Annotated in this window: 54 protein-coding genes, 2 pseudogenes and 2 riboswitches (2 of these 58 only partly in view); of the genes and pseudogenes, 30 read left to right on the top strand and 26 right to left on the bottom strand. The window is 36.4% G+C overall.

Features of this window, described 5'->3' with window-relative positions:
- The 8 genes from AC3EMB_RS26100 to AC3EMB_RS26065 all read left to right on the top strand — a co-directional run.
- Window positions 1–363, top strand: the end of a protein-coding gene (locus tag AC3EMB_RS26100; protein WP_000826618.1) for a DUF3919 family protein. The gene continues 420 nt to the left of window position 1, outside the view; only the last 363 of its 783 coding nucleotides appear in the window; its start codon lies beyond the left edge, outside the window; it ends in the stop codon at window positions 361–363.
- Window positions 360–1,394 (top strand): ABC transporter substrate-binding protein, encoded by a 1,035-nt coding sequence (locus AC3EMB_RS26095; RefSeq protein ID WP_053563338.1) that lies wholly within the window; start codon window positions 360–362, stop codon window positions 1,392–1,394. The genes AC3EMB_RS26100 and AC3EMB_RS26095 overlap by 4 nt, the downstream gene beginning before the upstream one ends.
- 19 nt (window positions 1,395–1,413) lie before the next feature.
- A complete protein-coding gene (gene pgtP, locus AC3EMB_RS26090) occupies window positions 1,414–2,748 on the top strand; it encodes an MFS transporter (protein WP_000477603.1) in 1,335 nt (444 codons plus the stop codon).
- A gap of 243 nt (window positions 2,749–2,991) precedes the next feature.
- Entirely contained in the window at window positions 2,992–4,185 is a 1,194-nt protein-coding gene (locus tag AC3EMB_RS26085; protein ID WP_327904788.1) for an efflux RND transporter periplasmic adaptor subunit, read from the top strand.
- A complete protein-coding gene (locus tag AC3EMB_RS26080; protein ID WP_098835610.1) occupies window positions 4,182–4,862 on the top strand; it encodes an ABC transporter ATP-binding protein in 681 nt (226 codons plus the stop codon). The genes AC3EMB_RS26085 and AC3EMB_RS26080 overlap by 4 nt, the downstream gene beginning before the upstream one ends.
- Window positions 4,859–6,058, top strand: a complete 1,200-nt coding sequence (locus AC3EMB_RS26075) for an ABC transporter permease (protein ID WP_053563340.1) — start codon at window positions 4,859–4,861, stop codon at window positions 6,056–6,058. Before AC3EMB_RS26080 ends, AC3EMB_RS26075 begins: the two co-directional genes overlap by 4 nt.
- A gap of 112 nt (window positions 6,059–6,170) precedes the next feature.
- Window positions 6,171–6,839 (top strand): YknW family membrane protein, encoded by a 669-nt coding sequence (yknW, locus tag AC3EMB_RS26070; RefSeq protein WP_488517369.1) that lies wholly within the window; start codon window positions 6,171–6,173, stop codon window positions 6,837–6,839.
- Between the two features lie 219 nt (window positions 6,840–7,058).
- A complete protein-coding gene (locus AC3EMB_RS26065) occupies window positions 7,059–7,529 on the top strand; it encodes a sigma-70 family RNA polymerase sigma factor (protein WP_488517368.1) in 471 nt (156 codons plus the stop codon).
- A 55-nt stretch (window positions 7,530–7,584) separates the two neighbouring features.
- Here AC3EMB_RS26065 and AC3EMB_RS26060 read toward each other — a convergent pair whose 3' ends face one another.
- On the bottom strand, window positions 7,585–8,091 hold the full coding sequence (locus AC3EMB_RS26060) for a competence protein ComK (protein ID WP_488517367.1): 507 nt from the start codon (window positions 8,089–8,091) through the stop codon (window positions 7,585–7,587).
- Window positions 8,092–8,283: 192 nt separating this feature from the next.
- Between AC3EMB_RS26060 and AC3EMB_RS26055 the strand changes: the two genes are divergently transcribed.
- Window positions 8,284–8,682: a DUF4359 domain-containing protein gene (locus AC3EMB_RS26055; RefSeq protein WP_000731405.1), complete on the top strand. Its 399-nt coding sequence runs from the start codon at window positions 8,284–8,286 to the stop codon at window positions 8,680–8,682.
- 21 nt (window positions 8,683–8,703) lie between these two features.
- Here the strand turns inward: AC3EMB_RS26055 and AC3EMB_RS26050 are convergent, their stop codons facing one another.
- Together AC3EMB_RS26050 and AC3EMB_RS26045 are read right to left on the bottom strand one after the other, a co-directional pair.
- Window positions 8,704–8,919 carry a DUF2922 domain-containing protein gene (locus AC3EMB_RS26050; protein ID WP_001197593.1) on the bottom strand — a complete coding sequence of 72 codons (216 nt, stop codon included), beginning with the start codon at window positions 8,917–8,919 and terminating at the stop codon, window positions 8,704–8,706.
- Window positions 8,920–9,034: 115 nt separating this feature from the next.
- On the bottom strand, window positions 9,035–9,259 hold the full coding sequence (locus AC3EMB_RS26045) for a DUF1659 domain-containing protein (RefSeq protein ID WP_000963861.1): 225 nt from the start codon (window positions 9,257–9,259) through the stop codon (window positions 9,035–9,037).
- Between the two features lie 111 nt (window positions 9,260–9,370).
- Here AC3EMB_RS26045 and AC3EMB_RS26040 point away from each other — a divergent pair, with 111 nt between their 5' ends.
- Window positions 9,371–9,856, top strand: coding sequence for a VanZ family protein (locus tag AC3EMB_RS26040; RefSeq protein ID WP_023523524.1), 486 nt, complete (start codon window positions 9,371–9,373; stop codon window positions 9,854–9,856).
- Window positions 9,857–9,927: 71 nt separating this feature from the next.
- On the opposite strand, the gene AC3EMB_RS26035 is transcribed toward AC3EMB_RS26040, so the two are convergent.
- Together AC3EMB_RS26035 and AC3EMB_RS26030 are read right to left on the bottom strand one after the other, a co-directional pair.
- Window positions 9,928–12,684, bottom strand: coding sequence for a DEAD/DEAH box helicase (locus tag AC3EMB_RS26035; RefSeq protein WP_488517366.1), 2,757 nt, complete (start codon window positions 12,682–12,684; stop codon window positions 9,928–9,930).
- The gene (locus AC3EMB_RS26030) at window positions 12,668–14,287 is read right to left on the bottom strand and encodes an SWIM zinc finger family protein (RefSeq protein ID WP_000939149.1); all 1,620 of its coding nucleotides are present in this window, start codon (window positions 14,285–14,287) and stop codon (window positions 12,668–12,670) included. The genes AC3EMB_RS26035 and AC3EMB_RS26030 overlap by 17 nt, the downstream gene beginning before the upstream one ends.
- A gap of 158 nt (window positions 14,288–14,445) precedes the next feature.
- On the opposite strand from AC3EMB_RS26030, the gene AC3EMB_RS26025 reads away from it, so the two are divergent.
- From AC3EMB_RS26025 to AC3EMB_RS26015, 3 genes are read left to right on the top strand one after another with little or no spacing between them, the layout of a single operon-like run.
- Window positions 14,446–14,937: a zinc ribbon domain-containing protein gene (locus AC3EMB_RS26025; protein WP_001281749.1), complete on the top strand. Its 492-nt coding sequence runs from the start codon at window positions 14,446–14,448 to the stop codon at window positions 14,935–14,937.
- Window positions 14,938–14,942: 5 nt separating this feature from the next.
- Window positions 14,943–16,493, top strand: a complete 1,551-nt coding sequence (locus tag AC3EMB_RS26020) for a zinc ribbon domain-containing protein (RefSeq protein ID WP_098125980.1) — start codon at window positions 14,943–14,945, stop codon at window positions 16,491–16,493.
- A gap of 12 nt (window positions 16,494–16,505) precedes the next feature.
- Complete coding sequence (locus AC3EMB_RS26015) at window positions 16,506–17,885, top strand: zinc ribbon domain-containing protein (RefSeq protein ID WP_488517365.1); 1,380 nt, start codon at window positions 16,506–16,508, stop codon at window positions 17,883–17,885.
- Window positions 17,886–18,088: 203 nt separating this feature from the next.
- Here AC3EMB_RS26015 and AC3EMB_RS26010 read toward each other — a convergent pair whose 3' ends face one another.
- Both AC3EMB_RS26010 and AC3EMB_RS26005 read right to left on the bottom strand, forming a co-directional pair.
- Window positions 18,089–18,391: a DUF3910 family protein gene (locus AC3EMB_RS26010; protein WP_001102541.1), complete on the bottom strand. Its 303-nt coding sequence runs from the start codon at window positions 18,389–18,391 to the stop codon at window positions 18,089–18,091.
- An 85-nt stretch (window positions 18,392–18,476) separates the two neighbouring features.
- Window positions 18,477–19,373, bottom strand: coding sequence for a cell wall-binding protein EntA (locus tag AC3EMB_RS26005; RefSeq protein WP_488517364.1), 897 nt, complete (start codon window positions 19,371–19,373; stop codon window positions 18,477–18,479).
- Window positions 19,374–20,037: 664 nt separating this feature from the next.
- On the opposite strand from AC3EMB_RS26005, the gene opuD reads away from it, so the two are divergent.
- On the top strand, window positions 20,038–21,552 hold the full coding sequence (gene opuD / locus AC3EMB_RS26000) for a glycine betaine transporter OpuD (RefSeq protein WP_488517363.1): 1,515 nt from the start codon (window positions 20,038–20,040) through the stop codon (window positions 21,550–21,552).
- Window positions 21,553–22,226: 674 nt separating this feature from the next.
- Here opuD and AC3EMB_RS25995 read toward each other — a convergent pair.
- From AC3EMB_RS25995 to AC3EMB_RS25970, 6 genes are all read right to left on the bottom strand, one after another.
- Complete coding sequence (locus AC3EMB_RS25995; protein ID WP_000988751.1) at window positions 22,227–23,528, bottom strand: glycosyltransferase family 2 protein; 1,302 nt, start codon at window positions 23,526–23,528, stop codon at window positions 22,227–22,229.
- Entirely contained in the window at window positions 23,525–24,280 is a 756-nt protein-coding gene (locus tag AC3EMB_RS25990) for a nucleotidyl cyclase domain-containing protein (protein ID WP_016079701.1), read from the bottom strand. The genes AC3EMB_RS25995 and AC3EMB_RS25990 overlap by 4 nt, the downstream gene beginning before the upstream one ends.
- Window positions 24,281–24,541: 261 nt before the next feature.
- Window positions 24,542–25,753, bottom strand: coding sequence for a NupC/NupG family nucleoside CNT transporter (locus AC3EMB_RS25985; protein ID WP_001051020.1), 1,212 nt, complete (start codon window positions 25,751–25,753; stop codon window positions 24,542–24,544).
- A 364-nt stretch (window positions 25,754–26,117) separates the two neighbouring features.
- Window positions 26,118–27,869, bottom strand: coding sequence for a C40 family peptidase (locus AC3EMB_RS25980; protein WP_488517362.1), 1,752 nt, complete (start codon window positions 27,867–27,869; stop codon window positions 26,118–26,120).
- Window positions 27,870–28,078: 209 nt separating this feature from the next.
- Window positions 28,079–28,963 carry a D-amino-acid transaminase gene (locus AC3EMB_RS25975; protein WP_075717958.1) on the bottom strand — a complete coding sequence of 295 codons (885 nt, stop codon included), beginning with the start codon at window positions 28,961–28,963 and terminating at the stop codon, window positions 28,079–28,081.
- 511 nt (window positions 28,964–29,474) lie between these two features.
- Entirely contained in the window at window positions 29,475–31,403 is a 1,929-nt protein-coding gene (locus AC3EMB_RS25970; RefSeq protein ID WP_488517361.1) for an LTA synthase family protein, read from the bottom strand.
- A gap of 546 nt (window positions 31,404–31,949) precedes the next feature.
- Here AC3EMB_RS25970 and AC3EMB_RS25965 point away from each other — a divergent pair.
- Both AC3EMB_RS25965 and AC3EMB_RS25960 read left to right on the top strand, forming a co-directional pair.
- On the top strand, window positions 31,950–32,315 hold the full coding sequence (locus tag AC3EMB_RS25965; RefSeq protein WP_000810378.1) for a YkvA family protein: 366 nt from the start codon (window positions 31,950–31,952) through the stop codon (window positions 32,313–32,315).
- Between the two features lie 50 nt (window positions 32,316–32,365).
- Complete coding sequence (locus tag AC3EMB_RS25960; protein WP_157417311.1) at window positions 32,366–32,857, top strand: metal-binding protein; 492 nt, start codon at window positions 32,366–32,368, stop codon at window positions 32,855–32,857.
- Between the two features lie 64 nt (window positions 32,858–32,921).
- On the opposite strand, the gene AC3EMB_RS25955 is transcribed toward AC3EMB_RS25960, so the two are convergent.
- On the bottom strand, window positions 32,922–33,239 hold the full coding sequence (locus tag AC3EMB_RS25955; protein ID WP_053563349.1) for a magnetosome magnetite crystal formation protein family: 318 nt from the start codon (window positions 33,237–33,239) through the stop codon (window positions 32,922–32,924).
- A gap of 298 nt (window positions 33,240–33,537) precedes the next feature.
- On the opposite strand from AC3EMB_RS25955, the gene lldP reads away from it, so the two are divergent.
- Window positions 33,538–35,199 carry an L-lactate permease gene (gene lldP / locus AC3EMB_RS25950; protein ID WP_065485886.1) on the top strand — a complete coding sequence of 554 codons (1,662 nt, stop codon included), beginning with the start codon at window positions 33,538–33,540 and terminating at the stop codon, window positions 35,197–35,199.
- A 71-nt stretch (window positions 35,200–35,270) separates the two neighbouring features.
- A riboswitch (TPP riboswitch) is annotated at window positions 35,271–35,387 on the top strand.
- A 169-nt stretch (window positions 35,388–35,556) separates the two neighbouring features.
- On the opposite strand, the pseudogene AC3EMB_RS25945 reads toward lldP, so the two are convergent.
- Both AC3EMB_RS25945 and AC3EMB_RS25940 read right to left on the bottom strand, forming a co-directional pair.
- Window positions 35,557–35,880: pseudogene (locus AC3EMB_RS25945) on the bottom strand (transposase).
- Between the two features lie 3 nt (window positions 35,881–35,883).
- Window positions 35,884–36,705, bottom strand: a complete 822-nt coding sequence (locus AC3EMB_RS25940) for an IS110 family transposase (RefSeq protein WP_372584150.1) — start codon at window positions 36,703–36,705, stop codon at window positions 35,884–35,886.
- 413 nt (window positions 36,706–37,118) lie between these two features.
- Between AC3EMB_RS25940 and AC3EMB_RS25935 the strand changes: the two genes are divergently transcribed.
- On the top strand, window positions 37,119–37,421 hold the full coding sequence (locus AC3EMB_RS25935; RefSeq protein ID WP_089171997.1) for a hypothetical protein: 303 nt from the start codon (window positions 37,119–37,121) through the stop codon (window positions 37,419–37,421).
- A gap of 475 nt (window positions 37,422–37,896) precedes the next feature.
- Here the strand turns inward: AC3EMB_RS25935 and AC3EMB_RS25930 are convergent, their stop codons facing one another.
- The gene (locus AC3EMB_RS25930; RefSeq protein ID WP_416135371.1) at window positions 37,897–38,166 is read right to left on the bottom strand and encodes a transposase; all 270 of its coding nucleotides are present in this window, start codon (window positions 38,164–38,166) and stop codon (window positions 37,897–37,899) included.
- Window positions 38,167–38,211: 45 nt separating this feature from the next.
- Between AC3EMB_RS25930 and AC3EMB_RS25925 the strand changes: the two are divergent.
- Together AC3EMB_RS25925 and thiC are read left to right on the top strand one after the other, a co-directional pair.
- Window positions 38,212–38,283, top strand: a pseudogene (locus AC3EMB_RS25925) (L-lactate permease); the annotation flags it as partial.
- Between the two features lie 71 nt (window positions 38,284–38,354).
- Window positions 38,355–38,470: riboswitch (TPP riboswitch) on the top strand.
- Window positions 38,471–38,584: 114 nt separating this feature from the next.
- Window positions 38,585–40,345 (top strand): phosphomethylpyrimidine synthase ThiC, encoded by a 1,761-nt coding sequence (gene thiC / locus AC3EMB_RS25920; RefSeq protein ID WP_488517360.1) that lies wholly within the window; start codon window positions 38,585–38,587, stop codon window positions 40,343–40,345.
- 101 nt (window positions 40,346–40,446) lie between these two features.
- Here the strand turns inward: thiC and AC3EMB_RS25915 are convergent, their stop codons facing one another.
- The 3 genes from AC3EMB_RS25915 to cydA all read right to left on the bottom strand — a co-directional run bounded on the left by AC3EMB_RS25915 (window position 40,447) and on the right by cydA (window position 44,590).
- Window positions 40,447–41,805 (bottom strand): arsenic transporter, encoded by a 1,359-nt coding sequence (locus tag AC3EMB_RS25915; protein ID WP_000021123.1) that lies wholly within the window; start codon window positions 41,803–41,805, stop codon window positions 40,447–40,449.
- A 411-nt stretch (window positions 41,806–42,216) separates the two neighbouring features.
- Window positions 42,217–43,242: a cytochrome d ubiquinol oxidase subunit II gene (locus tag AC3EMB_RS25910; RefSeq protein ID WP_000544183.1), complete on the bottom strand. Its 1,026-nt coding sequence runs from the start codon at window positions 43,240–43,242 to the stop codon at window positions 42,217–42,219.
- Window positions 43,235–44,590, bottom strand: coding sequence for a cytochrome ubiquinol oxidase subunit I (gene cydA, locus AC3EMB_RS25905; RefSeq protein WP_097961029.1), 1,356 nt, complete (start codon window positions 44,588–44,590; stop codon window positions 43,235–43,237). The genes AC3EMB_RS25910 and cydA overlap by 8 nt, the downstream gene beginning before the upstream one ends.
- Window positions 44,591–44,845: 255 nt before the next feature.
- Here cydA and AC3EMB_RS25900 point away from each other — a divergent pair, with 255 nt between their 5' ends.
- A complete protein-coding gene (locus AC3EMB_RS25900) occupies window positions 44,846–44,995 on the top strand; it encodes a hypothetical protein (protein WP_000283179.1) in 150 nt (49 codons plus the stop codon).
- 91 nt (window positions 44,996–45,086) lie between these two features.
- Complete coding sequence (locus AC3EMB_RS25895; protein WP_141240964.1) at window positions 45,087–46,172, top strand: transcriptional regulator; 1,086 nt, start codon at window positions 45,087–45,089, stop codon at window positions 46,170–46,172.
- 47 nt (window positions 46,173–46,219) lie between these two features.
- Here the strand turns inward: AC3EMB_RS25895 and AC3EMB_RS25890 are convergent, their stop codons facing one another.
- The gene (locus tag AC3EMB_RS25890) at window positions 46,220–47,104 is read right to left on the bottom strand and encodes a LysR family transcriptional regulator (RefSeq protein ID WP_322360297.1); all 885 of its coding nucleotides are present in this window, start codon (window positions 47,102–47,104) and stop codon (window positions 46,220–46,222) included.
- A 134-nt stretch (window positions 47,105–47,238) separates the two neighbouring features.
- On the opposite strand from AC3EMB_RS25890, the gene AC3EMB_RS25885 reads away from it, so the two are divergent.
- Complete coding sequence (locus AC3EMB_RS25885) at window positions 47,239–49,239, top strand: YhgE/Pip family protein (RefSeq protein ID WP_488517359.1); 2,001 nt, start codon at window positions 47,239–47,241, stop codon at window positions 49,237–49,239.
- A gap of 40 nt (window positions 49,240–49,279) precedes the next feature.
- Here AC3EMB_RS25885 and AC3EMB_RS25880 read toward each other — a convergent pair whose 3' ends face one another.
- The 3 genes from AC3EMB_RS25880 to AC3EMB_RS25870 all read right to left on the bottom strand — a co-directional run bounded on the left by AC3EMB_RS25880 (window position 49,280) and on the right by AC3EMB_RS25870 (window position 52,246).
- Complete coding sequence (locus tag AC3EMB_RS25880; RefSeq protein ID WP_000610162.1) at window positions 49,280–49,660, bottom strand: VOC family protein; 381 nt, start codon at window positions 49,658–49,660, stop codon at window positions 49,280–49,282.
- A 39-nt stretch (window positions 49,661–49,699) separates the two neighbouring features.
- Window positions 49,700–50,857, bottom strand: coding sequence for an acyltransferase (locus AC3EMB_RS25875; RefSeq protein ID WP_095689992.1), 1,158 nt, complete (start codon window positions 50,855–50,857; stop codon window positions 49,700–49,702).
- Window positions 50,858–51,028: 171 nt separating this feature from the next.
- Window positions 51,029–52,246 (bottom strand): dicarboxylate/amino acid:cation symporter, encoded by a 1,218-nt coding sequence (locus tag AC3EMB_RS25870; protein WP_000649376.1) that lies wholly within the window; start codon window positions 52,244–52,246, stop codon window positions 51,029–51,031.
- A 223-nt stretch (window positions 52,247–52,469) separates the two neighbouring features.
- Here AC3EMB_RS25870 and AC3EMB_RS25865 point away from each other — a divergent pair, with 223 nt between their 5' ends.
- Genes AC3EMB_RS25865 through AC3EMB_RS25855 form a run of 3 tightly spaced genes read left to right on the top strand, consistent with a single transcriptional unit; the run spans window position 52,470 to window position 54,415 of the window.
- Window positions 52,470–52,772 carry a PTS sugar transporter subunit IIB gene (locus AC3EMB_RS25865; RefSeq protein ID WP_001023543.1) on the top strand — a complete coding sequence of 101 codons (303 nt, stop codon included), beginning with the start codon at window positions 52,470–52,472 and terminating at the stop codon, window positions 52,770–52,772.
- Between the two features lie 14 nt (window positions 52,773–52,786).
- Window positions 52,787–54,088: a PTS cellobiose transporter subunit IIC gene (gene celB / locus AC3EMB_RS25860; RefSeq protein WP_488517358.1), complete on the top strand. Its 1,302-nt coding sequence runs from the start codon at window positions 52,787–52,789 to the stop codon at window positions 54,086–54,088.
- Window positions 54,089–54,097: 9 nt separating this feature from the next.
- Window positions 54,098–54,415: a PTS sugar transporter subunit IIA gene (locus AC3EMB_RS25855; protein WP_000379645.1), complete on the top strand. Its 318-nt coding sequence runs from the start codon at window positions 54,098–54,100 to the stop codon at window positions 54,413–54,415.
- A 159-nt stretch (window positions 54,416–54,574) separates the two neighbouring features.
- On the opposite strand, the gene speD is transcribed toward AC3EMB_RS25855, so the two are convergent.
- Both speD and AC3EMB_RS25845 read right to left on the bottom strand, forming a co-directional pair.
- Window positions 54,575–54,946 carry an adenosylmethionine decarboxylase gene (gene speD, locus AC3EMB_RS25850; RefSeq protein WP_000456817.1) on the bottom strand — a complete coding sequence of 124 codons (372 nt, stop codon included), beginning with the start codon at window positions 54,944–54,946 and terminating at the stop codon, window positions 54,575–54,577.
- A 27-nt stretch (window positions 54,947–54,973) separates the two neighbouring features.
- Window positions 54,974–56,047, bottom strand: a complete 1,074-nt coding sequence (locus AC3EMB_RS25845) for a polyamine aminopropyltransferase (RefSeq protein ID WP_488517357.1) — start codon at window positions 56,045–56,047, stop codon at window positions 54,974–54,976.
- Window positions 56,048–56,433: 386 nt separating this feature from the next.
- Here AC3EMB_RS25845 and AC3EMB_RS25840 point away from each other — a divergent pair, with 386 nt between their 5' ends.
- The 4 genes from AC3EMB_RS25840 to AC3EMB_RS25825 all read left to right on the top strand — a co-directional run.
- Complete coding sequence (locus AC3EMB_RS25840; RefSeq protein WP_488517356.1) at window positions 56,434–56,616, top strand: hypothetical protein; 183 nt, start codon at window positions 56,434–56,436, stop codon at window positions 56,614–56,616.
- A gap of 117 nt (window positions 56,617–56,733) precedes the next feature.
- On the top strand, window positions 56,734–56,916 hold the full coding sequence (locus AC3EMB_RS25835; protein ID WP_488517356.1) for a hypothetical protein: 183 nt from the start codon (window positions 56,734–56,736) through the stop codon (window positions 56,914–56,916).
- A gap of 117 nt (window positions 56,917–57,033) precedes the next feature.
- Window positions 57,034–57,216 carry a hypothetical protein gene (locus AC3EMB_RS25830; protein ID WP_488517356.1) on the top strand — a complete coding sequence of 61 codons (183 nt, stop codon included), beginning with the start codon at window positions 57,034–57,036 and terminating at the stop codon, window positions 57,214–57,216.
- Window positions 57,217–57,445: 229 nt separating this feature from the next.
- A protein-coding gene (locus AC3EMB_RS25825; RefSeq protein ID WP_488517355.1) for a lantibiotic dehydratase crosses the window boundary here: on the top strand, window positions 57,446–57,671 show its 5' end (the start). It continues 2,906 nt past the right edge of the window; only the first 226 of its 3,132 coding nucleotides appear in the window; it begins with the start codon at window positions 57,446–57,448; the stop codon falls past the right edge of the window.

Raw genomic sequence — 57,671 nt, 5'->3', positions numbered from 1 at the left:
AGCCTGTATTACACGCCAGAGCGTATTAGTGATTTCTTTGCTTCAGCAAAGGACGTCGTAGTACGTCAAGGCGATGTGGTACGTACTATCAATCTTACGCACATACTTGATTCTATTCGATACGCAAAGCAAATTACAGATTACGGAGAAATTCAGAAGTTATTACAATCGCAGAATGAACCGATTGCTTATATTACAGCTTATAAAACAGGTAAGCGTGTAAAGAATGATCGTGAAGATATTCTTACGATTTCTGTGTATCCATCGTACTTTGTTGTGCAATATCTCGGTGATAATAACGGAAATGTCATGTATATGAAAGGCTCTCTAGCAGAGTTATTCGTAAAGGAGAATGCGTCATGAGAAAGATAGCCTTTTTCTTCTTTTTGCTAGTAATTGGAGGAGCGATGTCTAGTTGCTCTCGAGATACAACCTCTATTAAATATAGTAAAAATGGTCTCCCTATTTTGGATGATCGTCATATTGTTGCGTATGTAGCGGCTCGTGAGGAAGTTGGTGAAGCGTTACTTTCATCATTTTGTAAGCCGCGCGGATGTACGTATGAATTTATTCGTCTTTCAACAGAAGAACTTCTTCGTAGAGTGGAAGAAGAAGCTGGAAATCCGAAGGCGGATATTATTATTGGCGGTACAGTAGATGCGCATCAAATGATGAAGCAAAAAAATCTTTCTATTCCTGTGATAAGCCAACATGCAAATCGTATTTCAAAAACTGTTAAAGATAAAGATGGTTATTGGTACGGTTATGAAGTGGAGAAGCTGGCAATTGCGATTAATAAAGAGCGATGGAACGAGGAAATAGCGCCGCTTGGTCTCTCGTATCCGTTAAGATGGAAAGATTTATTGGATCCAGTATATAAGGGAAAGATTGTCATGCCCGATCCAAATGTTTCAGGTACAGCATATACGTTTTTTCAATCACTTATTGATACGTTAGGTGAAGAGGAAGCGAAGGAATATGTGAAGAATCTGGCAGAACAAGTTGGAGAAGTAACAGTGAATGGTTACATCCCAGCAGAACTTGTTGCGAGTGGTGAATATATGATAGGCATCAACTTTATGGGAGATCAGAGAATGCTTCAAAAACAAGGCTTTCCGATTTTAAGTAACGAACCTGAGCAAACAGGGTTATCCGTTAATGCGATTTCGAAACTAAAACGTGCACCGAGTGGTATTATTGCGGATTTATTTATTGATTATTGTTTATCAGAAGAAGCGGGTCACATTTTAGAAAAAGTGTCGTTTGGCGTACCAACGATGTTTGCGAAGAATGAGAAAGAAATAGAAGGACAGCCGGTTAGAAGGACGAATCAAAATATATCAAATAGCGGAATAATCGAGATATGGAATAGACAGCGTCTCTCTCTGAAGTGAGAAAAGGAGACGAAAATATATGTTTAAATGGCTCAAGCCAGCACCTGCAATTGAAAGATTGCCAGCGGATATGATCGACCGTGTATATCGATTACTACGTATTCGTGTGTTAATCGGGATTTCAGTTGGATATGCTGCTTATTATTTAGTTCGTAGTAACTTTACGTTATCAAGTACGTATTTAGTACAAGAATATGGTTTTAGTACAGCTGAAATTGGTCTACTAGGTTCAGTAATGGCAATTGTTTATGGATTTAGTAAGTTCTTTATGGGTAATTTATCAGATAAAGCTTTCGCCCAGCGCTTTATCGCAGTCGGTTTATTCTTATCAGGGCTTGTAAATATTTGCTTCGGCTTTGCATCATCATTTGGGATGATTGTTACATTACTTGTTGTTAACGGTATTGTACAAGGTATGGGAGCACCACCTTGTAGTATTGTTATGACGAAATGGTTCTCGAAGAAAGAACGCGGTACGAAAACAGGTCTTTGGAATATTTCACATAACGTTGGTGGAATGCTTGTGCCACCACTTGTCGGAATTGGTGTAGGTATTTTTGGTGAAAACCATTGGCAAGGCGGCGTGTTTATTTTCCCTGCAATTATCGCAATGGTAATTTCGGTTCTTGTTTGGATTAATGCGAAGGATACACCAGAATCTGAAGGTCTTCCTCCAATTGATGAGTATCGTAATGACTATGAAAATCTTGAAAAAGCAGATAATGCTAACAAGATGTCACCAAAAGAAATTTTAATGAAGTATGTAGTGAAAAATAAATTTGTATGGTTCTTATGTATTGCGAATGCTTTTGTTTATTTAATTCGTTTCGGTGTTATTAACTGGGTTCCACTTTATTTAACGACAGTTAAAGGATTTTCAAAAGCAGAAGCGCATGCGGCATATGCAATCTTTGAAGGTATGGCAATTCCAAGTTCATTAATCGTTGGTTTTTTAAGTGATAAATTATTTAAAGGAAAACGTATGCCATTATGTATTATTAGTATGGTTGGAGTTGTTATTGGTACGTTTATATATTGGCAAGCAACTAGCGTACTTGTTGTAAGTATTGCAGTTTCTATTATCGGTTGTTTAATTTATGTACCACAGTTCTTAATCGGTTTAAGTGCGATGGAATTAGTACCGAAATTTGCAGTAGGTACGACAGTTGGTATGTGTGGTCTATTCGGTTATGTAGGCGGAAGTCTTGTAGCTAACGCAGCAATTGGTGTTATTGTTGATCGTTCTGGCTGGGATGGTTGTTTCATCTTACTATTAACAGGAGCGGTTTTATCAACAATCTTCTTATTTATTGTTCAACGTGGACATGAGAGAAAAGATCCTAAAGTAGCGTAATATTTTGTTTGAAAAAGCTATCCAATTATTATTTTGGATGGCTTTTTCTATATAATATAATCTTTCCTTAAATCTATCTTAAAAGATATAATGTCATATTTCTAATCATTGGAATTTTTGTTACAATATAAATGGATGTGTAAAACTTTGTAAAAAGATTGTAATAATATACAGTTTATTTTCAGAAAGTTTTATACAATTATGTTATTTATTAAACTATTAATTTATAAAGGGAGAGAGAATATGTTACCAAATACGGTTCGTACTCCAAACAAGAAGAAGAAATGGATTATTATTGGGGTTATTGCACTAATTGTTATTGTAGCGGCAATTAATATTTTTGTTATGCAAGGTAAGAAGAAGGGTGCATCAACAAATGCTGATGCTGTAAGTTTTGAGAAAGTGACAGAGCGTAAGCTGAATAATACAAAGTTAATTTCTGGTCAGGTGAAGCCTGGTAATATTGAAAGCTTCTATGCAGATCCGGCCAAAGGAAAAGTGAAAGATATTGAGGTAAAAGAAGGGCAAGAGGTAGAAAAAGGTACGAAGTTATTCTCTTATGACAATGAAGAGATTAACCTTCAAATGAAGCAAGCTGAGCTTGATCAGAAGATGGCGGATATGCGTTATGATCAAGGGAAAAAGAAGATTGATTCGTTAAAGAAAGAAATTAAGAAGGCGAAAGATAGCGGAGCTGGGAAAGAAGTAACAGATCCGATGGACGAGCAAGTAAACGAGTTAGAGATAGCTCAAAAGACAACTGATCTTGAGAAAGAAAAAGGAAAGTTGCAGAAAGAAGAGTTAAGTAAGAAGCAGAAAGAGCTTACGATTTATAGTAATTTCGCTGGTGTTGTTCAAAAGTTAGATAAAGATGCGGCACAAAGTTCATCTCAAGCGTTAGGTGGTCAAGGAAAAGCGTTTTTACAAGTAGCTTCTAAAGATCCATTCCAAGTTCAAGGTACGTTAACTGAGCTTCAGAAGTCACAAATTCAAAAGGATCAAACATTCACTGTAACAGCGAAAGCAAATAATAAGAAGAAGTGGACTGGTAAGATTACAGAGGTAAGCGAATTCCCAACAAGTGCAGAGATGGCGCAAGCTGGCGGCATGGGTGAAGCAACTCAAAATATGTCCCAATATACATATAAAGCTAGCCTTGATAGTCAAGATGGTTTATCTCCAGGTTATCATGTTTCCCTGCAAGTAAACTTAGAGAATAAGACGATGATTGCTGTTCCAAGTAAAAGCATTGTAGAAAAAGGCGATGATGCATTTGTTTATGTTGAGGATAAAGGGAAGATTCGTAAACAAAATGTGAAAAAAGGTTCTACTGATGGAGACTGGACAGAGGTTGTAGAAGGCGTAACAGTGGGGCAAAAGGTGGTTAAAAATCCTTCCGACGATGTGTATGACGGAATGGAAGTGAAAGAGAAATGATTACGTTAAATAATATTGCTAAAACGTATTATCAAGGAAAATTGGCGGTGCCGATTTTGCATGGCATTAGTTTAACGATTCAGAGTGGTGAGTTCGTTTCGATTATGGGACCGTCTGGTTCTGGTAAGTCGACGCTTATGAATATTATTGGTTGCTTAGATCGTCCAACAGAAGGCGAATATATGCTGAATGACGTGAATATCTTAACAGCAGACGAGTCAAAGCTTGCTTTAATTCGTAATGAATATATTGGCTTTGTATTCCAGCATTTTAATTTACTGCCTCGTCTTTCCGCAGTGGAAAATGTTGAGCTTCCGCTCGTATACGGTGGCGTGAAGAAAGCGGAGCGTCGCAAGCGTGCTTTGGAGGCGTTAGGTAAAGTTGGATTAGCAGACCGCGTGCATCATTTACCAAATGAGTTATCCGGTGGACAGAAGCAGCGTGTAGCGATTGCAAGAGCGATTGCGAATAACCCAACGTTCATTATGGCCGATGAACCGACTGGTGCACTTGATACGAAGTCTGGTGAGCAAGTTATGGATATTTTCACGAAGCTTAATGCAGAAGGTACGACGATTGTTATGGTTACGCATGAAGAGGAAGTAGCAGAGTATTCTTCCCGCCGCATTGTACTGCGAGACGGGAAAGTTACAGAAGATAGAAGGTGTGCGGTATGAGTTTACTAGATAGTATAAAAATTGCCCTATCTTCTATTTTAGCTCATAAATTACGTTCAGCTCTTACGATGCTCGGTATTATTATCGGGGTAGGTTCGATTATTACAGTCGTTGCAATTGGGCAAGGCGGGGAAGCTGCATTGAAATCGCAGTTTGTTGGGGCAGGTAATCAAACGGTTCCGATTCATTATAGTGCAGATATAAACGATCCTTTCGGTATGGGAATGGTAGAAGCACCGAAGATAACTGAAGAAGACATTTTTGAAATTAAAAAAATTCCAGAAATCGCACATGTGGTAACAACAAATTCAACCATGGAACCACTTGATATTGAAGATAAAAAAGAAATGGTGAGTATTACTGGATTAGATAGTGAGTACTTTGCAGTAAATAAAGTAAAGTTGTTAAAGGGACGTTCTTTACAAGAATCAGATGTGGATCAAGGTAATAACGTTGTCATGATTAGTAAACAAATGGAAGAAAAGGTGTTTAAGGATGCCAATCCAGTCGGTAAAATTATTGAAATGAAAGGTCAACCGATGCAAATTATCGGTGTCTACAAATCAGATAATGAGTTTATGGGAATGGGACCATCAGAAGCACTAGTTCCAATTTCATTATGGCCGACACTGTATGGGAAAGATGAAATTCAAAATATCTCTGTTCAAGCAAAAAATGTAGATAATCTAGAAAAAGCAGGTAAAAAAGCTGCAGATGTTTTAAATAGTCGTAAACCGACTGATGCAACTGGTAAATATGAAGTTATGAATTTAAAAGAAATTCAAGAAGGTATTTCGAAGATGACCGGTATTATGACGATGATCATCGGTGGTATCGCTGGTATTTCATTAGTCGTTGGTGGTATTGGTGTTATGAACATCATGCTTGTATCTGTAACGGAGCGTACGCGTGAAATTGGTGTACGTAAAGCACTTGGAGCAACGCGTAGTAAAATTTTATTACAATTTTTAATTGAAGCAGTTATGTTAACACTTCTAGGTGGTTTGATCGGAATTGGTCTTGGGTATGGCGGAGCATATATCGTTTCTACATTCGCAAAATGGCCACCACTTGTTTCATGGGAAGTTGTCGTTGGAGGCGTACTATTCTCGATGACACTCGGTATTATTTTCGGATTAATTCCAGCAAATAAAGCTGCGAAATTAGATCCAATTGAAGCATTGCGTTATGAGTAATTAATAGTGTAGTAGAACTACACATTACCGTTCTAGTGGGCGGTTCGTAGCCTCTTGTGAGGAAGTGAACCGCCCGTTAGAACGGGTTATATAAATAGAAGGAGGCGTTATAATGGAAGCAAATATTAATACGCAAGATGTAGTTTCAAAAAAGCCATCATTATTTGGAATGATTACTTCTCCAGGTGAGCAGTTTGAGAGAATGAAGACGAGTAATGCAGTTTGGGGTGCATTTTGGCTACTTGTTTTAATAGCTGGGCTTGTTGGGGGATTTGCTGCTTATGTATATTCTCTAACACCTGAGGCAATTAAACTTAATAAGGAATTAGGTGTTACTGTTTCAGCTGCAATGACATACGGTATGGGATTTGGGGTAATTGCTATTAGTATGGCATTTGTCTTTCTACTTAGTGCTGTGGTGTATAAAGTGTTAATGGTGTTTATAAGCAATGATACTTCTTTTAAAAAGTTATTAGCGATTACTGTATATTCAAGTGTTATTTCATTACTAGGTTTATTAATAAATACGATTTTAGCATATATTTTAGGTGGATCAGGTCAAGAAATGTACACTGGCCTAGAGCCAATCTTTACTTCAAGTAGTGGTGTTGTAAAAGGCATTGTAAGTAAATTTGAAGTGTTTACAATCTGGGGATATGCAGTTACATGGCTAGGTCTTCAAATTACAGCAGGTTTAACTAAAAAGCAGGCAACAATTATTACTATTGTTTTCTTTGTTTTAACTCTTGGAATGGGAGCTTTACAAGGTATGTTCCAATAAGGAAATAAAATAAAAAAGGTGACTCTTCAAGAGAGTCACCTTTTTTATTTTTACCCTTACTTCAAATACCGCCAACAAAATTTCAAATACTACATAGTGTAATTTCAAATTCCGTCGGTAGTATTTGAAATTACTCACAGTGAAATCTTTTCTTTATTTTTATATTGTGAAGGTACCGCGGAATACTAGAAAGGTATACCTTTTAGAAACGGGTACTGTGTGAAGCCAGCGACTTTTACAGAGGCAGTTGTTTTGTATGAAGGGATGATTGTAAATCAAATAAAGAAATTAGGTATTCGTAAAGATTATGAAGAGTATTATCAATGTGGTTTAATTGGTCTTTGGCATGCATATGAAAGATTTGATGCGGAGAAGGGGTGTTTCCCTGCATATGCAGTTGTAACGGTGCGAGGTTATATATTAGAGAGATTGAAGAAAGAGTTCACAGTGCAGGAGAGATGTGTATGTGTAGGAGAGTATGAGGATATCTTTCATTATGAAGACGTTGAAATGAGAGTGAAGGAATTTATGAGTGTATTAGATGAGAAGGAGAAGTATATTGTTTTTGAACGTTTTTTTGTAGGGAAGACGATGGGAGAAATCGCGTTAGAGATGGAAATGACATATTATCAAGTAAGATGGATGTATCGGCAAGCACTCGAGAAAATGCGAGATAGTGTAAGAGGATAAATATTAATATAAGAATGGAAGGCAAGAGATGTTGCTTTCCATTCTACTTGTTAGTTTAATGTAGTAAATGTAACAAGGGGTTTTTAAATTGTAGTGAATCTTGCATGTTCATACGAGATAGTATGTATCCAGCTTTTAATAATTGTTGCTGCAATTTATGGGGACTGATAGATATTGTTGTAGTGGTGCCATTTGAAAAGTGTATTTTAGTCTTTTTAATCTTTTGGCAAAATTCTATATCGTGTATGTGGTTATAAAATAGCCATATACAGTTTGGAGATGAAGGAGATTCTGTTGGAAAAGTACAAATGTATTCCCGATGATTAATTGGAATTGGAACGTTTTGTTTAAATCTAAAATTTGTTTGGACTGCATTACGCCTGCCTTGATAAGTAGAGTGAATATGGGTTAAGCAAGATTGTTTGATGAGTTGTAATGAGGTTTGGCAGGAACGAAGATCATCTCCGCTACTGTCGATAAGTTTTGTACGATAATAAGGGTGATTGTATGGAACAAGCATCATAGTAGAACTAGAAATAATAATGTTATTTTCATCATTCATGATTTTAAGTCCTCCCTTATGAAATTAATATTTCGAATATAATTATATATGGAATAAGTAAATTAAGTGTTAATATTTTGTTTTGTATTGTAAATTTTGGCTATTCGTTTACAATCAATAGGTGATAGTCTTTCTAATTTGCATCGCTTGTACATATATATGAAAATAGAAAAGAGTAGGCGGTGATATAGTATGAAGAAAAAGTATATTATTATGGCTTTAGTTGTCGTTCTCCTAGTATATTTAGCAAACAGCAATCCGAGTAAAGGAGAATATACAGAATGGGCAGCGAAGCAGTTTATGAAGCGTAATGATGTGAGTAAGAAGCTAGATGAAGTTCAAAAAGAGAATGAAGAGGGTCTCCTTGGCGACTTGGCATCGGCCGGTAAAAAGTTAGCGAAAAAGTATGTTGAGCCACAAGTTGGGTTATTAATTGATCATTATACGAAGCGAAATGATTATATATTCTTCTCAACATATACGACTGAGTTTGATATAGGTGAAGAACATTATAAGTACGTATGCGTCGGTTTTTCAAAGATTTTTATTCCGATTGAAATGCCGAAGAAAAAAGACGAATCTGCAAAATGATGCAGATTCGTCTTTTTCATTTTATAGAGTAATTGGAACTTCAGATACATTTTTTTCTACAAGGCGAGCTCCCTTTTTTCTTGTATTTTCATCAATGGATGAAAATACAGATGAGGCAAGGATTGTATCCATTACTTGATTTACGACTTGTGCATCGATTGGTGTGATGGGCGTATCGATAGAAAAAACGACTGTTTTTCCATCTTCTTTCGCGAAAATTAACTCTAGTACTTGCATGTGTTATTCCCTCCTTTGTATTTATCCCGCTATTTACGGGACTCGGGTCTGCTGGTTAAATTGCGGCTAATAATCAGCGGGGATGAATAAAATCCCCACTGATCCGAGTTTTACTTTATAGTTTAGAAAGATCTGATGTGCTAACAAGTTGTACAGCGTGAAGTGGTGATGCTTGTAAGGAAGCGAGAGCATGAGCTACGTTGTGTACTTGATCTAAGCTCGCATTTGTTTTAACACGTTTAAATTGTTTGCTCTTGAAAACTGTTTTGCCGTTCTTATCTAATCCGTTGTTTAAGACAAGACGTAAAGTTAAATCCATTACGATTGTTTCAATTGCCATGTGTATCACCTCCTTTCACTTTATAAATAGGGTACAAATGTCATGTTTTGGCGTGAAATTTTTTCTTTTTTTTGGTACCCTTAAAAGATTAAGAGAGGAGAATTCTGGATAATGAATCGTAAATGGTTATTTTGGATTCCTGTATTACTATGGATGGGGCTGATTTTCTATTCTTCGGCACAACCATATAAAAAGCAGGATATGCGTTCAGATATTGAACAATATGTGAATGTTGAATTTGTGAAAGAGCATTTTTCATGGGTATCTATCGATTATGGTGGAGGAACCCCTGTTAGTATTGCCAATAAAGGTGTAGGCGGATTTATTGAGTTTTTCCTTCGTAAAGGTGCTCATTTTATGGTGTTCTTTATGCTAGGTTCATTGATTTATTACGCTTTTCATCGATCAGGTCATTCGAGGAAAAGATGTTTTATATATGCCCTTCTTTTCGTGGCAGGTTATGCAACATTTGATGAAATCCATCAATGGTATACGGGGGACCGTACACCAATGTGGCAAGATTCATTGCTTGATACGTGCGGCGGATTAACCGGGATTATAATAAGTAATTGGTTTTGGAATAGAAAAAAGAGCTAATCTCATTTCGAGATTAGCTCTTTTTTGCGGGTAGTAAAATTTCCCGTAACTGGCCTGATTAAAGTTTCACTTTATACACCGAGTAATTCTTTTAGTTCGTCTGTTGATAGTTCAGTCATCCAACTATCGCTTGTGATGACCGCATTGTTTAGAGATTGTTTTCTTTCTAGCATTTCATCAATTTTTTCTTCTAATGTTCCTGTTGTAATGAGTTTGTGAACATGAACAAATCGTTTTTGACCAATGCGATATGCGCGGTCTGTTGCTTGATTTTCCACAGCTGGATTCCACCAACGATCGTAGTGAATGACATGGTTGGCAGCGGTTAAGTTTAATCCTGTTCCGCCAGCTTTTAAGGATAAGATAAAAATGTCATACGTTCCATTTTGGAATTCCTCAATCATCTTGTCACGATCTTTTTTCGGTACACTACCGTTTAAGAAGAGGACACGCTGGCCGAATTTTTCTTCTAGCACACGTTTTAGCATGTTCCCCATGCCGATGTATTGAGTGAAGATGAGGCAACTTTCATTTTGATTTTTTATATTTTCGATGAGCTCCATTAATATTTTTGTTTTCATGGAGCGTTCAACGACATTTTGTGGCTCTTCTTCTTTTAAATAAAGAGCAGGATGATTACAAATTTGTTTTAGCTTGTTCAGCATAAGTAATATAAAGCCACGTCTTTCAATTCCGCTTAATCCTTCGACATTTTGCAGTGTATCTTGAACAAGTTGTTCATATAAGGAAGCTTGTTCACCAGTAAGAGGACAGTAAGCTTTTTGTTCTTGTTTATCTGGTAAATTTAATGCGACTGTTTGATCTTTCTTCGTTCGGCGCAGTAAAAATGGTGAGATAAACCGTTGAACTTGTTGGATTTTTCCTTCATCACGATCTTTTTCAATCGGTGTGACGAAGCGGCGCTGGAATTGCCCTAAGCTTCCGAGATATCCATGATTAATAAAGTCGAAAATGGACCAAAGTTCAGCGAGGCGATTTTCCATCGGCGTACCAGTTAAAGCGATTTTGTGATTTGCTTGCAAGTTTCGTACTGCTTTCGACTGTTTCGTATGTGGGTTCTTAATATTTTGTGCTTCATCCAAAATAACAGCATCCCAGCATAATGAAGTCAGTTCTTCCTCATCGAGCTGAGCCAATGCATAAGATGTTAATACAACATCTGCCGATTGAAGGAAATCTTCAAATAAATTGCCCTTATCTCTATTACTTCCGTAATGTAATTGAACACGTAAATTCGGTGCGAAACGCTCAAATTCTTTTTGCCAATTTCCAAGAACAGATGTCGGCGCTACGATTAATGCAGGGCCTGTTTTGAGATTGTTTTCTTTTATATATAGTAAGTAAGAGATTGTTTGAATACTTTTACCGAGTCCCATATCGTCAGCTAGCAATGCTCCAAATCCAAGCTTTCGTAAATATAATAACCATTCAATACCGTGTTGTTGATACGGACGAAGTGTTGCGTTTAGTGAAGTAGGGACATCTACTTTTGGAATATCTCCAATATGAAGCAGCTTCTGGAAGAGTTCTTCATAATATCCATCTAGTTCGATTTCAATATCAGTAAACGGGCTATTATCTTCTACAATTTCCGTTTCAGCCGTATTTGATAAATGTTGCTGCAGGACATCTTTCATCTCTAGTCCGTATTTATCGGCACGGTTCATGAGTTTCCTTACTTCTTCGATAAAGGCTGGATCTAGTCGCATCCATTGACCGTTTATATTAAATAGACGTTTGTTTTGTTCAACGAGTTCGAAAAATTCGCTTTCTGATAAATCAATGCCGTTTGTCGAAATGCGCCAGTCAAAATTAACGAGCGTATTCATACCGAAGAACGATTGTGTTTGTGCTGTATTTTGCTTCAACTGGACACGTAATTTCGGTTTTGTTGCTTTTAAATTTTGCCACCATGATGGTAGTAAAATTGTAATGCCAGCTGCAAGTAATTCATTGCTTGCTTCTGTTAAGAAGTTCCACGCTTCGGTTTCAAAGAGCTCATTTCGGAACGTATCTCCTTCTTTTAACCACGGTATGAGCTTACTAAAACCTTCTTGTGTCTCTGTAATCCGTTCTTCGTAATCGTGCCATCTTTTCGGTAAGGAATCGATGTTTTCATATACATATATGCGATGCGCCCCGCGCTTTGGTGTCACAATTGTTTCAAGCTTCCACATTTCAAATTCTTCTTGTGGCTCTTGCAATCTTAGTCCGATTGTAAACGGAAGATCATCTTCAATATAACCAATTTTTCGAAGCCAATCTTCTTCATGTAGTGCTGTTTCCAATTGTCTTTTCGTAAAGTCGTAATGTTCATATAGTCTTTTGGCATCTTCCCAGCCGTCATTTGAGCGATTATCTTGTAATATGCTTTCATTAACTGCTGCTGAGAAAAGAGATGCTAATGTGTCATCTTCAATTGCTGTATTTTGAACTTTCCAAGATGGTTGTTTGGACCAATGATTCATATCTGGTACGAAGCTACCACTCGTAAAGGCATCCCATAATTCATTTGCATCTTTCGTAAGGGCTGTAATAGGTCCGTTTATTTGCATATGTGCAAATGAATTCATCGGTTTGTTTGCAATGTATTCAAATGCTTGTGCGTTTGTTAGCATAACACCTTGTTTTCCTTCGAAGGTTGCTTCTTTTAGAAACGTACCGTAGAAAGAAGTGGAGTGCCATGTGAATGCATTTCGTTTCCAACTTGTTACGGATAATGGAGTACCGCTGTCATCTTCTCCCCAAAGGAACCAACCTTGACTAACATGCTGGAGCCTAATTGTTACTTCAGTTTGATTGATCATCGATTAATTTTCCTTTCCGTAATTCCTCTTGTAGTGCACGCAGACGTGAATGGAGATTGGCGATGTGAATAATGAAAGCATCCCATTCATCGGTGCGTTTTAATCGTTTATATAATGTGCGTAATTTCTTTAAGTAACGAACTGCGCGTTTATATGATTTACGATTTCGTTCTTCAATCGCCTCTACAGCAGCAAGATGGTAAAGAGGAAGTGCCGCTTCTGGCGCTTCTTTTTCAATATCTTTCAGTGGCTCTTTTAACAGTTCAATTGCTTCAAATCCATATAGGAGATGAAGCTCTGCCCATGTGCGATACTGTTTTTTCGCGAGTACGTACTGTTCATAGTTTGTGAAACTATACGGTAATAGTTCTTGTAAGATCATTTCGAAACCAGCTTGTTCATTTGTATGTGTTGCATATGTTTCATACATGATTACAAATAGGCGAACGACATCTTTTATAAAAATCGTATTTTCGTGATCTTGGATTGTTTTCTTTACTTGTTTATACGTAAAGGAAAGCCAATTTTTCGCACGATCCCACTGCATGGCACTTAATAGTTCTTCTAACCAATAGAAGTATAGACTCACAACAGAAGCAGGCTGTTTTTTTAGTAAGTCCATCGCTAGTAGATCTTCGTCATTCAAAAAGAGAAGATGGGAAGACGCTAACGCTTTGGATAGTGGATTGATTTTCGTATCGATTCGTTTTTCTTCTTCTTGTATTTTCTCTTTATTGTTTAAAAGTTCACTCCATATGTGACGATAAATGAAAAATCGCTCTTGCGTATAAGTGTCGGTAGAGAAGAATACTTCATGAACGAGACGAGCTGTTTCTTGTAAAATTATTTCAGACTCTGAAGGAATCGCTTCTGATTGTAAGTCCCGAACGATGGATTCCACTTTGTCTACAAATAGGCGAATGACATTAACAGGTTGGTGATAAGAATACGTTTTGTTTGCGTCGAATGCCTGAATTTCTTCTAATAACTTTTGAAAGCAGTAAAGTGCTGCGTGTAACCTGAATAATTCATGTATCGCAATGACACGCGGAGCTTTCCGCTCAAGTTTCGTATAGAAATCTGTAAAGATACTCATAAGAAAATACATTTGTTTATAAGTAAGCCGAGCTTGTTCTTTTTTAAATGATTCATATTCTTTTTCAAAATACGATTGCCAACTTTTATAATCGGTTTCTTCAAAAGCTGATGATTGCAATACTTGTCTTGCAGTTCGAATAGGAGGAAGGGAAGGTTTCGTATTATTTTTAAATAAAGTTAATACATCTCCTACTTGCCCGAAACTAGACGCTGCAGATAGTAATACAGCAAGCATATGCTCACATTGTGTTGGTGCGAAGCAATCACAATAACTTTCAGCGACGTTACGAATCGGAATATGAACGCTATATACGTTGCCTTCCGCATCTACAGTTCCTGATAGTGTATAACCATCAAAGTCAACATTGTAGACAACACCACTACGATATAGGTGCCGAGCTGTAGCGACATGTTCCTGATCAGCTGTTTGCTGTGGATCTAGTCCTTGAACGAACTCATTCGCAATCATCATAATTTCATCTTTCGTAATTGAGTGTTGCAGCATAATATTCCTCCGTACACATATTTCTTTCCTTTACCATTATAAACAAAAAATGCTCAAAACAGAAAAAATGAAATTTGGATTACATAACTTGAAAATCATGGTAATATATAAAATGTTAATTTCATATATGAATATATACGTATAGGAGGAGAAATGATTTGTCAGATTTACAGACGAAGTTAGGTAGTGGAATGAATAAGTTACAAGAAGGAATAGAACAAGGGAAAATGAAGTTGCAAGTTGCACAAGAAATTGCTCAATTGAAAAAGGGAATGCAAGTGCAAATGCAGAAAAAAGCAGAGGTTCTATTAGAGGTTGGACAGCAAGTGTACGTTCAATTAAGAGGAAATGGAGTAAATGAAGCGAGCTTAAAAGAAATGATTGCTCCAGTTCAAGAATTTGATGTAGCTATTTATCAAGCAAGAAAACGCATTGTTGAATTGCAAAAACAACAAGGTGAAAAAGCTACATGTGAATGTGGTGGACCTTTATCAATAAATGATAAGTTTTGTGGTTCGTGTGGAAAGCCTAACCCAATGTTAGCAGTAGAAAATGAAGGTGAAACGGTAAATTGTATTTCATGTAATGAGCATATCGATAAAAACTCTACTTACTGTCCAGTTTGTGGAATTAAGCAAAGTGGGGAGTGAATTAGATGTATTGTCGCACATGTGGAAAACAACATGGTGAAGAAGTAAATTATTGTCCAAATGAAGGTAGTATGGAGATTGCAGGAGCTATAGATGCAATAACATTAGAAAAAGATACTGCAAAATACTGCAAAGGTTGTGGCAATGAAAATGCTCAAAAAAATTTATATTGTCAAAGGTGTGGGTATTCTTTATTTGTTGCGAAGAAAAAAGAACAATCTGTAAAATTGCCTACAATGGATGGTGCTCCTAAAGTTGAATTTAAAGCAGATAAAGCCGTTTTACAAAAAGGTTTTATTGGTGGGGCTGTTGCAAGTATTCTCATGTTAATTGCTGGCTGGATTGGTAGTTTATTATTTGCTTCTATAATAAGTGAGATGTTTAGCAAATTTGCGAAAGAATTAGATATGTTGCCGAATTTTTATTCGAGTGCAACTTCTACGATGTTAAGTTATCATTTACTTGGTTTTACAGCTAACGACGATAGTGGATTGATATTTTCTTTATCTTGGCATACTCCATTTACATTACTACTAATCATTCCATTTATTATTTTCGTTGGTACAGGAATTTGGTTAGGGAAACAGCATGTTGCGAAAACGATTAAAGATCAAATTTTTATGGCATCAACAGTTGGTATTATTTATGGCGTCTTTTTATTCATTATAAGTTTTATAGCATCACAATCTTTTGCAATTCCATTCTCAGAAGCAGGTAAGATTACGGTTGGCTATTCAGCGATTAAGAGTTTATTGAGTGGTTTTGTATGTGGGACATTATTTACTTTATTAGGATTTATTGCTCATACAAGCAAAAACAATATGGCAGCAGCATTTCAAGAGTTAATGCCATATGGAGCGTCTGTTTATTACGGTGTTTCAGCTATGATAAAAGGACTTTTAGTAACAGCAGTAGCGGTTTGTATTATGGCGTTAGTAAGTAAGGAAGATGGTATTGAACCATTAAAAGAAATAACAACTTTAAAATCTGAAAGTACATTATTAGCATTAGAGTTAACACCTCAATTATGGAGTATGGCTCATTTTGCGCCGTTAGAAGTATCAAGTCCAGCACTTAGTAAAGAATTTACTGGAATTGGTAAGAAATCAAAAGCATATGAGAGCACACTATCATTTTCATTTATATCAGGCGTCTCTGTAAATGGCGTAGAGCTTAGAGAGATATTGATTTCAAAAGGAGCAAATGAGGAAAGCCTTGCAGAATTTGATAAAGTGAATAACGTATTCCATTATGGTTTATTACTGCTTATTATTCCATTGTTCTTTATGTTTAGAGCGGGAAGAAAGTTAGCTAAATTACCGACTGCCAATATATATATTACATTAGCGGTATGTAGTGGTTCTTACACAATTATGATGATTGTAATGAATATGATTTCTAAGTTCCAAATTAATGTTTCAGGAACTGTAACAGGTTTATTTGGAACAAGTGGAACGGTATTATCTATGCAAAATTCATTTATATATTTAACTTTGTTTAGCTTGATTGTGACATATGTAGCAGCATTTGCTGGAATGAAATTAGCTAAAAAATAGGAGGAGAGCACGTTGAAGTTTTGTGGAACATGTAAAAAGAACGTTGCAGACCATTTGAACTTTTGTCCTGAGTGTGGGAGTAAAGTAGAAGTAATCGTTGATAACACTGCTGCTTCATATACAGAATTACAAAGCGAGACAAAACCAGTGAAAAGTAAGAAAAATTTATTTTTAATCATTGGTTTAGCTATTATTGTTATTTTATTATTTGGGGCATATAAATTTGGAGCATATAAGTTTTCAAAAGAAAAGCAAGTAAATGTAATGATTGAAGCATTCCAAAAGAAAGATATTAACGCAATTGATGAGTTTGTGAAAGCAAATGATTCAAGCTTAAAGATTAAGACAGAGGATATTAAAGCGTACATGCGTTATTTAAAAGAGAATCCTTCTTACAACAAACAATTGTTGTCTTATTTACAGAAAGAGACAGTAGATCAAAAGTTAACAAAAGATAAACCTGCATTTAAAGACGGGGAAATAGTAGAAGAGGGAAAAGAGTGGTTCTTATATCCAAAGTATAAATTCAGCATGAAATCTTATTATATGAATGTAAGTACAACTGCAAAGAATGCAGAAATATATGTGAATGACAAAAAAGAAACAGAGCTTTCTAGTGACAAAAATTCGAAAGAGTTGGGGCCATACTTCCCAGGTACATATGTTGTAAAGGCAACGGCGAAGACAGAACTTACTGAATTAGAAACAGAGAAAGAAGTAGATTTAGCGGATGAGCAGAGCGAGAAAGTGAAAATTGATTTATCGCTTGAAGGCAAGTATGTAAGCATTTCTTCTGATGAAAGTGATGCAACTGTATTTGTGAATGGGAAAAAACGTGGAAAATTAAGTTATGGAAGTTATAAGCTTGGTCCTGTATCCACAGATGAAACAGTAGAAGTACATTTAGAGAAAACTACTGATTTTGGTGTGATGAAATCTGAAAGTATTAAAATTGGAGACCAAAGCACGTATTACTTAAAATTCCCGAAAGAAACATCAAATTCAGCAGTGGGCGAATTTGTAAAAAATCATATTTATGATAACGTACGTGCAATTTCATTAAATGATTTTAGTTTAATTGAAAATAATTATGATAAGAGCGGGAAATCGTATAAGGAAGACCGTGATTATATACAGTATTTACACAAAAAAGGAATTACAGAAGACTTATTAACGATGGAAGTTCGTAATGTAGAGCGTCAAAGTGATACGAAATATAAAGTAACGACATATGAAGAGTATCACATTCGTTACGGTGATGGATCTGTGAAGTTCAAAAGTTTTAATAACGAACATATTGTAATTGTGAATGGAAATGGAAAGATGCTGTATCATTCTCTTGGTGCAAATAATACGTTGAAATCAGAAGATGTATCTGGTCCAACTCGTTAATATGAGAGAAGCTGTTCAATATTTGAACAGCTTCTTTTTTGTAGCTAAATCGATATTTCGTGTAACCGTTGATATATCGTAAGTTATGATAGATATAATTGAAAAATCGTTGATATATTTTTCTTAAATTTTGTTCATGAAGGGAAAATAAAAAAGATATCACTTAGCCGAAAAATCCGGCGAGGGGATATCTTTTTTTACGATTATGAGTGCGTTTCCTTTAATATCGCTTGTACATACGAATCATGTAGTATTTGCTCTATAATTGGCAACATATTTTGTTCAAATGGAATGTCGATAGGAAATGGTTTTTGAGAGCCTGGTTTTATTCCATATTGCACAATTTTGTAATGTGTATTGTTTTCAGACTTGAGCACAATTAACTTATAGCGATTATCATCGCCAGCGAGTGAGAAATCAATAGAAGTAGCGTTATATGTTACTTCATCTTTATATATGTACGGCTTTGGCGTACCAATCCAGTCTACTTTTGCTTGTACATTCATGGGCATAGCCTCCTTATATGTATTATAAATAAATAAAAGCCAGCTCTCAATAAAGAGAACCGGCTTGTAATTTAGCAGTCATTGGTTATTTTAAAATTTTCACTTTAACAGTTTTGCGTCCCCATTTTTGAGCAGCGCTATCTGATCCAAGTAAGATGTCGATACGGTTACCTTTAATTGCACCACCAGTATCTCCAGCGATAGCTTCTCCGTAACCTTCTACCCATACTTTAGATCCTAATGGGATTACTTTCGGGTCAACAGCGATCATTTTCATGTTTGGATTCGCAGTTAAATCATGACCCATTGCAGTTAATACACGGCCGCCATATGTGCCACCGTTTTCGCTCGGGTGAGCTGTATATGCTGTAGCTACAACTGTTAACTCACGACCACCAGATGGTGTGCTAGTTTCAGCAGCTTTCACAGCAGGCTTAGCAGCTGGTTTTGCTTGTGCTGCAGGTGCTTGAGCCTTAGCTGGTGCTTGAGCCTTAGCTGGTGCTTCAGCTTTAGCAGGAACAGTCGTTTCTTGTTTCTCAATTACAGGTGCTGTACCTGTTAAGAAAGGAACATGAACATAAGCTGTTTTACCGTTATATTCAAATTGTAACCACTCATTTTGTACTTGGTTCGTTGTTTCGATTACATCGTCTTTCTTCAACTTTCCAAGAATTTCTGAGTTTGTGTTCGCTTCAGCACGTACGTTTAATACGTTAGCTGTTACGTAGTAGATGCTTTTTGTGAACTCTGCACTTACGAATGCGTCTTTACCGTCTAAAGTAACTTTTGACCATCCGTTCTCTGTATTTTGAACATCTATCTTATTACCGTTTAGTAATTTACCGACAACTTTTGATTCCGTAGTAGGGTTTTCGCGTACGTTTAGTACGTCTGTTGTTACAACAGTTTCTGCATTAGCAGATGATGTGAAAATCCCAAGACCAAAAACTGCTGCTGTTGCTATACCAATTAATTTTTTCATGATAGCCTCCATTGCGTTTGTTTTCGTGTCCTCATTATAGCAACAGATTTTTTCGGATTTGGGGAAAACACACAATTACAAACCATTCGTAATAAGTCGTTAACATCCTGTAATATAACAAAAAATATAGGAAAGCGTTTTTCATTCTATATGACTCATAGGTTTCTAGTTATATTCAAAATATTTAATACAACATGTTTTTTTCGACGTAAATAAGAATATTACAGGGATGTTACATGATGTTTACTAAACGATTACATTCCTTGAGTATTTTACCGTTTTATGGGTAATATAGTTATATAAACATAAACATTTTGTTTGTGAAGCTATAAACACGTGCTATATACTAGCAAAAAAACCGCATAATTGTTACAAAATGAAAGGGTTGCAAGGAAGAACTTTGCCCTTTTTTACATATGTAACACATCCTTTTTTAGGAAAATACATTCCTATCCGCGTTTTTCTCACACAATTTGACAGCAGTATTTCTAACTTGTAGCTCTTGCAGAGTGAAAAGGTTATACGAAAGGTAAGGCTGTCCATAAGAATTCGAATTGGTGAAGGTGAAAGTAAGAAAATCACCGCAAAATTATAGTTTTCTATCCGATTTTACATATCGGAATTTATGTTATTTACAAAAACGAAACCTACGAAGGGGGATTTGATGAGGAAACTGACAAAAACATTCATCGTTTCATTAACATTATGTATTGCATTTACAATTTGGGGGATTATTCCCGAATCTATTATTGGAAAAGGTAGCTTAGGAAATGTAACAACCGCAATTCAAACTGCATTAGTTAGTAAGTTTGGCTGGTTTTATATTATTTCCGTTTCTATTATTTTAGGTGTATCTATCTTTTTAATTGTTTCGAAATACGGTTCTATTCGTTTAGGTAAAGATGATGACGAACCTGATTATAGTTATATGACATGGTTTGCTATGTTATTTAGTGCTGGTATGGGTATTGGCTTAGTTTTCTGGGGCGTTGCCGAACCATTAAACCATTTATACGCACCTCCGTTTGGAGATAGTGCAACTGAGGAAAGTGCGCGCCTTGCACTGCGTTTTTCATTTTTCCATTGGGGATTACATCCTTGGGGACTATATGCGTTTGTAGCGTTATGTATTGCTTACTTTACCTTTAGAAAAGGAAAAGCAAGTACGATTAGTGCGACAGTAGGTCCGTTATTTAAGGGCGGGGAACACGGGCGTATTGCTCATTCATTTGATGTGTTAGCTGTTTTCGCAACTGTGTTTGGTGTTGCAACATCATTAGGTCTCGGTGCAAAACAAATTGCAGGTGGTGTTAGTTATTTAACATCTATCCCGAACTCATTAACGACTCAGTTAGTTATTATTGCAATCGTAACAGTTCTTTTCATGTTGTCTGCACAAACAGGTCTTGATAAAGGAATTAAATATTTAAGTAATACGAACATTATTTTTGCATTTGCACTTATGATCATTGTATTATTTGCAGGTCCAACAAACTTTATTATGAATTACTTCACTTCAACAATAGGTTCTTATATTCAAGAATTGCCAAGTATGAGTTTCCGTTTAAGTCCATTGGATGAAGGCGGAAATCAATGGATTCAGTCATGGACAATTTTCTATTGGGCATGGTGGATTGCATGGTCACCGTTCGTAGGTACGTTTATTGCTCGTGTTTCACGAGGTCGTACGATTCGTGAGTTTGTTATCGGTGTGTTACTTGTACCGACCGTAATAGGTGCACTTTGGTTCTCAGTTTTCGGCGGGACTGGTATTCACATGGAGCTGTTTAGTGATGCACATGTCTTTGAAAAAATTAAAGAGATGGGAACAGAAGTAGGGTTATTCGCTATGTTTGATCAAATGGGAAGCTTTGGATCAGCTTTATCTGTTTTAGCGATTCTTCTTATTTCTACATTCTTTATTACATCTGCAGACTCTGCAACATTCGTTTTAGGGATGTTAACGACACATGGTAGTTTAAACCCACCAAATCGTATTAAAATGATTTGGGGTATCGTTCTAGCCGCGATAGCTTCAACCTTATTATATATTGGCGGATTAGAAGCATTACAAACAGCAGCTATCATTGCAGCATTCCCGTTCGTCTTTGTTATTTTCTTTATGATGGCAGCATTATTTAAAGAGTTACAAAAAGAAGGACGTATGAAGCGGCATTAATAATAGAAGGAAAAGAGCTGATTTTATATCAGCTCTTTTTTTATCCCTCTATTTGCTGAGCAGTAAGAACCCCACCTCAAAATTCAGCAAAAGCAAATAAATCGAGCTGCTTGTAAAAGCCCGATTGGTGATGGCTAATGAAAGTTTCACTTTATATAGAAGGAATTTGAAATGCGGGTAGGGGAAATAAAATACTTTACCATATAAGTAGTATGCCTTTTATACGAAGAAAAAACGATAGGTTTCGACAATATTCGATACCTTACGAATTCTATTCGTATTTTTGTCAAAAATATGTCGGAAATGTGTTGTCACGTTTATATATATGTGCTATATTATTTCCTGTAAGCGATTTCAAATAGTTTTAAAGCGCATTCAAGGGGGACATCTAGAATAATGAAACGTTACGAAAGAAAGTGGAAGCATATTTGTTTGAAACGTGTGGCACATCGTAGTGTCCAAGAAAGCACGGAACCTAAGACTGAAACGCGCAAAGAACAGCAAGAGAAGCAATTGGTTCTACAAAAATAGCAATCACTTTTTCGTATATAAATGAAGGTCGATCGTTCGTTGGGGGATGGACGTGAAATTACTTTCAGCTAAGGGGTATTGTCTGATATATAATTTATACGGCAATAAATAAGCACAGAGCATACGGCGCTCTGTGCTTATTTTTATTTATCTTTTTTGAATCGAACTGTCTTATCCCAGCCAATGACTTGTTTCTTGCTCTTTGCACGTAAGTATAAGATTAAGCTACGAATAAATAAGTACGTAAAGAGCTGTGCGTACGTAAAGTACATAATAACGCTAATAAAAATATTAGTCGGTGTAAAGGTTCGTTCGACACTCTGGGCACTAAATAATTGAGAAACATATGTAATATATGCGACATACCACATAAATAGTAGCGGAATGCTATATTGAATTTGGAATATCCCGAGTAGCCCAATTACAAACCAAACGTTCGAAATGATTAGGAATAGCCAAAATACAACATACACTAGAACTTGTTGTAAGGAATGAACGAGCAGTTTTCCTTTAAAGAAGCTTAATGACGAGAACATTTTTTCTAAAATGTATAAATTCCCTTGGAGCCAACGTGTACGTTGTTTAATAAGGATTTTTAAATGCTCTGGTTCTTGTTCCCAAGTAACTGATTCTGGGACGATTGGTAAGAGATAACCTTTTTGTGTAATTCGTAATGTTAATTCGGCATCTTCTGCAATTGCATAAGGGTCATAGCCACCAAGCTCTTCTAGTGCAGAGCGACGAAGAAGCATGTTTGTTCCTGTCAGTGAGCCTGTTTGGAATAGTAACCAGCGTCCAGATTGCATAAGGAGCTGGAAGATTTGAAATTCTAGCGAAATCATTCGCGTCAGCCAGTTTCTTTTTTCATTTACTGTACGAACATGTCCAACAGCCCCAACAGCATCTTCAGTTGTTTCAGCGTGCTCTACAAGCATTCGCAGTGCGTGTGGTTCAGGCTGGTTATCTGCATCGTAAACACAGAAGTATTCACCATCTGAAATACTAAGGCCATAGTTTAGTACACGTGATTTACCCTTCGGTTCACCGGGTGGAACACGAATGTGACGAATGTGGGCATAAGCTTTGTCGAAATCATCGCCGATTTCAGGTGTTTCATCTTGAGAGTTATCATTTAATAAATAAATGGTTAGCTTTCCTGGATATTCAATCTTCGCCATTGCCTCTAAAGTATCTTTAATAACGACCCCTTCATTATGAGCAGGGATGAAAATATCGACGCTCGGATAATGTTCTAATGTACGATCTTTTCGTTTACTATTTCGGTGAATTAAGCCCGCAATTGTTAAGAAAGAGTAGTAAACGAGTAAGCCAGAGAATAGAAAGGCCGTAAAAATAAGAACATATTTAATTGAAAATGTGATACTGATCCAAAAAACGAGTACGCAAAACAGAAGAAATAAAAGAAGTATAACGAGAGTCATCATAACAATGTCTGTCCTTTGTTTCCAATTTGCTCACGTGAAATTTTTATATCTCGGATTGCTTCAGCTGCAAGCCATTGCTCCATTTTTGGCTTTAGGCGGTTCATTACAATATCAGCACCAGCTTCATTTGTGTTTTGTAATAAAATAACTAGCGTATTATTATCATATTCAGCAGCAAGGTCAAAATCATTCCTTACCGTTTCAACTAATAAGGAAGCTACACGGTCCATAACACTTTCCTTCGTATATTTACTAAAGGAAGTGAAATCAAAGTAAACAATAAAGCCTGTTTCATTACGACGATTCATTGCAGTCGTTAATAACGCTTGGCGTCTCTCGAATTCTTGTCTCGTTAGTAATTTTGATTCTCCAATATATTGTTCCAACGTTCTCACACGCTCAGTCAAAGTTTTATTTTCATGAATCACTTTTTTCAATAGGTGAGTTGTTATGTATACAATGAAGAAGTTAGCTGCCATCAGGAAGTGGGTAATGATATATTGCCATTGATCTGATGTACTCCATAAATGAAGCCATGCTTCATAAAATAAATAAAATACGGAAATAATGGTTCCTAGTATGAAGAAAATAAATGCTGTTTTGTCAGCTAAAAATAAGAATAGTACATTTACGATTACGTATATTATTGTAAAAATGAGCGCATGCTCATAATTCGTCACATGTACAGTAGTAAAATAAAATACAATTTGTAGAATCCACATAGAGAGGATTTTATAGAACTTATCTTTCACAAAACTTTCCTCCTTAAAGCTATTTCATCCATAGATACTTGTAGTATGCGCAATTATTAAGAAATTGACTATGTCTTTAAATTCTTTTGAAGGGCAACAACAAGTAGTATTTCTATTTTCATCAGAAAAATAAAAAGATCTAAACATTATTGTATCATAATGTTCTTATATTTGGGATAAGGTGGTTGATAGATATATATAATACGTTTGAATTGCATGAAAAAAGTCTTCTCTTGGAGAAAGAGAAGACTCTATATAAGTTTATAGGAACATCATACCTGCAACTGCTGCGTTTAAGAAGTTCGCTAATGTACCAGCGATAACTGCTTTAATCCCTAATTGTGCAATTTGTTTACGGCGAGTAGGAGCTAAAGTTCCTGTTACACCTAATTGAATTGCGATAGAAGAGAAGTTTGCGAATCCACAGATTGCAAATGTTAAAATTAGATTTGTTTTGTCAGAGAACTCTGCCATGTGTGGCCCTAAGTTTGCGTATGCAACGAATTCGTTGATTGCAAGTTTTTGACCGATAAAGCTTGCTGCTTGTACAGCTTCACCTGGAGAAACACCGATTAAGATTGCAAATGGTGATAATAAGTAACCGAAGATTAAATCAAGGCTAAGTTTAATATCGAACCAAGAACCAACCCATCCTAATAATCCATTTAATAAAGCGATTAATGCGATGAAAGCCATTAACATTGCTGCTACGTTAATAACAAGTTGCATACCTTCAGATGCACCGCGTGCAGCTGCATCGATAACGTTTGCATCTTCACGTTCTGTAGAAAGTTCAACGTTATTATCTACTTTTTCTGTCTCTGGCATGATTAGTTTTGCAATTAATAAGCTTGATGGAGCTGCCATAATTGCAGCTGCTAATAAGTGCTCTAACGGAATACCCATTGCTGCATAGCCGACAAGAACGGATCCAGCAACAGCTGTCATACCGCTTACCATAATAGTGAAGAATTCACTATTTGTTAAGCGTGCTAAGTAAGGTTTAATTAAAATTGGAGCTTCAGTTTGTCCTAAAAATACAGTCGTTACTGAGTTTAAGCTTTCTGCTTTAGAAGTGCCAAGAAGTTTACTTAATGCACCACCAACGACGCTAACAAATTTCTGCATAATACCGAAATGATATAAGATTGCTACTAATGAACTAATAAATACGATTGGAAGTAGTGCTTGAATAAAGAATACAAATCCCCAAGGTCCTTTTGCGTTGACTAAATCCCCAGCAACGAACTTAATTCCCTCGTAAGAAAAATTAATTAATCCTTGAACACCGTCAGCAGCGTGTTTTAAACCTGCTTTACCAGCATCCCATCGTAATACGATAAATGAAAATGACATTTGTAATGCTAGCGCAATTAAAATTGTGCGCCAATTAATAGCTTTGCGGTTGGAAGATAGTAAGAAAGCAATTGCTAATACTCCAATCACGCCGCCAATTCCCCATAAAAGATTCATGCAGTGTATGCTCCTTCCTCATAGTAAAAAAGTGTATAAACCAGTTGTCTATACTTTTGCGAATATACATCTTAAGTAACTTATCATAATGGACATCGGAGGTCAAACGTCTAACGAAAAGTTTAAATAAAAAGAAAATTCTTCAAAAAAACACATATGAAATGAATGGACATGAAATAGGTTATGTTTTTTATGAGAATATATACATTATGATAACGTTATGGATTATTTTTGCAGAATAAAGTGTATGAAATGGAAGAATGGATACATTATTTTTATAGAGAGAAGGTAGGAGAAAGGGAGTAATATGTTGAACTCATAGCAAAAAGCCTTCTAGTAAACTAGAAGGCTTGGAAACTATTAATTAAGGTGCTTTCGTGTATCCTAAGAAGTGGCTCTTCCAATAAGAGTTATTTAATGAAGCGATTGCTACACCTTTATCTCCAGCTTGGATAAATGATCCGCCCCCAAGGTAAATACCCATGTGAGAAGGACCTGATTTATAAGTGTTTTGGAAATAAATTAAGTCACCTGGTTGTGGATTTGAAGTTTGTGGTAGGCTACTCCAATATCCCGCAACACTTTGACGGCTAATGTTATGACCAAATTTCTTAAATACGTGGTAGATGTAGCCACTGCAGTCTACGCCGTTAGCAGAAGTTCCGCCCCAAACGTATGGTACACCTTGCATTGATTTTGCATATGCAAGTACGGAAGAACTGTCGCCACTATTATTGCCTGTATTATTATTGCCTGTATTATTATTGTTGTTATTGTTTTGATTGTTATTTTGGTTATTGTTAGGCTTATTATCTACTGCGCCTCCAACTGGTGTTTTAGATAGGTAACGTGTTCCGATATAACCATTTTGACCGTTGTAGTTAATTTTGCTCCATCCAGAGTTTTCAGAGATTACTTGAACCTTCTGACCTTGTGGAAGTGCGCCTATGATTCTATAATTTGTACCTTCGCCGCTACGTACATTTAGTGCAGAAGCATTAATGTAATAGTCGCCAATTGCACCTTGGTTAGGTTTTTCAGGTTGTTTTGGTTGCTCAGGAGTAGTAGTGCCACCTTTAACGAATTTTACAAATTCGCTACTAACAAAGCCTGTTTTTCCTTGGTAATTTACTTTAAACCAACCGTTTTCAGATCCAACTACGTTTAATGTTGTACCGTTTAAAACGCCACCAATTACACTATGGTAAGCGGCAGGGCCTGTACGAACACGTAAAGATGTAGCGTTAACTACGTAAGAACCACCAGTTTGAATAGTTCCATTATTATTGTTCTGCTCTTGTTTGTTGCCTTCTGTAACGTTTTCGTTAGAACCGCCTTTTGTTACGTAGTCTTTGCTTATATAAGCAGTTTGTCCTGCGTAATTGATTTTGAACCAATCTTGAACTTCGCCGACAACTTGTACTACTTGTCCTTTTTTGACAGAACCTACAGTTGTGTGAGAAGTGCTAGGACCTGTACGAACGCGAAGGGAAGATACATTTACTGTATAGTTTCCGCTTGCTGGTTTTACTTCTTGGTTGTTATTATTCGTATTGTTGTTTGAAGAACCCCCATTAGAAGAAACGCCAGATACGAATTCGCCACTTACATAACCTACTTGTCCATTATGGTTAATTTTCACCCAACCATTTTCTTGTCCAATTACGTTTAATGTTTGTCCTTCATATACACGTCCAGAAACAGAACTAGATGTGTTAGGAGCTGTACGTACACGTAATACATCAGCAGTAACTTTATTGTTTCCACCTGTGCTTACATTGTTGTTTGCTGCTCCACTTTTTGATACAAATTCGCCACTAACAAAGCCTGTTTTTCCGTTAATGTTAATTTTGAACCAACCATTTTCTTCGCCAATCACGTTTAATGATTGACCGTTATAAACGCGTGAGATGATGTCGTGAGAAGTGCTTGATCCCGCACGAACATGTAAGACGCTCGCGTTTACCGTATAAGATGAGTTGTTTGACGCAGAAGCTTGGACAGTTGTAGCAGCTTTTTGTGTATTTTGTTCAGGTGCAGCTTGAACACTATCAAGTGTAGGTGCTGCTCCTCCTGCTACAGACACTGCCGCAAGACCGGCAAGATACTTTTTCATAATTTGTCGATTCCTTTCTGTCTGTAATGTAGTGAAGAAATATTTACCAACTGTTAAAAATTCTAAAGAGCATGTCGATTACTGTCAAGGCTTATGTGGGAATCTGAATATGACAAAAAGATTACAAGAAAAAATCAAGGCATAAATTTACACCTTGATTTCCATTTAAATGCATATATTGAATATGAAAGGACAGAAATTATTCGTGTTTAAGAAGATGACATATTGGATTGTAACAAGATTTTATTAAAAGATTTTTGCAGTTTTTTGGTGATAGGTCCAACTTGCCCATCTTGAATCGCGGTTCCATCAAGGTGGGTCATTGGTAAAATTTCAATCGTTGTGCCGGTGAAAAAGCATTCATCTGCTTGATAAACGTCACGAACGCTGAAAAGTTCTTCCTGTACAGGTATGTGAAGAGTATTCGCTAAAGAAAGGACATATTGACGAATAATGCCATTTAAAATAAGGTGATTGGCTGGATGTGTGTAAAGGGTTCCGTTTTTAATTAAAAAGAAGTTGGAATGACTTCCTTCCGTTACAATACCATTCCTTACGAGAAGTGCCTCTTTACAGCCTTTCCGTTCAGCTTTCGTAGCAGCTAGTACGTTTGGTAATAAATTTAATGATTTAATGTCACAGCGTAACCATCGAGTATCCGGTTCTGATATAGCGCGTATACCATATTCGATCCATAACGCTGGTCTTTCTTTTTTTGTAATATAGGCATAAATTGTCGGAGGGTTGTCATATGAAAATATATGTGTGCGAGCTTGTACACCGCGAGATACTTGCAAATAAATTGTGCCATCTTCGTGGAAATGGTTTCTTTCAATTAATTTGTAAAGTAAAGTGATGAGTTCAGCTTTTGAGAAAGGGAGCGATAATTCTATTTCTTCCATGGATCGATATAATCTCGTTATGTGCGGATCTAATAAGTGAAAGTTCCCTTTATATAGGCGAATAACCTCGTAGACACCATCTCCGAACTGCAAACCTCTTTCTTCAAGTTCTATGTACGTTTGTTGTTTTGTTGTATCAATAACTTCATCATTCCAAAGTACAAATTTTTCGTATGCCAATTTCCGTCCCATCCTTTCGTAAGTACGTAAGTAACGTGAAACTTTCATTCATGCGAGATAAGAATCACTATAGTAATTTTTATGTAAGTAATTCTCTACATATGCCCGTAAATGCCCGATTGGTGAGGGCTGATTAAAGTTTCACTTTACAGCATTTTGTATATACAAATTCGAAAATAAGAATGAGAATCCTGCTTTTAAATAAAAAAAAGCAACATTCTTATGGAATGCTGCACAAGGAGGGTAGCTATCTTTCATAGGGACATTGTCTCGTTGAATGCTTTGTGTATGGAAACAAAACATGTTGAAAGACAATTATAAGAAAGTAGAAACAAAAGATTTACACATTTCTTTAAGGGATCTTACGAAAGATGAGAGATAAGAAATATGTAGAACCTTGTTTACATATTTTATTATAGAGATTCTTCATTAAAACTATGTGAATATTTGGTAAAGGTTATGTAATTTTAAAGTTAATGAATATAAGTAGTTGTATGGAAGAAAATAAAAAAAGAGGCTGAGATTACTCAGCGCCCTTCTTTTCTTCTTTAATAGCTGTTTTTACTTCACCAGTTTTGATCTTATTACTTTCAGAGAAGCGAAGTAAGTCACCTTCAATGATTTTATCAGACATGTTCAATTCATTTTGGGCACGATCAATTAGTGGTTGAGATTCTTCTTTCGGTAATTGTACAACTTCGCCAGTAGCACGGTCGTAGAATGTACTGTTTGTGTACATGTATTTATCTGTAACGAAGCTACCGTCACGAAGAACAACAAATCCTTTATTATCAGGTGAGAATACATCATGACCGAATCGAACGTCATTTGTAGAATCTACACCAAGTAAGTTTAGAATAGTTGGTTTAATGTCAATTTCACCAGTTGGTTTCGAAATTGTTTTACCTTCTTTTTGACCTGGAACGTGAATAAACATCGGTGTTTTTTGTAAGTTCATATGGTCAAATGCAGTGATTTCTTCTTTTCCTAAGAACTGTGCCATTGCACGGTTATGGTTTTCAGAAATACCGTAGTGGTCACCGTAGAATACGATTACTGAGTTGTCGTAAATACCTTCTGCTTTTAGACGCTCAATAAAGTGTTTCATTGCTTCGTCTAAGTAACGAGCAGTTACCATGTAACGGTCAAATACTCCATCACCAGAATTATATTCGTCGATTAATTTTGTACTGTCATCGTAAGTGAATGGGTAATGATTCGTTAAAGTAAGGAAGCGAGTATAGAATGGTTGCTTCACTTCTTTCAACATATCAATAGATTGATCGAAGTATTCGATATCTTTTAATCCCCAGTTTAATTTTGTTTCCGGCGTAATCTTGTAATCAAGCTCGTTGTAGTAACGATCATAACCAAGTGCTGGATACATAATGTTACGGTTCCAGAATGTTGCGTTGTTTGCGTGGAATACCGACGTGTGATACCCTTGCTGACGTAAAATTTCTGGAGTTGCTGTATATTCATTGTTACCGTGTGTGAAGAATACAGCACCGCGGTCTAGTGGATATAACGAAGTATCTACTAGGAATTCAGCATCAGATGTTTTACCTTGACCAGTTTGATGGAAGAAGTTATCAAAGTAATAACTTTCTTTCGTAAATTGGTTTAAGAATGGTGTAACTTCTTGTCCGTTAACTGTGGCACCAATTAAGAATGTTTGTAATGATTCAAGAGAGACAACAATTACGTTTTTCCCTTTTGCAGTACCGAACATATTTGGATCTGGTTTACTTTGTGTTGTTTTTACGTAGTTTTCTGTTTCTTGTAATTTACTACCGTCAGCGAATGCTTTTTGTGAACTTGATTTTGCTTGTAAGCCAAGATCGTATACTTGGTGTACATATAATCCTAAGTTTTTAACAAGCATAACGCGGTCGAATGAACGTGTTAATAGTTCTGGGCGTTCAGCTTCTGCAAGTCCTAAGTTTGCGAAGAAAATAGCAACTGTTGATACGAAGTATAGAGAACGCATCGGGCGTGCTACACGCTCTGTAGGTGCAAAGTTTTTCATTTTCTTCAACAGAACGAAGAATATGATAATGTCTGCAAATGCAAGAATAATTTTGTAGTTAAATAATTCTTTCACACTAGAACCTAAACTTCCGAAGTTAGATGTTTGTCCGAGTACTGGTAAAGTAACGAAGTCATTGTAGAATCCGTAGAACATTACGTTACCAACAAGAACGATTGTTAAGATAAAATTAATTCCTAGTGCTATATAGTTACGTTTTTTCCCTTTTGCAAATAATGCAAGACCAACAAGCAGTAATGATGCTGCTAATGGGCTAAGGAATAAAATGAATTCTTGCATGAAAGATTCAAGTTTTAAATCAAAGCTTGTGCGTGTAATAATGTAAGTTTTCAGCCATAAGGCTAAAGCTACGAATACAGTGAAACGCACATTTTGAAATTGTGATTTCAAGGTTTCTTTCATTCATTTCCACCCTTTCTCTATCAGGCTTGGTCGATTTTGGAGCGAAAAATGCTAAAATAAAAAAATACATAGTTTTCTTGGCCATAATTAAAGGTTCTATATTCACCCATATACGACTATAACTATGCATACCCTTTTGGTTTCTTTTGTTGCTCATAAGCATAACGTCATTTCTGTATTATACAACAAAATTCATTTCTGAGAAACACTATAACATTTTACATTTTTTGTATAAGATTTGTCACTACCAGAGAAAACTTTAACATTCGTTTATATGTCCGTCAACTAGAAAATATAACAAAGATAGAGCAGAATGTTAAGTGGAAGTGAAAATTTTCTTTGTTGAGAAATAAGAAACGAAGATGGGCAAGGGTTATCTAGAAATCTATTATATGAAGGAAATCGTGTAAAAATTAACGAACACTTGTTCTTTTTTAGTTTGTTTGTTACAATGAAAGTTCATTGATAGGTTTTGTGTAATTTCCATGAACTTTTACTGATAACATATTGTAGCTTATTTCTTTTTAAAAATAGGGAGGCTTTTACATGAAACAAAAATTTTCAGTTGAAGCGTTTTGGAAGAAAGTAAAACATGTTGCAAAGCAAGCAGGGCAGTCGGTCATTTATACAAGTTTATTACTGTTTTACGTTTTGCAAAGACCCGATGTTCCAAAGCGAGTGAAAATTATTGTAATTGGAGCACTTGCTTATTTTATTGCACCGATTGATGCGATTCCAGATTTCATTGCTGGAATTGGCTATACGGATGATTTAGGGGCGTTAACGGCCGCACTAATACAGGTGTCGTTATACGTCAATGAAGATGTGAAAGATAAGGCACGAGTGAAGTTGGCAGAATGGTTTGGTTCGGATATAGACACAACATTTATCGATCAGAAATTAGGTCAATAGGTGAAACCTGTCATAAGGTGACAGGACGAACGTAAGCGAGGAAGTGCATTATGCCATCAGGAAGAACGCATACGAAAATAAACTTAATATCCCTTCCGGTTGTTTTGTTTTTGCTTTTTTCGTATGGATTAACAAATTTTGATTTTTTATTAACTTTTGCAATTGGTTTTTTAGTAGGTACTTCATTTTTAACACCGGATTTAGATACGTACAGTAATGCTTATAACAAATGGGGTTTCTTACGTATATTTTGGTATCCTTATAAAAAAGTAATGCCGCATCGATCTTTCTTTACGCATACGATTATACTTGGTGATGTGATTCGTATTGCGTACATGTTAATCGTCTTTTCTCCATTTTTATTTCTATTAAATATAATCGCACTGGATGGTAATTTAATAGAAATTGCGAAGAAACATGAGGTTGAAATTGTAACGTTCTTAATGGGAATTGTTGTGGCAAGTACGCTCCACATTATAGCGGATAAAGTGAATACGCGCCGAAAGAAAATGATGAGAAAAAAGAAGAAACGCAGAAGATAAAGTGAACGGAAAAGGACCCTTGCAATTTGCAAGGGTCCTTTTTTAAACAAACGTTTGTTTCAAATTAAGCTTTCAGTACTTTAATTCCTTTTACAATGTTCCAGATGAAGTAGTATAAGCTGATGATTCCGCAAATAGCTAAGACAATCATTGATCCAATTCCAAGTGTTATATCTGCTTGTTCAGATCCCATGCCCATAATTCCTAAAATGGCTACGCCGATAAATGTAGCAATACTTGGAATGATGTGTGTCCATAGAGCACGTTTTGCATGTGGCTTTGTTTCAGCGTCCCCCACAATCCAAACGATAATTGGGAATAAGATAGGGGCAAATAGTACACTAAAGTATGATAACGCAGCTAATATTTTGTTTCCATTCATATATATCACCTCATAAATAATGTCCGTTGTTATACTATTATTATGCAATAATTTTTGCAAGCTTTCTATCGATGAACATTACAGGAACATGACGATTTTGTAAGATTTTTTTGTTAAATGATAAAATTTTCAAAAAAATCTTTTTTAATGGAAATTGTTATGGTACAGTATAAATGAAAGTTGTTGAAAACGTTTTCTTAAACGTTTTTTTATTTTTAGACTTAAAGGTATGATGACCTGATAGTCTATTGATAAGGTTGTATTTATTTAAAAGGGGATTCTTTAGGGGGAGAGGACAATGAACACATGGACACAAGTTTATGATCCGTTCGGTAATATTTGGATTTCAGCAGCAGTCGCACTTATTCCGATTATCTTTTTTTTCTTAGCTTTAGCGATTTTTCGCATGAAGGGGTATGTGGCAGGATTTATTACAGTTGTACTTACAGTTTTAGTAGCGTTATTCGCTTATAAAATGCCGTTCACGATGGCAATGGCAGCAACCGGATACGGTTTTTTGTACGGGTTATGGCCGATTGCTTGGATTATCATTATGTCGGTATTTTTATATAAAATTTCTGTGAAAACAGGTCAATTCGATGTGATTCGTGCATCGGTATTATCGATTACGAACGATCATCGTCTACTCGTTATTTTAATTGGATTTTCATTTGGAGCATTTTTAGAAGGAGCGGCAGGATTTGGAGCACCAGTAGCGATTACAGCAGCGCTTCTTGCGGGTCTTGGGTTAAATCCTTTATACGCAGCAGGTCTTTGTTTGATTGCAAATACTGCACCAGTGGCGTTCGGAGCGATGGGAATTCCGATTACAGTTGCTGGACAAGTAACAGGTATTGATCCACATAAAATTGGACAAATGGCTGGACATCAATTACCGTTCCTATCATTATTTGTTCCATTCTTTATCGTATTTTTAATGGATGGATTTAAAGGGATAAGACAAACGTGGCCTGCGTTACTTGTAGCGGGTAGTTCATTTGCAATTACGCAGTTCATTACAGCGACATTTTTAGGGCCGGAACTTCCGGATATTACATCGGCACTTGTAAGTTTAATTAGTTTAGCGCTGTTCTTAAAAGTTTGGCAGCCGAAAGAAATCTATCAATCCGAGCAAGCAAATAGTGAAGTAGCAGCAACAACGACAGCAGCATCGATGCCGAAATTAACGTTTGGAAAAGTAGTAAAAGCATGGTCTCCATTTATCGTATTAACGGTTATGGTAGTCATTTGGAGCCAAAGTTTCTTTAAGGCATTATTCGCTCCAGGAGGGGCTTTAGCAAGTCTTGTATTTAAGTTTGAAATTCCAGGTCTGCATAATCTAGTAATGAAAGCAGAGCCGATTGTAAATAAACCAACGCCTTACGAGGCAATTCTGAAGTTTGATGTATTATCAGCAACCGGAACGGCGATTTTAATTGCTTGTATCATTTCCATGTTTATTTTGAAAATGAATGTAAAAGATGCAGTAGTGACATTTAAAGAAACGTTAAGTGAATTAAAAATGCCAATTCTATCAATCGGATTCGTACTAGGGTTTGCATTTATCGCAAACTATTCTGGTCTATCTTCTACGTTAGCGTTAGCACTAGCAGGAACTGGCGGACTATTCCCGTTCTTCTCGCCTTTCTTAGGCTGGATTGGTGTATTCTTAACAGGGTCTGATACGTCTGCGAATGCACTGTTCTCGAATTTACAAGCCATTACAGCACAGCAAGTCGGCGTATCTGAAGTGCTTCTTGTTGCAGCAAATACAACAGGCGGTGTAACAGGTAAAATGATTTCTCCGCAGTCGATTGCGATTGCTTGTGCAGCAGTTGGTCTTGCTGGAAAAGAATCGGATTTGTTCCGTTTTACAGTGAAGCATAGTTTGTTCTTCGTAATTATTGTTGGTATTATGACTTATGTTCAGGCTTATTATTTAACGTGGATGATTCCATAAACAACAAAAGAAATAAACTTTGAATTTTCCAAATTATGGTGTATGATGGAAAAGTATTGAAAATTAAATCAGTGATAAACTAGGGGGTGCCTAACGTATGCGTAGGCTGAGAGAGAAGCGCGTGAACTTCTTAACCCTTTGGACCTAATCTGGCTCGTACCAGCGTAGGGAAGTTAACGGCTTTACATAATGATGTCTTTATGAGCCAGGTCCTTATTTTTTTATGGACCTGGCTCTTTTTATGGAAGATGCGCAAATTGGGAATACCGACAGTAGTGGATAGGGTTGTTCAACAAGCAATCAGTCAAGTGCTTGGTTCAATATTTGAAAAACAATTTAGCGAATCTAGTTACGGCTTTAGACAAGGGCTCTTTTATGTTTGTATTTCGGAACTTCATCATATTTCTTTAAATAATAAGCACGGTAAGTAGCTTCACGAAGTTGTACAGAGTTGGCAGCTTCAACCATGTAATAACGAAGATACTGGTTTCCCGTTCGTGTCATGGGTGTTCGTTCCGATTCAAAGTTTCCAGATTGCGATTTTTTCTAGTAAAGACCGGTGTATTTGGCCAATTGTGCTTCGTTCTCAAAGCGTTCAATTTGTCCAACTTCCGCAATGATTCCCGCGGCGTATACGACTCCAATGCCTGGAACACTTGTTAAATATCTCGCTTCTGGAATGGCTTAGAATAAAGCAGTAATGCTTTTTTCTATCTCTTTGATTTGTTTTTTCAATGTTTGAATCAATCGTGCATAAGTGGCTAATACAACGTCCACAGAGTCTTGAACGACCTTACCTAGTCGGTAGGAGTCACGTATGGCTTTCTTGATGGTTTTCGCTAAATCTTCCGGGTCGCTAAAGCGTCCTTTCCCCTTTTTCTGAAGAAGAGTAGCGAGTGCTTCTAGATCCATTTCTGCGATTTCATCCAACGAAAGGGAATCTGAGAGTATTTCCATCATCGTCGCACCAAAAACAGAGGTATTTAACTCTTTCGATAACGTATTACATTTGTAGTAAAGGTTCTTCAGAAAGTGTTGCTTACATTCTGTTTGCTGGTGAACGAGTTGATATCTAGATCGTGTTAAACGCTGAAGGGCAACGTATTTTTCCTCCTTGATAAGAAACTTATTATACCGTCCGATTCGTAAAAAATCGGCAATACGGAAAGCATCTATTTTATCGGTCTTATCTTCTTCAAAGAGTTTTTTATACCGATGGATGGCTTTTGGATTTTGTACGACCACTTCCACGTCTAAAGCCCTCAAATCCTTATCTTCCGTTAGGAACATGGAAGGATGGAAACTATAGACGGAAGTAGATTCCATACCAATGACAATTTTTTTATAGTTGTACAACTGATGAAAATGGAGAACATCCTCCTTAATGGCGTTGGCACCATTCACATCGTTTGAAAGACAAATTTCTTTCAAAACAGTGTCATGACTGTCAAGAAAACATACATCAAGTTTTTCAGAGCTTACATCAATAGCTACGAATAATCTCAAAGAAAGGACCTCCTTTCTTTGAATAGTATTTGGAATGAGCTTGGATACTGTGGGATCTCCCTAGAGTCCAAAACATAGCCACAACCTCGCGTATGAGTATTCAATGATTGCCTTCATCTAAGCTGCCCTCCCACCAATATGAGAGGTAAGTGAAGGAAACCGATACAGCTTGTGCGTATGCAGTGCATTTTGGTCTGGGTCACAGTCTTTTAACGTGGTCGAACTACAGGAGGAGTAAGCATATTCCCGATGGATCCATTTCCACACTTCCATTATCTGGGGAAATCCCCCAGTATCCAAGACTAAATTTTACCCATACATCATTTTTTTGATGTAGCTCTTGAAGATAAAAACTATTTAATTTTCAAGGAACAGTTATTAACTTAAAACTTATTATACGAGGAGGGTGTATCATGAAAAAAATATGCTTTGTATTAATTGTCGACGCTGGTATAAATTATGGTTCAATATTTTCTCTACCATTTTTAAGGAATCAGAATGATTTGAAGGAATATTTTTCTAAGTATTATGATGTTTCAATTAATTATATCAGGGATAAAAACTCAGTTGACTATTTGGTAGTTCCCAAACCGTGTCCAGCTTTTGATAATGAAAATAATCTTCCAATAATTGAAGTACCAGCAATCTTATTTATGGAAAAGAATTTTGAAAAAATAAAGACTTATATAGACAATTATTTTTCTAATAACTCATAAAGAAAATAAAAGTACAGTAAAAAGAAGTCCGATAAAAAACGAGTGGTGTAGAATATTTCTATTAATCATTCGTTTTTTATTATATTTACATATATTTTTTAAAAGAGGATTATAGACGTTCTGAAAAAAATTAATTATAACAAGAACAGTGTTCGTGCTACTATCTACGGTTATTTTTTGTATTAAGTACCCCTTTAACTAACAAGACAATAAAAAAATTAACATATTAAGGAAATAATGTTACAATAAATGTAAGAGCTTTCTCTTTGAGTTTTAGCTCTGAATAATAAAGATAGTTAAATCACTAAATGGAGGAGCAGGTCAATTTTGTTCCTTGTATAGTAAATTGTTACCTATCTCTATTGCAGGTTGTATGGCAGGTAGCAGTTGTAGCGAAATGCAGCAGAGACAAAGGCTCTTTGTCAAACGGGACTGATGAATGTATTTGGCAAGTAAAAAATGGTTCTTTCCGGAGTTAGTTGAAAAGTCTCATTCTCTCCAAAAGTAGAATCTTTGTCCGCAATGTGGAGAATTTGCATCGACCATACATGATTCTTTTAATAAGCTTTAACTTGTTTATGCTCCCTTCGGCAAGACCATTATTATTCTCATAAGTTACCGCATTTCTGACAGCTTCAATATCCCCGGCTAATCCATTCGTAAAGCTCTTAAACTCTTGTATATTAGTATTCTTCATTTTCTCAATACAATGGTCGAAATTCTCAACACTCTTTGTGGTGAAGATGTTTTTAAACTCCCATGTTAAGTCATAAACTATTTTTACAATAGGGTGTTCTTCGTAATTATTGCTGGTATTATGACGTATGTTCAAGCATATTATTTAACGTGGATGATTCCATAAAGAGAAAAAGAAATAACCTTTGCATTTTTCAGATTATCGTGTATGATGGGAAAGTATTGAAAATTAAATCAGTGATAAACTAGGGGTGCCTAACGTATGCGTAGGCTGAGAGAGAAGCGCGTGAACTTCTTAACCCTTTGGACCTGATCTGGCTCGTACCAGCGTAGGGAAGTTAACGGCTTTACATAATGATGTCTTTTATGAGCCAGGTCCTTATTTTTTTATGGACCTGGCTCTTTTTATTTTGGCATGCGCTGGCCATATCTCGTCCTTGTCACGAACAGGGGAGGCAACAAAGGTTATGAAACAGTCTGTTTCAGCTGAGCAAATTGAATTGAAATCGAGTTTACCAGGGAGTAAGAAAGTATATGTGGATGGACCACGCGCAGGCATGAAAGTGCCGATGCGTGAGATTGAACAAAGCGAAACGAACGGCATCCCAAATCCTCCAGTCCGTGTGTATGATACGAGCGGACCTTATACGGATCCTGAGTATAAAGTGGAGTTAGAAAAGGGGATTCCAACGCCGCGCCATTCTTGGATTCTGGGGCGTGGTGATGTAGAAGCATACGAAGGGCGTGAAGTGAAACCAGAGGATGACGGTGTGAAAGTGGCTTCGAAACATACACCTGTTTTCCCGCAGATGGATCGCAAGCCACTTAGAGCAAAGCAAGGTGCAAACGTTACGCAAATGCACTATGCACGTAATGGCATTATTACGTCTGAGATGGAGTATGTTGCGATTCGTGAAGGGGTAGAGCCGGAGTTTGTTCGTAAGGAAATCGCAGAAGGCCGCGCTATTTTACCAGCGAATATTAATCATCCAGAAGCTGAACCGATGATTATCGGGCGGAACTTTCATGTGAAGGTAAACGCGAATATCGGAAACTCTGCTGTATCTTCTTCTATTGCAGAAGAAGTAGAAAAGATGACGTGGGCTACTCGCTGGGGTGCAGATACGATTATGGATTTATCTACAGGTAAAAACATTCATACGACGCGTGAGTGGATTATTCGTAATGCGCCTGTACCAGTTGGAACTGTGCCGATTTATCAAGCGCTTGAAAAGGTAAATGGAATTGCAGAAGATTTAACGTGGGAAGTGTACCGTGATACGTTAATTGAGCAAGCGGAGCAAGGCGTGGATTACTTTACGATTCATGCTGGTGTATTACTTCGTTACATTCCAATTACTGCAAAGCGTACGACAGGTATCGTTTCGCGCGGTGGTTCGATTATGGCGCAGTGGTGTTTATTCCATCATAAAGAAAACTTCCTATATACTCATTTTGAAGAGATTTGTGAAATTATGAAGCAGTACGATGTTTCGTTCTCTCTTGGAGATGGATTACGTCCAGGATCGATTGCAGATGCAAATGACGAAGCACAATTCTCTGAGCTTGAAACACTTGGTGAATTAACGAAAATTGCTTGGAAACATGATGTGCAAGTTATGATCGAAGGACCTGGACACGTACCGATGCACTTAATTAAAGAGAATATGGAGAAAGAGCTTGATATTTGTCAGGGCGCGCCGTTTTATACACTTGGGCCACTAACGACAGATATTGCACCAGGTTATGACCATATTACATCGGCAATTGGAGCTGCGATGATCGGTTGGTTTGGAACGGCGATGCTTTGTTATGTAACGCCGAAAGAACATTTAGGTTTACCGAATAAAGATGATGTACGCACGGGTGTTATTACGTACAAAATTGCAGCGCATGCGGCTGATCTTGCAAAAGGACATAAAACGGCTCATCAGCGTGATGATGCACTTTCAAAAGCACGTTTCGAATTTCGTTGGCGCGATCAATTTAATTTATCTTTAGATCCTGAACGTGCGATGGAATATCACGATGAAACGTTGCCTGCAGAAGGGGCAAAGACAGCTCACTTCTGTTCAATGTGTGGACCGAAGTTTTGTAGTATGAGAATTTCACATGATATCCGTGAGTATGCAAAAGAAAATGATTTAGAAACGACAGAAGCAATTGAAAAAGGAATGAAAGAGAAAGCAGAAGAATTTAAAGAAGCTGGTAGTCATTTATATCAATAACACATTACACCTCTTTACTTGATTGATCACACTGTAGTACCTAACTTTATTATAGAAGAAGCCCCATTTGCTAAGACGGTAGCAAATGGGGCTTCTGTTGTTTATAAGGCAAAGAAGAGATGTACCCAGTAGAATAAGAGGAATAGTGTGACGACTGTTGTGAGCGGGATAACGATAAGGGATACACTTAAATAGTCTTTCCATTTTACTTTAATTTTGTTTTGTTTCAGAATATACATCCAAATGAGTGAAGCTAGTGTACCAATTGGTAGTAATAGTGAACCGATGTCACTACCAATGATGTTTGCAAGATAGATTGTTTTTAATGTGACTGGATCTAGTCCCATTTCTGTTAATGTAATTGTACCAATCATAAGGGCAGGATGGTTATTGAAGACGTTAGAGAGGATGGATACAAGTCCGCCCATTGCAAAGCTAGCATAGAGTAGATGCTGATTCACAATTGGCTCGAGCCATTGTACAAGTGCAGCTGTTAATCCTGCGTTGTGGAGTCCGTAAATAATGACGTACATAGAGAAGGCGAAAATTAAAATGTGCCACGGTGTCTTTTTCAAAATGTCGACAGGATTTGTTCGTAAGTAGTACCATCTCCAAATGAGAAGAACGAGTGAACCAAGTACTGCAACGATTTCAATTGGGATGGATAAGAAGGATGCAACGAATAGAAGACAGCGCATAAGGAAGACGAAACCTAATACTTTTAACATGAATCTTGTCCGTTTTTGTTTCGTATCAACAGAATTATTTCCTTTTAGTGGATGGAAGTTTTTCGTGAAGAAAATTTCTTCAATATCATATGAAGAAACAGGTAATTTTTTCGGAAGTTTTTTCTTCAAAACTGTATACATGAGCCATGACATAAATAATAAGCCTAATGTTGCAGGTACAAACATCATAGCAGTATGCATATAAAGAGTCATATTAACGATATTTAATGCGATTAAATTTACGATATTACTTACACCAATTGGTGCACTAGATGCCGTAGCGATTAAAGCACCACTTAATAAATAAGGAATTTGCTGATGAGGTTTTAATTGAAGATTTTTTAGAAGAAGAATTAAAATGGGAGTTGTAATTAAAATACTACCGTCGTTATTAAATAAAAGAGTCATAAGAAAACATAATAATTGAATATACCAGTATAAGCGGCGTCCAGAACCCTTTGCTAAATTTGCTAGTTTCGCTGCGGACCAATGGAAAAAACCGAAGCTTTCTAATATAACTGCCATGACGATGGTCGCTAATATTGTTATGGAAGCACCGCCAATTTTACTTATAATATCCATGACGTCTGGTTTTGATACAAGTCCAGTAATTATGATGATACCAGCTCCGATTGCTGCTGGCCACGCTTCATTTAAACCTCGAGGCCGCCAAAAGATAACAATCATCGTTAAGAAGAATACAATAATAGTAATCCATATTTCAATGCTCATATTTTGCCTACCTTTCTATTTTCCCTTGAATAGATGTAGCTTGTCTCAAGGTTATATTGGTAGTATATTCAGCAAAAAATAAGAAGAACTAGACGTATAACGAGATGAAGCGAATATGTGTTTTTCATGCTAAAGGACAAGTGTCATTAGTAGTGAAATAACTATTGTGATAGGAGTCTATAAATTGATTGGGCAGTAAGGTAGTAAATGAGATTTATATAGGTGTAACTGAAAATATATCAGCGATTATTGAAATATATCGGCGTAACTCAAAATATATCAGCGATCATTGAAATATATCGGCGCAACTCAAAATATATCAGCGATTTTTAAAATATATCGACTTATCGACAAAACATGACAAAAGGAGCCCATCCCAAAATGCCTTTTGGAACAGACCCCAAGACTATATTATTTTTCCTTCAAAAAAGTACGATCCTTCAAGAATAAATTCCAGAAGAAAATAAATCCTGGTAATAAAATTGCAATCCCAATTGCGTATAGAATGAGCAGTGCATAGAACGTTTCTGTCGTTGTAAAGCTTGTAAATACAGTTACGTCAGGATAAATAATATAAGGTAAATGCGCGACGCCGTAAGCGTAGCTTGCAAATGCATATTGAGCGACGACAGCTAAAACGGCAATGCGAGGATATCCTAGTGTATTGTACTTTTTGTTTGTCCACCAAAGGGACGAGTATCCGATAACGAATAAAACAATAGAAACTGTAAACCACGGGAATTGCTTTATTAATCCTTGCATAAGCCAATGTGTTTCAGGATCCATTACAACGAGGGCGATGATCGCCGTAACGAGCGTTGCAGGACCAAGGATGATGGCATTTCTTCTATAAATTCTATACGTATCTTCTGAACTTTGTTCTCTCGCAAAATCAGCAAGAAAGAGAGAGGAGAGAAATAGTTCAGACGTTATTCCGAAGAGCATATAGCAATAGATAACCGGGCTAGAAAGAAGTTTTCCATACAAGAGTACTTCTTTTCCTTCAGACATTGTAATATAGGCTCCCTCTGTAACGGGTAAAACGGTAATTAATAGTGCTGGAATTAAGAGACCAGTAATACCTGAAATAACCCGAAGAAGGTACTGATATTTCGGCAAGGAGTAAGCAAACACCATAAATGTACTACGTACTGCAACGAGCACTAAAATTAACATAACTGGTACGAACATTACTGTCGCAAGGGTAAAGGCCGCTTTCGGAAAGAAGCCGAGAAATGCGACAACGACGAAGACGAGAAACGTATTTGTTACTTCCCAAGTTGGTGATAAGTACCGATTCGCAAGTTTGGCAGCGAGCGTTGGATGTTTTGCGTATACCATGCCCCAAAAACCAGCACCAAAATCGATGGACCCTAGTATACTGTATACGAAAATAAGGGCCCATAAGATGATGATTGCAATACTTTCCTCATGCATGAGAATCGCCTCCTTGGTGTTGTAAATCATTCTTTAATGGATGTCTTCTAAAGAATGTACGTAGAACAAAGACTGTTAAAATAGCGAGTCCAATATATAAAATGATGAACAAAACAAATAAAGGACCGACGAAATCAGCGCGTGTAGATGCATCGACGGTACGTTGCATACCATAAATTGTCCATGGTTGACGACCGCTACAACTGAAAATCCAGCCGAATTCAATACCGAGCATCATAATTGGTCCGCATGCAGCAGCCCCCCAAAGTAGCCACTTCGGTAGTTCTGTTCCCTTTTTTCGGTAAACGAAGTACCAATATAAGAGCGCAATTGCTGCAACTGCAAAGGTAAACGCAGCAGTGCCGACCATTAAGTTGAATAGTGTATGTGTATAAAATGGTGGCCATGTTTCTTGTGGGAATTCCTTTAAACCTTTTACGACAGTGCTAGGGTCTAGTCCCACTAATAAGCTAAGCATGTTTGGAATTTCAAGTGCGTAGTTTAGTTCAAGTGTATTAGGATCCACAACTCCGCCAATGGATAGCGGTGCGTGTGATGTCGTTTCAAATAAAGCTTCAGCAGATGCAAGTTTTTCAGGTGAGTGTTTATGTAAGGCAATCGCTGATTCATGTCCTGAAAGCCACATCGTAGCGCCTGTAATAAATGTAACGACAAGCCCTAATAGTAGCCCTTTTTTATGATAAGCAATTTCACGTGTACTTAAATTTTTCTTCAATAATTTAAATCCAGCGATAGAAGCAATGACAGCCGCACCAGTTGCATAAGCCGTAATAACAACATGGAATGCACTTGTGCCAAAACTCGGATTAAAGAAAGCTTTCCACGGATCAACGTTAAAAACAGATCCATCTGGATTCATTGAAAAGCCTGCTGGTGTATTCATCCATGTATTTGCTGATGTAATGAGTACGGCGGATGCCGTGGCACCAAGCATGACGAAAAATAGCGAGATTAATCTCATAAATGGAGGAAGTTTATCAGCTGCATATACGTAAATCGACATGAATAAAGCCTCCAAAAAGAAGGCGAAAATCTCAATTTGGAAGGGAACAGAAATAACTTGCCCAACAATTTTGGCGAAACCAGGCCAAAGAAGTGAGATTTGCACACCAACAATTGTTCCAGTTGGAATTGCTACACCGAGAAGAATAGCAAACGCCTTTGTCCATCTTTTCGCCATAATGGCATAGTCGGAGTCTTTCTTCCAGTGATAGAGTATTTCGCTTATAAAAATCATCAATGAAAGTCCGACGCCAAGTGTTGCAAAGATAATGTGGAATGCTAATGAAGAACCAAAAAATGCTCTTGCTAATGTTACCGTATCCATATGTAAACTCCTCTTCTTTTTTGCCATTATTTTCTGATTGAATTGGAAGATTTATTCAAAAAAACTACCAAAAATATATATGTATTTAAAAAGTGAATATGATAATATAATGTTGTAATATTTTGAATAGAAAGAAATAAATGGTTGGTCATGTTTTGTTTGTTTTTTGCTCAGGAATCTTTTATAATCTTTTATGCGAACATAAGTTCTGTTTTTCGGAATCAAGAAGTTTATGTGAAATGGAGAGGGTGTTTTATGTATCCTGAAGTCATTAAAAAGATGGCATTTTCAAAAGAGCATAGAGATTTATTATTGAAGCTATATAATAAAGAAATTACGCGTCGTGAATATGATCGACTTGTACAATCGCTATATAAACCTTCTAAAGAGGTTTGTGAGGGATAGAAATGGGGGAGACAATCTAATAGATTGTCTTTTTTAAATTTATGTATGTTCTGATAAAATTAAGGTTAGCCTTACTAGGGAGGTGAAAAGATTGCGGAAACGTTTATATATAGGGATTGGAGTTATCTTCTTAATCGCTTTAGGTGGAATTGTATTTTGGTCAGCTTTACAAGGAAACCGTACAGAAAATTTTATTTTAAGACATATGGTGAATGACAATGGAACACTTGCCACGTATCGTTTAGTAGATACTAAGGCAGGTACGGGTGAAGCTAAGGGACGTGAAGCATTATCAGAATCGGCGGGATTATGGTTACAGTATACACTTGATAAAGATGATCAGGCGTTATTTGATGAGCAAGTAAAGGTTATTCAAGATAATTTCATATATAAGAATCATATCGTTTTATGGAAACTCTCTGAAAAGGGAGAGAGGCAGTCAGCTACAAATGCACTTATAGATGATCTTCGTATTATAGAACAATTATATCGTGCTTATGAAATGTATAAGGAAGAGCGTTATAAAAACCTTGCCGATCAATTAAGTGATGCTGTACTTCGTTATAATAAAAAAGATAATTATTATGTTGATTATTATGATGCAGATGCCGGGAAACAAAATAATTTTGTAACAACATCATACATAAATCCGCGTGCATTCTCCTATATGAAGAAGTACGGCAAAGTTTCTGCTCAGCAATATCAGGAAGTCGTTCAATTTTTAGCGGATTATCCAAGGCATGGATGGGCATTCCCAAAAGAGTATAAAGAAGATGGTACATTTACGTACGATAAAGAAGTGAATCTTATTGACCAATCATACGTTGCATATCATCGAAGTTTAGGAGATCTTTCATCAGATGCTTATTTGGAATTTATAAAGAAGAAGTTCCAAGAGGATGGAAAGCTATACGGTCGTTACAATTTAGAAACGGGAAAACAAACTGTGAATTATGAATCGCCGGCCGCGTACGGATTAACGATTTTGTACGTACTACAAACAGGTGATACAAAGTTTGCGAAGGAATTGTATGATCATATGTCCACATTCCGAAATGACAACGTATTTAGTAGATATTACGGTGGATATGTAACAGGTGAAAATAATAATACGCATATTTTTGATAATGTACTACCACTTTTAGCTGAAATGGAATTAAAAAAGAGTGAACAATAAAAGGTGCCACCATATGAGGGTGGCACCTTTTATTTGTTCATATAATTTTACGTTCTAATATTAGAGAAGTAGTCAATCACAAATTCACGGAATTGCTGAGCTGTTTTTGATAAGTAACGTTTTTTTGACCAACTTAATCCGATGGTTCGCTGACAAGTGGGTTCAATAATACGCAACTTGCTTGATGCTAAAGTAGAGTTTTTTAATAAAGTTAAACTTGGAACAAAAGCGATGCCGAGACCTTGCTTAATGAGGTCGCTAATCACGGTCGGTTCATCTACTTCAAAAGCAATATGCGGAGTGAAACCAGCTTCTTTGCAAAATTCATCCGTTAAGTGTCGAAATCCATAGCCAGTGTTCATACTAATAAACGGTTCGTTTTTTACTTCATGCAGGTGGATATTTTTTCGGCCTGATAAACGATGGCCTGAAGGGACGACTAAGAAAATTTCTTCTGTAATAAGTGGTTCCCAAACAATCTCCTCACCTTCAATTGGCACAGAGGAGATACAAAAGTCAATTTCTATATTATCTAGTTGTCGTTTCATAGAAGGAGTGGATGCAAGAAATTGTTGGAATCGAACGTTAGGATGTTCTAGTAAAAAAGAGCCAAGTAGTTCTGGTAATATTCTTGGAATAGAAACGGCCAGTGTAATAGAGCTTTGTTGTAATTCGGCTAAATCTTTAATTTCTCGTTCTCCTTCACTTAATTCATGAAAAATACGTTCTACTCGTTTTAAAAATACTTTTCCGAAAGAATTTAAAGTAATCTGTCGGCCTTGGCGATCAAATAAAGGGACTCCTAAATCCTTTTCGAGTCTAGCAATTGTTTTGCTGAGTGAAGGTTGCGCGATATGCAATTCTTCAGCTGCCTTTGTCATGTGTTCTAGTCGTGCAACTGTCTGAAAGTATTTTAACTGGAGCAGTTCCATTTCGAGTCTCCTTTCTATAGACCAAAAGGAATGAATTAATAATTAAAGATGTATTATACAGTATGTAAAGTGACGTGTATAGTAAATCTGTTAAACCATTCGAAGGGTGTTAAATTAGAAGAGGAGTATGTTTCATGAAGGGAATTAAACTTATATTTAAAGATTGGAAAGCGATGTGGCACCATAAACATGGACGTATCGCTTTAATTTTTTTATTAATCGTTCCGTTAATTTATTCAGGATTCTTTTTAGCTGGATATTGGGATCCGTACGGAAAATTAGATAAATTACCTGTTGCGGTTGTGAATTTAGATAAGGGTGCTGCGATGGATGAAAAAACAATTCATGCAGGAGACGATTTTGTTAAAAATTTAAAAGAGAATAAGGAATTGGCTTTTCATTTCGTATCAGAAAAAAGTGCGGATGAAGGGTTAAAAGAAGATAAATATTATATGGTTGTTACGATTCCGGAAGATTTCTCTAAAAAGGTAAGTACACTTATGGATGAGAAACCAGAGCCAGCAAAGTTGCAGTACAAAGTAAATCCAGGTAAAAACTTTGTAGCGGCTCAAATTGGAACGACAGCTGTTGAAAATATGAAAACAAAAATCTCAAACAGTATTACGAAATCATATACAGAAGGTGTTTTTTCAAAGTTTCAAGATTTGGCACAAGGGTTGAGTGATGCAAGTAATGGTGCTGAGAAGTTACATGAAGGAACGACCGATGCAAAAAATGGAGCGAATCAGCTTGCGAATGGTATTGATCGTTTAAGTGACGGGACATCGAAATTGAAAGAAGGAAGTGACAAGCTTGCGTCTAGCCAATCTGCCTTAACGGGGGGAGCAAATGAGCTGAGTCAAGGAGCGACATCACTTCATAGTGGTATGGAGTTATTAGCACAAGGTGAAAAAACGTTACAATCAGGAGTTAGTGAATTAAGTGCTGGTACAAATGAATGGGTGAGCGGAAGTGAGAAGCTTGCTGAAGGGCAAGTAAAAGCGGATGGGGCGGCCAATAGTGTGAAACAACAATTAGAAGAGTACGTGAAAAATCATCCAGAAGTGCAGCAAGATCCCGCTTTTCAAAAAATTGTTGCTACGTCTAATGGACTAGCTAAAGCAACAAGTACTTTAAATAATAGCCAACAACAATTGACACAAGGTGCGAAGAAGCTAACTGATGGTCAACATAAGATTGAAGAAGGCATGAATGCATTCGGATTTAAGTTAAATGAAGCTACTGCTGGAACGAAAAAGATAGCAGATGGTGCATCGAATTTGGCTGATGGATTTATGAAGTGGGGAAATGGATTTACATCCCTGCAAGAAGGTGTAAATCAGCTTGCGAGTGGTGGAACGGAGCTGAATAACGGTGCTAGTAAATTAACAAATGGACTTGTTAAACTTGATGATGGTGCGAAAGAACTTTCTACGAAATTAGGAGAGGGCGCAGAGAAGATAGCGGATGTTCGTAATGATGATGCACGCAATACGATGTTCTCAGAGCCAGTTCAGTTAGTGAAGTCAACAGTTTCTGACGTTCCTAACTACGGTTCAGGCATTGCACCATATTTCTTATCACTTGCATTTTATGTTGGCGGAATTATGGCATCGAATATTTTACCTCTTGGCCGCAGACAAAACATGAAGGTAAGCGGAACGGTACATTTTATTAATAAACTAGGATTGGTATATTTAATTGGACTCATTCAAGCGCTACTCGTAGATGTAGTTGTGCTAGGTGTTATGAAATTAGAAGTCGCAAGTGTGCCACTCTTTGTTTTATCAAGTATTGTTATTTCCTTTACGTTTATGACATTTATTCTTATGCTAGTAACAGTATTTGGTCTTGTTGGAAAGTTCTTAGCGGTAACGCTTCTTGTCCTGCAATTAGCGACGAGCGGAGGTACTTTCCCAGGAGAATTAAACATAGCTGTTCTTAGCAAAATTGGACAGTTTCTCCCAATGTCTCATTCTCTTAGAGGATTACAAGATGTTATTTCTTTAGGAGATTGGTCGCAATTACAAATGCAAATTTTAATATTGTTATGTTATCTCGTTGTTGCCGGTGGAATTGCTTGGATCACGAGTCATATACAGCATAGAGAAACGAATGTAGAACAAGTTTCTTAAAATGAAATAAGCTATCCGATTTTTTCGGATAGCTTATTTTTTATTTGCGTTCCATTACTGCAAAGTAATTATTTTCATTATCAGCAAAGTTGAATGCTCTACCAGTAGGTAAATCTACAACCTGTCCAACTGTGACATTTTTCTCAGAAAGATCTTTATATAGACGGTCTAAGTCATTTGAGAAGAACATAAGTGAAGGTGTATTAAGGTTTAGTTCAGGTTGCATCTTCGCGATTAACGCTTTATCGTGAAGGACGATGCTTGTTCCTGCTTCTTTCGCCGGTGCAATTTCAATCCAGCGGAATCCGTTTCCGTTATTCTCTTCCGCAATAATTTGGAACCCTACTTTTTCTGTCCAAAATTGTACTGTTTCGTCTTGGTTATTTACATATAGCATAATTTGTCCAACTTGATTAATCATAGGTGTCTCTCGCTTTCTTTTTATATGCGTATCATTATATCAAATATATGGCTTGAATAGTTTTTTATGATTTTTTCGGAATACAACCTTTGTCCATTTCATCTTTGTTGTAGGAGAAGGACCTGTAATCCAAGTATGAAATGGTATTGTGCTACAAATGAACATTGTTGAAATAGAGATAATAGCCGTTAACACAAATAGTAATAGGCTATATAATATAGTATTTTCTTGCAGTGTGAATAAAGAAAGAAACTTTGTGCATAGTTGCAAGAAGAATAAGTGAGCTAAATAAGCACCATACGTGTAATTTCCAATGAAACGTAATGTTTTATATAAGAAACCACGACGCTGTACTATCATAATAGATAACACATACAGTATGATAATTTCGCATACGATATATAAAAACATAGATGGTTTTAAATAGGTAGAAACAGTTAAATGAATAGAGTTTGCTCCGTAAAAACTAAACAACTCATAATTGATGAATAAAAATAAGATGAAAAATAATATTGTTATAAGCGGGATATGTTTCATGACGAATAGACGCCAAGTTTTTAGTGCTACAGCGGCAATGCCGCCCATAACGAAATAGAATGAGTAGAATAGAAATGATCGATCTGTATAATGTAAAATTGTTGAACTTGTTAATTTTTCTCCATTAAAAATATAGTGAGAAGAGAACCACATTAATAGAAAATATAGGCAAGCGAAAAAGGTCATATATTTATATATGTCTTTTTTATTTTCTGTTCGTTTTTGAAACCAATAAAAAAGTGTGCATAGTAAAGGGAACAATAAGTGAATTTGGAACATCATAATAACGTACCAAAGATGGGGCGCGGCTGTTCCGAGTAATAAACTTTTTATTCCGCCTTGTAATGTAATAAGATCATTTGTTGTTAATAAGTAAAGAATAGACCAAAAGAAATAAGGAATGAGTAAGTGTGTCGCTTTTTCAGAAATATATTCTTTATATACTAATTGCTTCGTATAGTGACGAATTAAGTGAAATCCAACGATAAATATGAATGCTGGTGCTGAGAATTTTGCAAGATTAAATAGCATGCCCATAATGAGGGATTGCTCAAGTAAGACATTTCCTTGATTCATTGTATATAATAAGGAACTTTGCAAAACGACAGCGAGAAATGCAATGCTTTGCAAAACTTTAAATTCAGGTGCGCTTTGTGTCATTATTTCCATCTCCTTTTCCATACATGATTATAGTACGGAGAATGGATAATGGATGTGGAATATTTGTGAAGATTGTAACAAATTTGTGGCGATAGAGAATGAGTGGTATCGACTAATCAATAAATAAAGACAAAAAGAGGATGCTTTAAATGAGCATCCTCTTTCTAGCTATTAAGCAAATTTGTTTTTGATCCAATTCTTACCTTCTACAAGGCGAGCTGTCATTACCGCACAAGCGTTATCTGCTGTTACGTTTAACATCGTTGCAGGTGGATCAATGATTGTACTAATTGCTGCGATAATTGGCAGTGCTTCTGGCGGGAAACCGTATAGAGATACGATTAACATTTCACCAATCATACCACCGCCTGGAATAGCACCCATTACTGTTCCTACTAATAAAGAAACAACAAGTGCGATTGCTAATGTTTTCGGTCCTTCGAATTCCATGTTGAAAATACCGAATAAGAAAGCAATTTTTAATACGCCACCTAAAACAGAGCCGTCTTTATGAAGTGTAGAACCAAGAAGGACAACTGTTTCACGAACGTCTGAAGAAATACCCATTTTCTTCGTTGCTTCTAAGTTCGCTGGAATACTTGCGGCACTACTACAAGTTGCAAGTGATGTAACTGTAGGAGATACCATGTTCTTCCAAAATACTTGTACACCTTGCTTGCGACCTGCAAGGTATGCATAGAATGTGAAGAATACAAAGAAATAAATTAGAGAAGCTGGATAGTATACCATTGCCGCTCGGAAGTAAGTTCCAAGAAGTTGTGGTCCGAATTCACCAACTAATGCTGCGAAGTAAGCAGCAAGTCCGATTGGAGCGTAGTACATAATGAAAGATACAACCTTCATTGAAATCTCTGCACCAGCTTGTAGGAATGTAGCGAATGGCTTTCCTTTTTCGCCAACTGCTGAAGTTGCAATCCCCATTAAGATAGAGAAGAAAATAAGAGCTAACATATTTTCACGAGATAGTAACTTCGAGAAGTCAGATACTGTTAAAATACCGACGATTTGATCAGCAACACTAACAGCTTTTCCGGCTTTGTCAGGTTGTGTTAGTTCTAGTACAACACCTTGTGCTGGCGGGAATACTTTCACGACAATAATCATAAAAATAGCAGCTAAAATACTTGTAAATAAGAAAGTCCCAGCCATACTAGACATAATTTTACCAAAACGTTTTAATCCATCCATATTGGCAATAGACGATGCGATGCTAAAGAACACTAGAGGTACAACAATCGTAAACATTAAGTTTAAGAAAATGTCACCAAGCGGCTTTAAAGCAACTGCATCGGCACCCATGAAATAACCAATGAAACCACCAATTAGGATAGAAGATAATAAAATAAGTGGAAAGCGATATGCCTTCATAAATATATCCTCCTATCAATTAAAAAAATCATACTGAATCATTATAGCGAGTTAGAGTCCTCTTTACTAGGAGAATACGGATAAATGGAATAGCGTGAAAACCAAGAAATTTTTGTTTTTAAGCTCGGCATACAGCAGGAAATCTAGACATATATATTTGTAACCTATTGGTGGCAAGGGATGCACCATAACTTAGGTTTAGAAAAAGGGGGAGGGAAGCAGAATGAATATTTTGCTTTGCTGTGCAGCGGGAATGTCTTCCAGTTTGATTGTTACAAAGATGGAGAAAGCAGCAGAGGCAAGAGGGATAGAAGTAAAAATCTGGGCAGTATCAGGTTCTGAAGTGAATAGTCATATTGATAAAGCTGATGTCCTTTTACTTGGACCGCAAGTACGTTATTTATTACCGAAAATGAAAGAATTATGTAAGGATAAAGGGATACCTGTTGATGTTATTCAATCCGTCCATTACGGACTTTGTAATGGGGAAGCTATCTTGCAAGCAGCTTTGTCAATGAAACCATGAGGAGAGTGGGATAGATGATACGGTTTTTAGAGAAGTACGTGATGCCGGTAGCAGGGAAGGTTGCAGAGCAGAGGCATTTGCAAGCAATTCGAGATGGAATTATTTTAACGATGCCTTTCTTAATTATTGGATCGTTTTTCCTCATTATTAGTGCACTGCCGATACCTGGATATAACGAGTTTATGGCAGGTTTGTTTGGTGAGAATTGGCAGAGAGCTTTAGGGTATCCAGTTAGTGCAACTTTTAATATAATGGCTTTAATAGCTGTTTTTGGAATCGCTTACAGGCTTGGAGAGTATTATAAAGTGGATGCTTTAGCATCCGGGGCATTGTCGCTTGTGACGTTTTTACTTGCGACTCCATTTCAAGTTGCATATATTATACCAAGTACAAAAGAGAGTGTACTTGTAGAAGGCGCTATCCCAGCAGCATTAATGGGAAGCCAAGGGTTATTTGTAGCAATGATTATCGCAATTATATCTACTGAACTTTATCGGTTTATTGTACAAAAAAAGATAATTATAAAGATGCCAGAGACAGTTCCACCAGCTGTCACGCGTTCATTTGCCGCACTTGTTCCAGGATTTATTGTTGTAACAGTTATTTGGATTTTACGCTTAATTATAGAAAATACTTCTTTTGGCAGTATCCATAATATCGTAGGACAAATTTTACAGGAACCACTTAGTGTACTTGGTGCTAGTCTTTGGGGCGCAATAATAGCAGTTATTCTTGTTCATGTTCTTTGGTCGTGTGGAATTCATGGTGCTACTATTGTTGGTGGTGTAATGAGCCCCGTTTGGTTGTCTTTAATGGATCAAAACCGAGTTGCTTTTCAAGCTGGGCAAGATGTACCAAATACAATTACGGCACAGTTTTTTGACTTATGGATTTATATGGGCGGTTCTGGTGCAACGCTTGCTCTAGTTGTCGGAATGTTACTATTTGCACGAAGTCAACAATTAAAAAGTTTAGGGAGATTGTCAATTGCACCTGGTATATTTAATATTAATGAGATGGTAACTTTTGGTATGCCGATTGTAATGAACCCACTTTTACTAATTCCATTTATATTAGTTCCAGTTGTGTTAACAATTGTTTCTTACTTTGCAATGGAATGGGGATGGGTCGCACGTCCGAGTGGGGCCGCTGTACCTTGGACGACACCTATTCTTTTTAGTGGATATTTAGGATCGGGCGGGAAAATTTCAGGTGTTATTTTGCAACTTGTTAACTTTGCGCTAGCATTCTTCATTTATTTACCGTTCTTAAAAATATGGGATAAACAAAAACTGGCGGAAGAAAAGGGGGAGTAAAGAACTAAAATGGATACGATAGAGACGAAAGCTTTTCATTTAATCTTGCATGGGGGAAACGCGAGAAGTTGTTCAATGGAAGCAATTGATTGTGCGAAGCGTGGGGAGTTTACAGAAGCTGAAGCTAAATTACAAGAAGCACTAGAGGAATTAAAAGAGGCGCACCGTGTACAAACGGAGCTTATCCAGAAAGAAGCTGGTGGCGAAAAGACCGAAGTTACTCTTTTAATGGTACACGCGCAAGATCATTTAATGAATGCAATTACGGTGAAAGAATTAGCAAGTGAGTTTGTAGAGTTATATAGGAAGATGTCGGTGGATGAATGAACCTTGCTTATGCAAGGTTTTTTTATCTCGAATTAACGGGCAGTAAAACTCTCACTAATTAAAATTTCATTTTATGTATGTGCCTGTACCATCAGTGGAATGTTCATCCCACTGATGGTATTTACAATCCTCCTTTTTTCGGATGAGTAAGAGTTATAATTAATCGGCAGTAACAATTTCTCCTATACCACGAATTAATCTTTTTATATGCATCCGTTCCGGTTTTAATATATTTACGATATAATCAATCGCTATTTGTGGTTCAACGGTTGTACCGCAAGTATAACAGTCAATAGCTGCAAAATTTTGTTCCGGGTAAGTGTGAATGGAAAGATGGCTTTCTGATAATAGCACTAATACAGTAACACCATATGGCTGGAACTCTTTTTTACTTACGTTTAAAACATGGGCACCAGAGTAATCTGCAGCGTTAACTAAATGGTATTCTAAAAAGTGAATATCATCTAATAGGGAAAAATCCACTCCCCACAAATCTACTATTATATGCTTGCCAAAAGTAGAATATTCCATAAGGCAGCACTCCTTACTATAATATCGTCAAAACTCCATTTCTGTTTTGTAACATTGATGTAGGATAAGGTTCGATTCTGAATTTATAAGAGCATGGTTACGTTGTTCTAGATGTTCTTCTTTAAATTGAAATAAAGGAAAAAGAATAGCAGGCAATGTTCGAGGAGTTGGTACTACATATAATTGCTCAATTTGATTGAGTACATGTGCAGAATTAGCAGCAATATGAAATCCCCAGTCAGTTCCGAAAGAAGGAACGATTGTATGATAGCTTTTTACAGTTAATCCAGCGTGTTCAATTGTATTACCGATACTCCAATATACTAGAGGTGCATCAGCAGGTGAATTAGATTGACAGACGAAAGCACCATCTTCTGTTAAGAATGTAGCTATACGAGCAAATAGTTCGCTTGTATATAAAGTACTTAACAACTCTGTCGCTGGGTCTGGAAAATCAATAATGATTACATCGTATAAAGATGAAGGTGAATTTAGAAATTCTTTTGCATCGCATACGTGCACGTTCACGCGATTATCAAAAAAAGCATTTTTGTTTAAAGATACTATTTCTGGAACATTACGTGCCATATTAATCATCGCCTCGTCTAAATCAACAAGGTCTACATGTAGTACAGTTTCATATTTTAAAACTTCTCGCAGGGCAAGGCCATCGCCACCGCCTAATATGAGAACACGTTTTGGATCAATTACTTTTGACATAATTGGATGTACCAGTGCTTCATGATAAATTTGCTCATCGACGGAACTGAATTGTAGTTGCTTGTCCAAATATAAACGGATATCGCTAACTTGTAACAAATTAATATTTTGATAACTACTTTGTTCCACAAATAAATTTGTATGTTCGCCAGCTTGTATTTCCTTTAGAGAAATTTCATCCCATATATCTAAGTTGTGTGAATCTGTGGGTACTATGACTACATTTTCCGATTGTACTGGATTGTCTTGCTTGTCCTGCTTATCTTCTACCTCCTGCTGTTCAAGTTCAAATTTGTCAGAGTCTAATTCAGAACGCTTTTCTTTTTTATAGCTTGCAATTCTATAAATCTTTATTTTGCTTTGTTTTCTATGTTTTGGCATAGGAATCCCCTTTAGAATTGTGTTATTTTATTCTACTCTATGTAATTTAATAGAGTTTGATTGGACAAAGGATGATTGGATGTGTATGTATTATTTTTTGTGTAGTCTTTAATTAATTTAGCCGTAGTAGTGTGTCATTATTAAACACACTGCTATTTTTTTACAACACAGAAGCGTATAAGTATTAAAACACTAGTTAATAAAGCTTAAATAAGCCTATTAGGATGAGGAGGAGGTAAAATTGGCATACTAATTGCTTATGTAAATATTAGAAATTCTGAATTGGTGTTAAATGTAAAAAAATAAAAAAATATATTGAAAAAATGTAATTATGTGCTAAAATTGTAAATGTAAGTAAAATAAAAAGCGGAAAGGAGGAGAAAATCATGTCATCAAATTTAAAAGATTTTGATTTAAATGTAAAAGTAAGTAAAGAAAGTGCACAAGCAGGCGGGAATTTGTATATTACGCCAGCGACACCAGCGATCGTTACAGGAATTGCAGCGGGTCTAACAAGTGTAGGTTCAAATGGAACAGAAGATGGGAAATGTAGTATGAGAAGATGCTAGTTATTAAGAGTAAATAGTGGATTTAGAAGTGGAATAAAATCTTATTACTCGTATAGTTAGAAGGAAAAATATTTAGATAAAAATGAAAGTGCTTACAAAACAAAGGGGGAGAAAATTATGTCATCAAATTTAAAAGATTTTGATTTAAATGTAAAAGTAAGTAAAGAAAGTGCACAAGCAGGCGGGAATTTGTATATTACGCCAGCGACACCAGCGATCGTTACAGGAATTGCAGCGGGTCTAACAAGTGTAGGTTCAAATGGAACAGAAGATGGAAAATGCAGTATGAGAAGATGCTAGTTATTAAGAGTAAATAGTGGATTTAGAAGTGGAATAAAATCTTATTACTCGTATAGTTAGAAGGAAAAATATTTAGATAAAAATGAAAGTGCTTACAAAACAAAGGGGGAGAAAATTATGTCATCAAATTTAAAAGATTTTGATTTAAATGTAAAAGTAAGTAAAGAAAGTGCACAAGCAGGCGGGAATTTGTATATTACGCCAGCGACACCAGCGATCGTTACAGGAATTGCAGCGGGTCTAACAAGTGTAGGTTCAAATGGAACAGAAGATGGAAAATGCAGTATGAGAAGATGCTAACAATTGGAATTCATATAATATCGTAAGGTGATTTTAATTAAATTAAAATAAGAATTGTTTATGTGTTAGTTAATAAAGGGCTCATCAGAATGGGCCCTTTACTATCAGTGTTAAAGTGAGGATTAGAAAAATAAAACACTTATTTTAACTTTTCTATTCTGACTTTTTCATTGGTGGCTCAAATGAAAAATAGTAAAACAATTTTATTAATTTAAATGAGGTGTATCATATGTCTAGTAAGGAAAAAAAATATAAATGTCATCCGTTTTTTGCTTTTCGTACGCCGTTAAATCCATTCAATGATTATTTTGATTTAATAGAAACTAACAAAGATAAGACCGAATATTTTCTGAATGATGTATTTTTAAATGATAAAAGATTTCAGGAGAGTATTTTAATATCATCTAAATCTTTATATCAATCTTTAGTGGAAAGTAAGTTTAAATATAATGATA

It is taken from the genome of Bacillus sp. LQ16, from assembly GCF_057784645.1.
This window is presented reverse-complemented; position numbering and strand designations above follow the sequence as displayed.

Excerpts from the sequence above, each read along its gene's own strand:
- AC3EMB_RS26095 (WP_053563338.1), top strand. The coding sequence starts at position 360 with ATGAGAAAGATAGCCTTTTTCTTCTTTTTGCTAGTAATTGGAGGAGCG.
- pgtP (WP_000477603.1), top strand. The coding sequence starts at position 1,414 with ATGTTTAAATGGCTCAAGCCAGCACCTGCAATTGAAAGATTGCCAGCG.
- AC3EMB_RS26085 (WP_327904788.1), top strand. The coding sequence starts at position 2,992 with ATGTTACCAAATACGGTTCGTACTCCAAACAAGAAGAAGAAATGGATT.
- AC3EMB_RS26080 (WP_098835610.1), top strand. The coding sequence starts at position 4,182 with ATGATTACGTTAAATAATATTGCTAAAACGTATTATCAAGGAAAATTG.
- AC3EMB_RS26075 (WP_053563340.1), top strand. The coding sequence starts at position 4,859 with ATGAGTTTACTAGATAGTATAAAAATTGCCCTATCTTCTATTTTAGCT.
- yknW (WP_488517369.1), top strand. The coding sequence starts at position 6,171 with ATGGAAGCAAATATTAATACGCAAGATGTAGTTTCAAAAAAGCCATCA.
- AC3EMB_RS26060 (WP_488517367.1), bottom strand. The coding sequence starts at position 8,091 with ATGAATGATGAAAATAACATTATTATTTCTAGTTCTACTATGATGCTT.
- AC3EMB_RS26055 (WP_000731405.1), top strand. The coding sequence starts at position 8,284 with ATGAAGAAAAAGTATATTATTATGGCTTTAGTTGTCGTTCTCCTAGTA.
- AC3EMB_RS26050 (WP_001197593.1), bottom strand. The coding sequence starts at position 8,919 with ATGCAAGTACTAGAGTTAATTTTCGCGAAAGAAGATGGAAAAACAGTC.
- AC3EMB_RS26045 (WP_000963861.1), bottom strand. The coding sequence starts at position 9,259 with ATGGCAATTGAAACAATCGTAATGGATTTAACTTTACGTCTTGTCTTA.
- AC3EMB_RS26040 (WP_023523524.1), top strand. The coding sequence starts at position 9,371 with ATGAATCGTAAATGGTTATTTTGGATTCCTGTATTACTATGGATGGGG.
- AC3EMB_RS26035 (WP_488517366.1), bottom strand. The coding sequence starts at position 12,684 with ATGATCAATCAAACTGAAGTAACAATTAGGCTCCAGCATGTTAGTCAA.
- AC3EMB_RS26030 (WP_000939149.1), bottom strand. The coding sequence starts at position 14,287 with ATGCTGCAACACTCAATTACGAAAGATGAAATTATGATGATTGCGAAT.
- AC3EMB_RS26020 (WP_098125980.1), top strand. The coding sequence starts at position 14,943 with ATGTATTGTCGCACATGTGGAAAACAACATGGTGAAGAAGTAAATTAT.
- AC3EMB_RS26010 (WP_001102541.1), bottom strand. The coding sequence starts at position 18,391 with ATGAATGTACAAGCAAAAGTAGACTGGATTGGTACGCCAAAGCCGTAC.
- AC3EMB_RS26005 (WP_488517364.1), bottom strand. The coding sequence starts at position 19,373 with ATGAAAAAATTAATTGGTATAGCAACAGCAGCAGTTTTTGGTCTTGGG.
- opuD (WP_488517363.1), top strand. The coding sequence starts at position 20,038 with ATGAGGAAACTGACAAAAACATTCATCGTTTCATTAACATTATGTATT.
- AC3EMB_RS25995 (WP_000988751.1), bottom strand. The coding sequence starts at position 23,528 with ATGATGACTCTCGTTATACTTCTTTTATTTCTTCTGTTTTGCGTACTC.
- AC3EMB_RS25985 (WP_001051020.1), bottom strand. The coding sequence starts at position 25,753 with ATGAATCTTTTATGGGGAATTGGCGGCGTGATTGGAGTATTAGCAATT.
- AC3EMB_RS25980 (WP_488517362.1), bottom strand. The coding sequence starts at position 27,869 with ATGAAAAAGTATCTTGCCGGTCTTGCGGCAGTGTCTGTAGCAGGAGGA.
- AC3EMB_RS25975 (WP_075717958.1), bottom strand. The coding sequence starts at position 28,963 with ATGGGACGGAAATTGGCATACGAAAAATTTGTACTTTGGAATGATGAA.
- AC3EMB_RS25970 (WP_488517361.1), bottom strand. The coding sequence starts at position 31,403 with ATGAAAGAAACCTTGAAATCACAATTTCAAAATGTGCGTTTCACTGTA.
- AC3EMB_RS25965 (WP_000810378.1), top strand. The coding sequence starts at position 31,950 with ATGAAACAAAAATTTTCAGTTGAAGCGTTTTGGAAGAAAGTAAAACAT.
- AC3EMB_RS25960 (WP_157417311.1), top strand. The coding sequence starts at position 32,366 with ATGCCATCAGGAAGAACGCATACGAAAATAAACTTAATATCCCTTCCG.
- AC3EMB_RS25955 (WP_053563349.1), bottom strand. The coding sequence starts at position 33,239 with ATGAATGGAAACAAAATATTAGCTGCGTTATCATACTTTAGTGTACTA.
- lldP (WP_065485886.1), top strand. The coding sequence starts at position 33,538 with ATGAACACATGGACACAAGTTTATGATCCGTTCGGTAATATTTGGATT.
- AC3EMB_RS25935 (WP_089171997.1), top strand. The coding sequence starts at position 37,119 with ATGAAAAAAATATGCTTTGTATTAATTGTCGACGCTGGTATAAATTAT.
- thiC (WP_488517360.1), top strand. The coding sequence starts at position 38,585 with ATGAAACAGTCTGTTTCAGCTGAGCAAATTGAATTGAAATCGAGTTTA.
- AC3EMB_RS25915 (WP_000021123.1), bottom strand. The coding sequence starts at position 41,805 with ATGAGCATTGAAATATGGATTACTATTATTGTATTCTTCTTAACGATG.
- AC3EMB_RS25910 (WP_000544183.1), bottom strand. The coding sequence starts at position 43,242 with ATGCATGAGGAAAGTATTGCAATCATCATCTTATGGGCCCTTATTTTC.
- cydA (WP_097961029.1), bottom strand. The coding sequence starts at position 44,590 with ATGGATACGGTAACATTAGCAAGAGCATTTTTTGGTTCTTCATTAGCA.
- AC3EMB_RS25900 (WP_000283179.1), top strand. The coding sequence starts at position 44,846 with ATGTATCCTGAAGTCATTAAAAAGATGGCATTTTCAAAAGAGCATAGA.
- AC3EMB_RS25890 (WP_322360297.1), bottom strand. The coding sequence starts at position 47,104 with ATGGAACTGCTCCAGTTAAAATACTTTCAGACAGTTGCACGACTAGAA.
- AC3EMB_RS25885 (WP_488517359.1), top strand. The coding sequence starts at position 47,239 with ATGAAGGGAATTAAACTTATATTTAAAGATTGGAAAGCGATGTGGCAC.
- AC3EMB_RS25880 (WP_000610162.1), bottom strand. The coding sequence starts at position 49,660 with ATGATTAATCAAGTTGGACAAATTATGCTATATGTAAATAACCAAGAC.
- AC3EMB_RS25875 (WP_095689992.1), bottom strand. The coding sequence starts at position 50,857 with ATGACACAAAGCGCACCTGAATTTAAAGTTTTGCAAAGCATTGCATTT.
- AC3EMB_RS25870 (WP_000649376.1), bottom strand. The coding sequence starts at position 52,246 with ATGAAGGCATATCGCTTTCCACTTATTTTATTATCTTCTATCCTAATT.
- AC3EMB_RS25865 (WP_001023543.1), top strand. The coding sequence starts at position 52,470 with ATGAATATTTTGCTTTGCTGTGCAGCGGGAATGTCTTCCAGTTTGATT.
- celB (WP_488517358.1), top strand. The coding sequence starts at position 52,787 with ATGATACGGTTTTTAGAGAAGTACGTGATGCCGGTAGCAGGGAAGGTT.
- AC3EMB_RS25855 (WP_000379645.1), top strand. The coding sequence starts at position 54,098 with ATGGATACGATAGAGACGAAAGCTTTTCATTTAATCTTGCATGGGGGA.
- speD (WP_000456817.1), bottom strand. The coding sequence starts at position 54,946 with ATGGAATATTCTACTTTTGGCAAGCATATAATAGTAGATTTGTGGGGA.
- AC3EMB_RS25845 (WP_488517357.1), bottom strand. The coding sequence starts at position 56,047 with ATGCCAAAACATAGAAAACAAAGCAAAATAAAGATTTATAGAATTGCA.
- AC3EMB_RS25840 (WP_488517356.1), top strand. The coding sequence starts at position 56,434 with ATGTCATCAAATTTAAAAGATTTTGATTTAAATGTAAAAGTAAGTAAA.
- AC3EMB_RS25835 (WP_488517356.1), top strand. The coding sequence starts at position 56,734 with ATGTCATCAAATTTAAAAGATTTTGATTTAAATGTAAAAGTAAGTAAA.
- AC3EMB_RS25830 (WP_488517356.1), top strand. The coding sequence starts at position 57,034 with ATGTCATCAAATTTAAAAGATTTTGATTTAAATGTAAAAGTAAGTAAA.